Annotated in this window: 50 protein-coding genes, 1 pseudogene and 1 riboswitch (1 of these 52 running past the window's edge); of the genes and pseudogenes, 35 read left to right on the top strand and 16 right to left on the bottom strand. The window is 45.0% G+C overall.

The features are described 5' to 3' along the window. Together L4B77_RS07110 and L4B77_RS07105 are read right to left on the bottom strand one after the other, a co-directional pair. Positions 1-1,057 carry the 5' portion of a TrkH family potassium uptake protein gene (locus L4B77_RS07110; RefSeq protein WP_261838511.1) on the bottom strand. It extends 401 nt beyond the left edge of the window, so only the first 1,057 of its 1,458 coding nucleotides appear in the window; it begins with the start codon at positions 1,055-1,057; the stop codon falls past the left edge of the window. Positions 1,058-1,091: 34 nt separating this feature from the next. Then, positions 1,092-1,715, bottom strand: coding sequence for a YigZ family protein (locus L4B77_RS07105; protein WP_429749412.1), 624 nt, complete (start codon positions 1,713-1,715; stop codon positions 1,092-1,094). Between the two features lie 227 nt (positions 1,716-1,942). Between L4B77_RS07105 and fadB the strand changes: the two genes are divergently transcribed. The 3 genes from fadB (at position 1,943) to acuI (ending at position 6,526) form a co-directional block, all read left to right on the top strand. Then, complete coding sequence (gene fadB / locus L4B77_RS07100) at positions 1,943-4,114, top strand: fatty acid oxidation complex subunit alpha FadB (protein WP_429749410.1); 2,172 nt, start codon at positions 1,943-1,945, stop codon at positions 4,112-4,114. 26 nt (positions 4,115-4,140) lie between these two features. Next, entirely contained in the window at positions 4,141-5,304 is a 1,164-nt protein-coding gene (gene fadA, locus L4B77_RS07095; RefSeq protein ID WP_429749408.1) for an acetyl-CoA C-acyltransferase FadA, read from the top strand. A gap of 241 nt (positions 5,305-5,545) precedes the next feature. Then, positions 5,546-6,526 (top strand): acrylyl-CoA reductase (NADPH), encoded by a 981-nt coding sequence (gene acuI, locus L4B77_RS07090; RefSeq protein WP_261838507.1) that lies wholly within the window; start codon positions 5,546-5,548, stop codon positions 6,524-6,526. A gap of 135 nt (positions 6,527-6,661) precedes the next feature. On the opposite strand, the gene L4B77_RS07085 is transcribed toward acuI, so the two are convergent. Both L4B77_RS07085 and L4B77_RS07080 read right to left on the bottom strand, forming a co-directional pair. After that, entirely contained in the window at positions 6,662-7,603 is a 942-nt protein-coding gene (locus L4B77_RS07085) for a LysR family transcriptional regulator (protein ID WP_372067920.1), read from the bottom strand. Positions 7,604-7,743: 140 nt separating this feature from the next. Then, positions 7,744-7,929, bottom strand: coding sequence for a hypothetical protein (locus L4B77_RS07080; protein ID WP_261838505.1), 186 nt, complete (start codon positions 7,927-7,929; stop codon positions 7,744-7,746). Between the two features lie 149 nt (positions 7,930-8,078). Here L4B77_RS07080 and tusA point away from each other — a divergent pair, with 149 nt between their 5' ends. Then, complete coding sequence (tusA, locus tag L4B77_RS07075) at positions 8,079-8,330, top strand: sulfurtransferase TusA (RefSeq protein WP_261838504.1); 252 nt, start codon at positions 8,079-8,081, stop codon at positions 8,328-8,330. An 82-nt stretch (positions 8,331-8,412) separates the two neighbouring features. On the opposite strand, the gene L4B77_RS07070 is transcribed toward tusA, so the two are convergent. Together L4B77_RS07070 and L4B77_RS07065 are read right to left on the bottom strand one after the other, a co-directional pair. Then, positions 8,413-8,667 carry a hypothetical protein gene (locus L4B77_RS07070; protein WP_261838503.1) on the bottom strand — a complete coding sequence of 85 codons (255 nt, stop codon included), beginning with the start codon at positions 8,665-8,667 and terminating at the stop codon, positions 8,413-8,415. Positions 8,668-8,818: 151 nt separating this feature from the next. After that, positions 8,819-9,373: a TMEM165/GDT1 family protein gene (locus L4B77_RS07065; RefSeq protein ID WP_261838502.1), complete on the bottom strand. Its 555-nt coding sequence runs from the start codon at positions 9,371-9,373 to the stop codon at positions 8,819-8,821. A 34-nt stretch (positions 9,374-9,407) separates the two neighbouring features. Beyond that, positions 9,408-9,583: riboswitch (yybP-ykoY riboswitch) on the bottom strand. A 210-nt stretch (positions 9,584-9,793) separates the two neighbouring features. On the opposite strand from L4B77_RS07065, the gene glyQ reads away from it, so the two are divergent. The 4 genes from glyQ (at position 9,794) to L4B77_RS07045 (ending at position 16,565) form a co-directional block, all read left to right on the top strand. Beyond that, complete coding sequence (glyQ, locus tag L4B77_RS07060; RefSeq protein WP_261838501.1) at positions 9,794-10,711, top strand: glycine--tRNA ligase subunit alpha; 918 nt, start codon at positions 9,794-9,796, stop codon at positions 10,709-10,711. Between the two features lie 2 nt (positions 10,712-10,713). Continuing rightward, positions 10,714-12,780: a glycine--tRNA ligase subunit beta gene (gene glyS / locus L4B77_RS07055; protein ID WP_050052763.1), complete on the top strand. Its 2,067-nt coding sequence runs from the start codon at positions 10,714-10,716 to the stop codon at positions 12,778-12,780. Positions 12,781-12,970: 190 nt separating this feature from the next. Continuing rightward, complete coding sequence (locus L4B77_RS07050; protein ID WP_429749403.1) at positions 12,971-15,058, top strand: alpha-amylase; 2,088 nt, start codon at positions 12,971-12,973, stop codon at positions 15,056-15,058. A 253-nt stretch (positions 15,059-15,311) separates the two neighbouring features. Beyond that, positions 15,312-16,565 (top strand): valine--pyruvate transaminase, encoded by a 1,254-nt coding sequence (locus L4B77_RS07045; RefSeq protein WP_429749401.1) that lies wholly within the window; start codon positions 15,312-15,314, stop codon positions 16,563-16,565. A gap of 128 nt (positions 16,566-16,693) precedes the next feature. On the opposite strand, the gene L4B77_RS07040 is transcribed toward L4B77_RS07045, so the two are convergent. The 5 genes from L4B77_RS07040 to dnaA form a co-directional block, all read right to left on the bottom strand. Beyond that, entirely contained in the window at positions 16,694-17,128 is a 435-nt protein-coding gene (locus L4B77_RS07040; protein ID WP_372040486.1) for an Hsp20 family protein, read from the bottom strand. Between the two features lie 470 nt (positions 17,129-17,598). Then, a complete protein-coding gene (gyrB, locus tag L4B77_RS07035) occupies positions 17,599-20,016 on the bottom strand; it encodes a DNA topoisomerase (ATP-hydrolyzing) subunit B (protein WP_429749399.1) in 2,418 nt (805 codons plus the stop codon). Between the two features lie 17 nt (positions 20,017-20,033). Beyond that, the gene (gene recF, locus L4B77_RS07030) at positions 20,034-21,113 is read right to left on the bottom strand and encodes a DNA replication/repair protein RecF (RefSeq protein WP_372040488.1); all 1,080 of its coding nucleotides are present in this window, start codon (positions 21,111-21,113) and stop codon (positions 20,034-20,036) included. A gap of 75 nt (positions 21,114-21,188) precedes the next feature. Next, complete coding sequence (gene dnaN, locus L4B77_RS07025; protein WP_429749396.1) at positions 21,189-22,289, bottom strand: DNA polymerase III subunit beta; 1,101 nt, start codon at positions 22,287-22,289, stop codon at positions 21,189-21,191. 80 nt (positions 22,290-22,369) lie between these two features. Further along, a complete protein-coding gene (dnaA, locus tag L4B77_RS07020) occupies positions 22,370-23,785 on the bottom strand; it encodes a chromosomal replication initiator protein DnaA (protein WP_372040489.1) in 1,416 nt (471 codons plus the stop codon). A gap of 309 nt (positions 23,786-24,094) precedes the next feature. On the opposite strand from dnaA, the gene L4B77_RS07015 reads away from it, so the two are divergent. The 23 genes from L4B77_RS07015 (at position 24,095) to glmU (ending at position 44,297) form a co-directional block, all read left to right on the top strand. After that, on the top strand, positions 24,095-24,844 hold the full coding sequence (locus tag L4B77_RS07015) for an amino acid ABC transporter substrate-binding protein (RefSeq protein ID WP_429749394.1): 750 nt from the start codon (positions 24,095-24,097) through the stop codon (positions 24,842-24,844). A 148-nt stretch (positions 24,845-24,992) separates the two neighbouring features. Beyond that, entirely contained in the window at positions 24,993-25,664 is a 672-nt protein-coding gene (locus tag L4B77_RS07010) for an amino acid ABC transporter permease (protein ID WP_261838492.1), read from the top strand. Further along, a complete protein-coding gene (locus L4B77_RS07005; RefSeq protein ID WP_261838491.1) occupies positions 25,661-26,410 on the top strand; it encodes an amino acid ABC transporter ATP-binding protein in 750 nt (249 codons plus the stop codon). Before L4B77_RS07010 ends, L4B77_RS07005 begins: the two co-directional genes overlap by 4 nt. Before the next feature lie 194 nt (positions 26,411-26,604). Further along, positions 26,605-26,739: a 50S ribosomal protein L34 gene (rpmH, locus tag L4B77_RS07000; protein WP_004735800.1), complete on the top strand. Its 135-nt coding sequence runs from the start codon at positions 26,605-26,607 to the stop codon at positions 26,737-26,739. 45 nt (positions 26,740-26,784) lie between these two features. Next, entirely contained in the window at positions 26,785-27,108 is a 324-nt protein-coding gene (gene rnpA, locus L4B77_RS06995) for a ribonuclease P protein component (protein ID WP_261838490.1), read from the top strand. Further along, positions 27,075-27,332, top strand: coding sequence for a membrane protein insertion efficiency factor YidD (gene yidD / locus L4B77_RS06990; protein ID WP_261838489.1), 258 nt, complete (start codon positions 27,075-27,077; stop codon positions 27,330-27,332). The genes rnpA and yidD overlap by 34 nt, the downstream gene beginning before the upstream one ends. A gap of 2 nt (positions 27,333-27,334) precedes the next feature. Then, complete coding sequence (gene yidC, locus L4B77_RS06985; protein WP_429749387.1) at positions 27,335-28,954, top strand: membrane protein insertase YidC; 1,620 nt, start codon at positions 27,335-27,337, stop codon at positions 28,952-28,954. A gap of 130 nt (positions 28,955-29,084) precedes the next feature. Continuing rightward, the gene (mnmE, locus tag L4B77_RS06980) at positions 29,085-30,446 is read left to right on the top strand and encodes a tRNA uridine-5-carboxymethylaminomethyl(34) synthesis GTPase MnmE (RefSeq protein ID WP_261838487.1); all 1,362 of its coding nucleotides are present in this window, start codon (positions 29,085-29,087) and stop codon (positions 30,444-30,446) included. 48 nt (positions 30,447-30,494) lie between these two features. Then, positions 30,495-30,929, top strand: coding sequence for an FMN-binding protein MioC (mioC, locus tag L4B77_RS06975; RefSeq protein ID WP_261838486.1), 435 nt, complete (start codon positions 30,495-30,497; stop codon positions 30,927-30,929). Between the two features lie 481 nt (positions 30,930-31,410). Beyond that, on the top strand, positions 31,411-33,306 hold the full coding sequence (gene mnmG / locus L4B77_RS06970) for a tRNA uridine-5-carboxymethylaminomethyl(34) synthesis enzyme MnmG (protein WP_429749384.1): 1,896 nt from the start codon (positions 31,411-31,413) through the stop codon (positions 33,304-33,306). Further along, on the top strand, positions 33,306-33,938 hold the full coding sequence (rsmG, locus tag L4B77_RS06965) for a 16S rRNA (guanine(527)-N(7))-methyltransferase RsmG (protein ID WP_261838484.1): 633 nt from the start codon (positions 33,306-33,308) through the stop codon (positions 33,936-33,938). Before mnmG ends, rsmG begins: the two co-directional genes overlap by 1 nt. 14 nt (positions 33,939-33,952) lie before the next feature. Further along, a complete protein-coding gene (locus L4B77_RS06960) occupies positions 33,953-34,726 on the top strand; it encodes a ParA family protein (RefSeq protein WP_261838483.1) in 774 nt (257 codons plus the stop codon). Between the two features lie 23 nt (positions 34,727-34,749). Further along, positions 34,750-35,631: a ParB/RepB/Spo0J family partition protein gene (locus L4B77_RS06955; protein ID WP_261838482.1), complete on the top strand. Its 882-nt coding sequence runs from the start codon at positions 34,750-34,752 to the stop codon at positions 35,629-35,631. Positions 35,632-35,820: 189 nt separating this feature from the next. Continuing rightward, positions 35,821-36,210, top strand: coding sequence for a F0F1 ATP synthase subunit I (locus L4B77_RS06950; protein ID WP_429749381.1), 390 nt, complete (start codon positions 35,821-35,823; stop codon positions 36,208-36,210). Between the two features lie 8 nt (positions 36,211-36,218). Then, positions 36,219-37,016: a F0F1 ATP synthase subunit A gene (gene atpB, locus L4B77_RS06945; RefSeq protein ID WP_261838480.1), complete on the top strand. Its 798-nt coding sequence runs from the start codon at positions 36,219-36,221 to the stop codon at positions 37,014-37,016. A gap of 49 nt (positions 37,017-37,065) precedes the next feature. After that, positions 37,066-37,323: a F0F1 ATP synthase subunit C gene (atpE, locus tag L4B77_RS06940; protein WP_004411110.1), complete on the top strand. Its 258-nt coding sequence runs from the start codon at positions 37,066-37,068 to the stop codon at positions 37,321-37,323. Positions 37,324-37,384: 61 nt separating this feature from the next. Further along, positions 37,385-37,855, top strand: coding sequence for a F0F1 ATP synthase subunit B (gene atpF, locus L4B77_RS06935; protein ID WP_261838479.1), 471 nt, complete (start codon positions 37,385-37,387; stop codon positions 37,853-37,855). A 15-nt stretch (positions 37,856-37,870) separates the two neighbouring features. Further along, complete coding sequence (gene atpH, locus L4B77_RS06930) at positions 37,871-38,404, top strand: F0F1 ATP synthase subunit delta (protein ID WP_261838478.1); 534 nt, start codon at positions 37,871-37,873, stop codon at positions 38,402-38,404. A 13-nt stretch (positions 38,405-38,417) separates the two neighbouring features. Then, positions 38,418-39,959, top strand: a complete 1,542-nt coding sequence (gene atpA, locus L4B77_RS06925; protein ID WP_261838477.1) for a F0F1 ATP synthase subunit alpha — start codon at positions 38,418-38,420, stop codon at positions 39,957-39,959. A 48-nt stretch (positions 39,960-40,007) separates the two neighbouring features. After that, positions 40,008-40,874 (top strand): F0F1 ATP synthase subunit gamma, encoded by an 867-nt coding sequence (gene atpG, locus L4B77_RS06920; protein WP_429749373.1) that lies wholly within the window; start codon positions 40,008-40,010, stop codon positions 40,872-40,874. A 34-nt stretch (positions 40,875-40,908) separates the two neighbouring features. Continuing rightward, complete coding sequence (gene atpD, locus L4B77_RS06915; RefSeq protein WP_429749371.1) at positions 40,909-42,312, top strand: F0F1 ATP synthase subunit beta; 1,404 nt, start codon at positions 40,909-40,911, stop codon at positions 42,310-42,312. A gap of 18 nt (positions 42,313-42,330) precedes the next feature. Beyond that, entirely contained in the window at positions 42,331-42,753 is a 423-nt protein-coding gene (locus tag L4B77_RS06910; protein ID WP_429749369.1) for a F0F1 ATP synthase subunit epsilon, read from the top strand. A 182-nt stretch (positions 42,754-42,935) separates the two neighbouring features. Continuing rightward, positions 42,936-44,297 carry a bifunctional UDP-N-acetylglucosamine diphosphorylase/glucosamine-1-phosphate N-acetyltransferase GlmU gene (gene glmU / locus L4B77_RS06905; RefSeq protein ID WP_261838473.1) on the top strand — a complete coding sequence of 454 codons (1,362 nt, stop codon included), beginning with the start codon at positions 42,936-42,938 and terminating at the stop codon, positions 44,295-44,297. 111 nt (positions 44,298-44,408) lie between these two features. On the opposite strand, the gene punC is transcribed toward glmU, so the two are convergent. After that, positions 44,409-45,620, bottom strand: a complete 1,212-nt coding sequence (gene punC / locus L4B77_RS06900) for a purine nucleoside transporter PunC (RefSeq protein ID WP_261838472.1) — start codon at positions 45,618-45,620, stop codon at positions 44,409-44,411. A 163-nt stretch (positions 45,621-45,783) separates the two neighbouring features. Between punC and punR the strand changes: the two genes are divergently transcribed. Further along, positions 45,784-46,698, top strand: coding sequence for a DNA-binding transcriptional activator PunR (gene punR, locus L4B77_RS06895; RefSeq protein ID WP_429749366.1), 915 nt, complete (start codon positions 45,784-45,786; stop codon positions 46,696-46,698). Between the two features lie 98 nt (positions 46,699-46,796). On the opposite strand, the gene ilvA is transcribed toward punR, so the two are convergent. From ilvA to ilvG, 4 genes are all read right to left on the bottom strand, one after another. After that, a complete protein-coding gene (gene ilvA / locus L4B77_RS06890) occupies positions 46,797-48,341 on the bottom strand; it encodes a threonine ammonia-lyase, biosynthetic (protein ID WP_261838470.1) in 1,545 nt (514 codons plus the stop codon). A 3-nt stretch (positions 48,342-48,344) separates the two neighbouring features. Then, a complete protein-coding gene (gene ilvD / locus L4B77_RS06885) occupies positions 48,345-50,186 on the bottom strand; it encodes a dihydroxy-acid dehydratase (RefSeq protein WP_261838469.1) in 1,842 nt (613 codons plus the stop codon). 105 nt (positions 50,187-50,291) lie between these two features. After that, on the bottom strand, positions 50,292-50,576 hold the full coding sequence (gene ilvM / locus L4B77_RS06880) for an acetolactate synthase 2 small subunit (RefSeq protein WP_017073841.1): 285 nt from the start codon (positions 50,574-50,576) through the stop codon (positions 50,292-50,294). A gap of 1 nt (position 50,577) precedes the next feature. Beyond that, entirely contained in the window at positions 50,578-52,224 is a 1,647-nt protein-coding gene (gene ilvG, locus L4B77_RS06875; RefSeq protein WP_429749363.1) for an acetolactate synthase 2 catalytic subunit, read from the bottom strand. A 472-nt stretch (positions 52,225-52,696) separates the two neighbouring features. On the opposite strand from ilvG, the pseudogene L4B77_RS06870 reads away from it, so the two are divergent. The 3 genes and pseudogenes from L4B77_RS06870 to L4B77_RS06860 all read left to right on the top strand — a co-directional run. Beyond that, positions 52,697-53,305 (top strand): annotated as a pseudogene (locus tag L4B77_RS06870) (magnesium chelatase domain-containing protein); the annotation flags it as partial. A 97-nt stretch (positions 53,306-53,402) separates the two neighbouring features. Then, the gene (locus tag L4B77_RS06865; RefSeq protein ID WP_429749361.1) at positions 53,403-54,878 is read left to right on the top strand and encodes a tyrosine-type recombinase/integrase; all 1,476 of its coding nucleotides are present in this window, start codon (positions 53,403-53,405) and stop codon (positions 54,876-54,878) included. Beyond that, positions 54,875-57,671 (top strand): hypothetical protein (locus L4B77_RS06860; RefSeq protein ID WP_429749359.1); only part of this gene is annotated, 2,797 nt, incomplete at its 3' end. The genes L4B77_RS06865 and L4B77_RS06860, both read left to right, overlap by 4 nt.

Below are 57,671 nucleotides of genomic sequence, written 5' to 3'. Positions count from 1 at the left end.
CCGTTGACCCTGCGCATCCCCCAATAAAAGAAGAGAACAGCAGCAGAACAGGCAAGAACAATGGCCACTCAGAGAAACCCGTGGTAGTGAAGCCTGCTGTAGTAGATATAGATACCGTTTGGAACAAGGCTTGATCAAAGGCCTCGAAATACGAGTCATAGGAGTGATGATTAAGCAGCAATAAGAAACAAACTAAGAACAAAACCGCTTGAATGAAGATAAAGGCGCGGAATTCAGGATCTTTCCAGTAATACTTAGGATGCACACCACCTGAAGCAAATGCAGCAAAGTGAAGTGAATAGTTACACGCAGAGATAAGCAGGAATACGACCGTAATCATATTGATCGCCGGGCTGTTGAAATAGCCCATGCTTGCATCGTGAGTCGAGAAGCCACCAATCGCAATAGTAGAAAAGCTATGACTAATTGCGTCAAAGAAGCTCATACCTGCGAGCCAAAAAGCGACTGCACAAGCAATCGTTAGACTCAGATAAATGTACCAAAGCGCTTTTGCCGTTTCAGCAATACGCGGGGTCATCTTACTGTCTTTTACTGGGCCCGGAATTTCAGCACGATATAGCTGCATCCCACCGATACCCAGAACCGGAAGAATGGCGACTGCCAATACGATGATACCCATACCACCAAACCATTGCAGGAACTGGCGGTAAAACAGAATCGCCTTAGGCAGATCATCGAGACCGACAATCACCGTCGCACCCGTAGTGGTTAATGCAGAGAAGGATTCGAAAAAGGCATTCGTGACTGAAACATTCGGGTTATCAGCAATCAAAAACGGCAGCGCACCCGCACTACCGATTACCGTCCAGAATAAAACAACAATCAAAAAGCCATCACGCGCTTTCAACTCGTGTTTATGACGTCGGTTTGGAAACCAGCAAGTTGCTCCACAGAATAAGAGAACAAAGAAGGTCGTCACAAATGGCACACCCGCACCATCTCGATAGATCAGTGCGACGAGCGCAGGAGCAAGCATTGATACACTAAAAAGTGCTAATAATAATCCGACGATTCGAATAATTGAGCGAAATTGCATGAGCTATTGAACGAAGCAAAATGCTTCACACTTCCTAGTTGTCTTTGACTTTCGTTACCAGTGCCTTAGCACCGCTTTTATTGATCATGGTTTGGGTAAACGCATCTACCTGAAGGAGCTCGATTTCAATAATAAGCTCAACTTGAACACCATAATCCACTTGGACCTCAACAGCCTGATGCTGAGCCATGATGGATTGTGCAATCGGCACAAAGCCATAGTCTAACTCTAGCCGTAATTTTGTGGTTATTTTTTTCTCGATAGTTTGAAGCAGCTTGAGAGCTTGTTGTACTCCACCACCATAAGCCTTAACCAAACCACCGGTACCAAGCTTGATTCCGCCAGAATATCGCGTGACCACAGCCGTTAATTCGCCAACACCAGAACCCGACAGTTGCGCCAAGATAGGCTTACCCGCCGTACCTGAGGGTTCACCATCATCACTGAAGCCCCAAAGCATTGAGTCTTCAGGTCGGCCTGCCACAAAACCCCAACAGTTATGTCGTGCTGAAGAATGCTCTTTTTTCACCTGTTCTACGAACTGTTTTGCAGCTTCTACACTTGGTGTATGAGCAAGCTGAGTAATAAAGACGCTCTTTTTGATCTCTTCTTCAAACAGAGCCGACGCAGAAGGTATTAAATAGGGCTGTTCATTCATATCGTTAACTTAGTTAATAAGAGCGACGAAGTGTATCACGCGTGAATAATAAGGGTTAGAGGATCTGCATTACCGCACAATGTTAAACGATTGTTTAAAAAATGTATTGAAATTAATCAAACCGCGGTACAGACTAAGGTAACTGGTCTTACCAGGTATTCTACAATAATAGAAAGATAACAAGATTCTCTCAAACAATCGTGGATTGTATGTCATGGAGATAGACAATGATTTACCAAGCTAACACCCTACAGGTAAAGGAATTACAAGATGGTATTGCAGAATTAAGCTTCTGTGCACCAGCTTCTGTAAACAAGCTCGACCTTGCGACTTTAGAATCGCTAGACAAAGCGTTAGATGCTCTTAATGCTCACGCAGGATTACGTGGTTTAATCTTAACTTCAAACAAAGACGCGTTCATTGTAGGCGCCGACATCACTGAATTTCTGGGCCTATTTGCAAAGCCAGAAGCAGAACTTGATGAATGGTTAAGATTCGCGAATTCCATCTTCAGCAAGCTAGAAGACCTTCCTGTCCCAACTCTTTCAATGATGCGTGGTCATGCCCTTGGCGGCGGCTGTGAATGTGTACTCGCGACTGATTTCCGTATCGGTGACAAGACCACCAGCATAGGCCTACCTGAAACCAAACTCGGCATCATGCCTGGCTTTGGTGGCTGTGTGCGATTACCTCGCGTTATCGGTGCTGACAGCGCAATGGAAATCATCACACAAGGCAAAGCATGCCGTGCAGATGAAGCGCTTAAAGTGGGCTTGTTAGATGCGATTGTTGAAACAGACCAACTGCTAGAGTCGGCAATCAATACCGTTTCTCTGGCTGCCAATGAAAAGCTAGATTGGCAATTACGCCGTAAACAAAAAACATCAGCATTATCGCTTAGCAAACTCGAAGCGATGATGAGTTTTACCATGGCTAAGGGCTTAGTTGCTCAAAAAGCAGGGCCTCACTACCCAGCGCCAATCACTTCTGTGATTGCGATTGAAGAAGCAGCACGTAGCGATCGCGATGCAGCACTCGACATCGAACGTAAACACTTCGTTAAGCTAGCAAAATCTGAAGAAGCGAAAGCACTGGTTGGCCTATTCTTGAATGACCAATACATCAAAGGCCTAGCGAAACAGGCTGGCAAGTCTGCCAACAAAGCAACTGAACGCGCAGCGGTACTTGGTGCTGGCATCATGGGTGGCGGTATTGCTTATCAGTCAGCATTGAAAGGCGTGCCAGTGATGATGAAAGACATCGCACAAGCATCCCTTGATCTTGGTATGAACGAAGCTTCTAAGCTGTTGAATAAACGCTTATCGCGCGGTCGTCTAGATGGATTCAAGATGGCAGGTATTCTGTCTTCTATTACTCCAAGTCTGCATTATGCCGGTGTTGAACAATCAGATGTGATTGTGGAAGCCGTTGTAGAGAATCCTAAAGTAAAAGCAGCGGTACTGAGTGAAGTTGAAGGTCTCGTGGGTGAAGACACGGTTCTTACCTCAAACACCTCAACGATTCCGATCAACCTGTTAGCGAAATCTCTAAAACGCCCAGAAAACTTCTGTGGCATGCACTTCTTTAACCCTGTACACCGCATGCCTTTGGTTGAAATCATCCGTGGCGAACAGACTTCAGAAGAAACCATTAATCGCGTAGTCGCTTACGCCGCGAAGATGGGCAAATCCCCTATCGTTGTTAACGACTGCCCAGGCTTCTTCGTTAACCGTGTACTTTTCCCTTACTTTGGCGGTTTCAGCATGTTGCTACGTGACGGCGCTGATTTCACTAAAATCGATAAAGTGATGGAGCGTAAGTTCGGTTGGCCGATGGGCCCAGCATACTTGCTAGACGTTGTGGGCCTAGATACAGCACACCACGCACAAGCCGTGATGGCACAAGGTTTCCCAGAGCGTATGGGTAAAGAAGGTCGTGATGCGATCGACGCGCTTTATGTCGCTGAAAAATACGGCCAGAAGAACGGCAGCGGTTTCTACACATACAGCGTAGACAAACGCGGTCGTCCTAAGAAGACCTTCTCTGAAGACATTCTTCCTATCTTGGCTGACGTATGCCAACAGCCACAAGACTTTGATGACCAGACCATTATCCAGCGTGTGATGATTCCAATGATCAACGAAGTGGTGCTTTGTTTAGAAGAAGGCATTATCGCGACACCGCAAGAAGCGGATATGGCACTGGTTTACGGTTTAGGCTTCCCTCCATTCCGAGGCGGCGTATTCCGCTACTTAGACAGTGTGGGCATTGGTAACTTCGTTGAAATGGCGAAAGGCTACCAAGACTTAGGTGCAATGTACCAAGTGCCTCAGTTATTGCTTGATATGGCAGCGAAGGGCGAAAGCTTTTACGACAGCCAACAAGCCAGTTCTCTGTAACCCACATTTGGAAAAGGAATAGCAAAATGAAAAATGTAGTTGTTGTTGATTGCCTTCGTACCCCAATGGGACGTTCCAAAGGTGGAGCTTTCCGTCACACTCGTGCTGAAGATCTGTCTGCACATTTGATGAAAGGCATTTTGGAGCGCAACCCAGAAGTAAACCCGGTCGAAATTGAAGACATTTACTGGGGTTGTGTACAACAAACACTCGAGCAAGGCTTCAACGTTGCCCGTAACGCAGCTTTGCTTGCTGGTCTGCCGATTGAGATTGGTGCGGTGACGGTCAACCGTTTATGTGGGTCATCTATGCAAGCTCTGCATGATGCAACCCGCTCTATCATGGTTGGTGATGCTGAAATCTGCCTGATTGGTGGTGTCGAGCACATGGGCCACGTACCAATGAACCACGGTGTTGATTTTCACCCCGGCATGTCCAAGCACGTAGCGAAAGCGGCCGGCATGATGGGGCTAACCGCAGAGATGCTAGGTAAAATGCACGGTATTAGCCGTGAAGACCAAGATGCATTCGCAGCACGCTCACATGCTCGCGCTCAAGCAGCAACGGTTGAAGGTCGTTTCAAGAACGAAATCCTACCAACCGAGGCTCACGCGGCAGACGGTTCACTGTTCACTTTGGATTACGACGAAGTGATTCGCCCAGAAACAACCGTTGAGGGGCTATCTCAATTGCGCCCGGTATTTGACCCAGCAAACGGCACGGTAACAGCAGGGACTTCATCAGCTCTGTCTGATGGCGCTTCTGCCATGCTTATCATGAGCGAAGAGAAAGCCAACGCACTTGGCCTTAATATTCGTGCTCGCGTGAAGTCTATGGCCATCGCTGGCTGCGATCCTTCAATCATGGGTTACGGCCCAGTACCAGCAACCCAAAAAGCACTCAAACGTGCAGGTCTAACCATTGCAGACATGGGTGTGATTGAGTTAAACGAAGCGTTTGCAGCTCAATCTCTTCCATGTGCGAAAGACCTAGGCCTACTGGATGTGGTTGACGAGAAAGTAAACCTTAACGGCGGTGCGATTGCTCTTGGTCACCCACTGGGCTGTTCTGGTGCTCGTATCTCAACAACCCTAATCAACCTGATGGAAGCACAAGACGTGAAATACGGCTTAGCGACCATGTGTATTGGTTTAGGCCAAGGTATTGCAACGGTATTTGAACGTCCATAGCGTTTACTGACTGTAAGACTCGAAGGGTAATCTTTTGTGCAGCTGTATTTATATAGCTGCACTTTTTATTGCTCGGCGTCCAATAATGTATCGATTCGTTCGGTGAACTCAACGAGAGAAAAACTAATGCTGACATCTATGCACAAAACGCATAGATTCAATGTTGATGTTTCATTATTTTTTCTCGGATGATTCAACTAAAGTTACTCCAGTTTCCTAATATTCCTCCACGGAGCAGATCATGTTTAAAGCACTTGTACTAAACCAAGAAGACAAAAAAACTATCGCGTCAATTTCTCAAATTGAAGAGTCTCAATTACCAGAAGGTAACGTGAAGATTGATGTGAGCTACTCTTCTTTGAACTACAAAGATGGTTTGGCCATTACAGGTAAAGGGCGCATTGTTCGTAACTTCCCTATGGTTCCTGGTATCGACCTTTCTGGCGTGGTTTCACAATCTGATGACCCTCGCTACAAAGCCGGCGACGAAGTTGTTCTAACCGGTTGGGGTGTTGGTGAAGGTCACTGGGGTGGCATGGCTGAGAAAGCGAGCCTAAACGGTGATTGGTTAGTGCCAATGCCAGCCGGTCTAGACGCCAAGAAAGTCATGGCGATCGGTACAGCAGGTTTCACAGCAATGCTTTGTGTGCAAGCTATCGTCGATGCCGGCATCAAACCAGAAGATGGTGAAATCCTAGTAACTGGTGCAAGTGGCGGTGTAGGTAGCGTATCTATCACTCTCCTAAGCCAACTGGGCTACAAAGTGGCAGCAGTAACGGGTCGTGCTTCTGCAAACGGTGAATTACTTAAATCACTAGGCGCGACACGCATTGTAGAGCGTGCAGAACTGGAAGAACCAGCCAAACCACTAGAGAAACAACTGTGGGCTGGCGCTATCGATACCGTAGGCAGCAAAGTGCTTGCGAAAGTATTGGCGCAAATTGATTACAACGGTGCGGTTGCGATGTGTGGTCTAGCAGGCGGTTTTGACTTACCAACGACGGTCATGCCATTCATTCTGCGTAACGTTCGCCTGCAAGGTGTTGATTCGGTAATGTGCCCTCGTGAAAAACGCATTAAAGCGTGGGAACAACTGGCTGAGCTATTACCAGAATCTTTCTACGCTCAAGCAACCAAAGAAGTCTCTTTAGACGGTGCAATTCAAGCAGCAGAAGACATCACTAACGGTCAAATCACTGGTCGCGTAGTCATTAAACTATAGATTCTCAAACATACCGCGATCCAACCTTAAGCAACAACTTTGGGCTTGAATAACTCAAAACAACAAAGGGCTGATTCTTATCAGCCCTTTTGCATTTTTGTCATTTGAGTCGAGTGAAGCCAGACTCTGTCCTAGTTAACCCAAACCGACATCCGCAATCCGTTTTTGAATCAGCTCACCACACTCCTCTTTTACCACTCTTCTTAACCACTGTTGTGAAGCCGAAGAATCGCAACGTGAATGCCAGATCAGTGAGTAATCAAACGGCATGAATTCGAATGGTAGTGGCTTAATAACTAGGTCATAGCGCTCTGCCACCAAGTAGGCCAAATCAGCGGGTACTGTGATCACCAACGGCATTCTATCGACAATCGCCAGTGCCGCTTCAAGGTGATAAGCACGCAACACCATTTTGCGAGGTTTTTGATGAGCTAAGGCATTATCGAGTAAAGCCTTAACACCATCACTGATCGCAATCATCGCATGAGGTAACGCAACATAATCTTCAAGGCTTAGCGCACGATCCGCCAAAGGATGTTTTTTGGATAACAGGCATGACACACCTACCGGCCCTAATACCTCTTGATGAAGTGGTGTAATGCTGCCAATCGGACGACAAATCGCCATATCGACACGTTCCGTACTAAGCTGCTTAAATAAATGTTCATGCTGCAGCGGCGCAAACTCCAGAGAGATATTAGGCGCCTGTTCGTAAATTTTAGGGAGTGCGTACGGCAATATCGTTTGCATCGCGTAATCAGTGGTCGCGATCAAAAAACGCTCGCTGCAATAATAAGGGTCGAAATGACTCGGGCTAAGCAGTTGCCGGAATGATTCTAAAGGCTGATCAATTCGCTGGCTGATTTCGAGTGCTTTCTTGGTAGGAATAAGATGTTGACCCTGACGGGTAAACAGCGGATCGTTGAGCAGATCCCTTAAGCGCCCTAACACTCGACTGGTTGCCGATTGACTTAGGTTCAGGCGAAGCGCAGCCTGGCTGACACTGCCTTCTTCAATTAATACCTTTAAAGCGACCAATAAATTAAGGTCTCTACGATAGATGTCTTCTAATTCCAAGCTACTTACCTAACTGAATGCAATTGCCATTAGTCACTACGTTGTTTATAGCATGCTTTAGATAAAAAAAATCCCGCAATTACGCGGGGAAGCCCAAGAAAACTTTGGGATAGTGTCGGAATTCGCTTGCTGTATTCGGGTTAGTGCTCTTGCTCCTCGGCTATACCTTGCCAACGACGCATCTCTATCCAAATACCGAGGATCGTTGCGACGATGCCAAAGATTGGCATGAGAGAGGTCTCTGTCGATGAGCGCAGCACTAGTGCACAAAAAGAAATAAAACAGAGAACCGAATAAATGGTTAATCGATCAAGTCCTGTCAACATCGCCACTCCTTAGCTCGTTGCCTTTGATTTTAATTGTTACCAGATTGTTAATTAATTTATAGGAAATGATTCTGTTTGCCAAGCGCTTATTGCATATTTTTTCTGCAGACGTATTATTCACTCGTTAGATAGATATAGAGATACAAACCATGACATTCAAACCTGAGCTGGCAACCCATACTTTAGAAGCTGAAGGCCTACGTTGCCCAGAACCAGTAATGATGGTCAGGAAGACAATTCGAAACATGCAGGATGGCGATGTGTTACTGGTAAAAGCGGACGATCCCTCGACCACGCGAGACATCCCAAGCTTTTGTCGATTTATGGATCACCAGTTGGTAGGCCAAGCGACAGAAAATTTACCGTACCAGTATTTAATCAAAAAAGGATTGGAGGCATAACGCCTCACTTAAATATCAAACAGAAAAAGCCGCTGGTACCTTATGTTCTCAAACAGAACTCAAAGTACCAGCGGCTTTTTATTTATTCGTGTCTAGATTTGTTTTGCAGATGTTCAAGCTGATGCTGAATGGCTCTAATCTCTTTGCGCATCGGAATAATATGCGCGACCCGAATCCAAGCCTCTACCGCAAGCGCAGTCATAATAATGGCACCCGCGACCATTGGTAGCCACATATCTGTCAACACCATGCCTAATAGTGTCAGTGCAAGACCAAAGGTAAATAGATAGCTTTGGCTTTGTGGAGTAATACCCATATAACGCGTCAACATAATCATGCCCTCGTGTTCTTAACTCACAAGATTAAAATATCATGACAAGTATGACAGTTATATGCTCATTCGCTCGATAAACGCCACAATACTGCAAGAGTATGACCTACCACACATTACTCTATTGATTGAGTATAATAAGACTCAATACTAGCTGTTAATAGAAAGCCGCTGCAATCGCCAAACCGACGAATAACAAGGCGGTGATCTTACGAATCAGATCAAGAGGCATCTTATCTGCAGACAACTTACCGATGATCACCACGGGCACATTCGCCAGCAACATACCGATCGTAGTCCCCAAGATCACCCACGCGAGAGCATCCGAATATTGAGCGCCTAAAATGGAGGTCGCAATCTGAGTCTTATCGCCAACTTCAGCAATAAAGAAAGCGATAAAGCTCGCGACAAACGGGCCTCGATTCGAGATCTGCTCATCGTCATCCAACTTATCTGGAATCAGAATCCAACCCGCCATCGCGATGAAGCTGACCACCAGCACCCACTTTAAGACTTCAGGTGAAAGATAATCGGCGACCACAACCCCAAGCCATGCAGCGAGAGCATGATTGGCAATAGTGGCAAAGAAAATAGCCGCGATAATAGGTATCGGTTTGCGATATCGACTGGCTAATAAAAGGGATAGCAACTGGGTCTTATCACCGATCTCGGCTAAAGCAACAGTTGTCATAGAAATGACTAAAACACTCACAGCATACTCATTTGGGATGGAGATTATTATATTTAACCAAAGACAAACCTCGCGCCCCATCCCGGTTCACGATGCTTGTCTAAGGTCTTGCTAAGCGCCACCAAGGTGGTGGTTGCCTCGAACGCCATGATGATTTTGCATCAATTATGTTGACGAACGAACTCATTCAATAGGATATGAATAAGTAAGCTACTCCCCAAAGACCGCGAGATTTTAATCACCTACGCTTTCAAACACAAGTGTCAAACTTATCAAAATATCCACTTGTGCAAAAAAACAAACATTAAAGGCAAAAAAATCCACTAAACGACATTTTAGACCACTAATTAAACAAGATTACCCCTACTCGCTTTACTAATATCTCGGTATACTCAGAGGTTATTTTTATCATTCATTTAAAAGAATCGCGCGAACCTGACTATGCAAAAATACGATATCAAAACCTTCCAGGGAATGATCCTCGCGCTGCAGGATTACTGGGCTCAAAACGGTTGTACCATTGTTCAACCTCTAGATATGGAAGTAGGTGCAGGCACCTCTCACCCAATGACATGTCTACGAGCACTTGGCCCAGAGCCAATGTCTACAGCTTACGTACAACCTTCACGTCGTCCTACTGATGGCCGTTACGGTGAAAACCCTAACCGTCTGCAGCACTACTACCAATTCCAAGTAGCGCTAAAACCATCGCCAGACAATATCCAAGAGTTGTACCTAGGCTCCCTAGAGGTTCTTGGTGTTGACCCACTGGTTCACGACATTCGCTTCGTTGAAGATAACTGGGAAAACCCAACACTAGGCGCATGGGGCCTTGGTTGGGAAGTATGGCTAAACGGCATGGAAGTCACTCAGTTTACTTACTTCCAACAGGTTGGCGGCCTTGAGTGTAAGCCTGTCACTGGCGAGATCACTTACGGTATCGAGCGTCTAGCTATGTACATCCAGGAAGTAGATTCTGTTTACGACCTAGTATGGAACGTCGCACCCGATGGTTCTAACGTGACTTACGGTGACATCTTCCACCAAAACGAAGTGGAACAATCAACGTACAACTTCGAGCACGCAGACGTCGATTTCCTATTCGGTTTCTTTGAGCAGTGTGAGAAAGAGTGTAAAGAGCTACTTGAGCTTGAAAAGCCACTCCCTCTACCAGCGTACGAGCGCATTCTTAAAGCCGGTCACGCATTCAACCTACTTGATGCGCGCAAAGCTATCTCTGTAACAGAGCGTCAACGTTACATCCTTCGTATCCGCAACCTAACTAAAGCGGTTGCAGAAGCGTACTACGCGTCACGTGAAGCGCTTGGCTTCCCAATGTGTAAGAAGGAAGGTAAATAATCATGGCGAAGAATTTTCTAATTGAACTGGGTACGGAAGAGCTTCCACCAACAGCACTTCGTTCTCTAGCAGAAGCATTTGCTTCTAACTTTGAAGCAGGTCTTAAAACGGCTGAGCTTTCTCACGAAGGCATCAAGTGGTACGCAGCACCTCGTCGTCTAGCACTTAAAGTCACGGCACTGGCTGAAGGCCAAGCAGACAAAGTGGTTGAGAAGCGTGGCCCAGCTGTTTCTGTGGCATTCGATGCGGAAGGCAACGCAACCAAAGCGGCACAAGGTTGGGCTCGTGGTAACGGTATTACTGTTGAGCAAGCTGACCGTCTGAAAACAGACAAAGGCGAGTGGCTTCTTTTCAAACAAGAAGTCGCTGGCAAACCCGTTCAAGAATTGGTGATGGACATCGCTGCGAAAGCACTGGCTGGCCTACCCATTCCTAAAGCAATGCGCTGGGGTAACTCAGACATTCAATTTATCCGTCCAGTGAAAACACTGACAGTACTGCTCGGTGATGAGCTTGTTGAAGGCGAAATCCTAGGCGTAGCCTCTGCTCGTACTATCCGTGGCCACCGTTTCATGGGCGAACAAGAGTTCACCATCGACTCTGCTGACCAATACCCTGCGATCCTAGAAGAGCGCGGTAAAGTCATGGCAGATTACGAAGCGCGTAAAGCGATCATCCTTGCTGATTCGCAAAAAGCGGCTGCTGCGGTTGGCGGTACAGCTGACCTAGAAGATGATCTTGTTGAAGAAGTCACGTCTCTGGTTGAATGGCCAGTAGTACTGACAGCGAAGTTCGAAGAAGAGTTCCTAAAAGTCCCTTCTGAAGCTTTGGTTTACACCATGAAAGGTGACCAAAAGTACTTTCCTGTTTACGATGACAACAAGAAACTACTACCGAACTTCATCTTCGTATCAAACATCGAGTCTAAAGAGCCTCGTCACGTTATCGAAGGTAACGAGAAAGTGGTACGCCCACGTCTTGCTGATGCTGAATTCTTCTTCAACACAGACCGTAAGCGTCCGCTTATCGACCGTCTTGCTGAACTAGACCAAGCGATCTTCCAGAAGCAGTTGGGTACGATCAAAGACAAAACAGACCGCATCACAGAGCTTGCAGGCTACATTGCTGAGCAAATCGATGCTGACGTTGAAAAATCTAAGCGTGCTGGCCTACTGGCTAAGTGTGACCTAATGACATCAATGGTATTCGAATTTACCGATACTCAAGGTGTAATGGGCATGCACTACGCGACGCACGACGGTGAAGACGAGCAAGTTGCCCTGGCACTTTACGAGCAGTACATGCCTCGTTTCGCGGGTGACGATCTACCAAGCACAGGTATCTCTTCAGCAGTCGCAATGGCAGACAAGCTAGACACTATCGTCGGTATCTTCGGTATTGGCCAAGCTCCAAAAGGTTCTGACCCATTCGCGCTACGTCGTGCATCACTCGGTGTGCTACGTATCATCGTTGAAAACGGCTACAACCTAGACCTAACAGACCTTATCGGTAAAGCGAAAGAGCTACTAGGCGACAAACTGACTAACGAAAACGTAGAAGCTGACGTTATCGACTTCATGCTAGGTCGTTTCCGCGCATGGTATCAAGATGCTGGTTTCAGCGTTGATATCATCCAAGCGGTACTAGCACGTCGTCCAACTAAGCCAGCTGACTTTGACCAACGTGTTAAAGCGGTTTCTCACTTCCGAGAACTGGAAGCCGCAGAAGCACTAGCCGCAGCGAACAAGCGTGTAGGCAACATCCTTGCGAAATTCGATGGCGAGCTACCTGCTGAAATCGATCTAGCGCTTCTTCAAGAAGACGCAGAAAAAGCACTGGCTGAAAACGTTGAAGTAATGACAGAAGCACTAGAACCAGCATTCGCAACAGGCAACTACCAAGAAGCCCTAAGCAAGCTTGCTGACCTACGTGAACCTGTTGATGCATTCTTCGATAACGTCATGGTGATGGCGGATGACGAAGCGCTTAAGAAGAACCGTCTAACGCTACTGAACAACCTACGTAACCTGTTCCTACAGATTGCTGACATCTCTCTTCTGCAAAAATAAGCACAAGTGAGACAGTTACTCTGAGTAATTAACGGTAAACCCCCAAAGGGAAGCGAAAGCTTCCCTTTTTGTTTTTGTGAACCAAGCATTTGTTTGTAGAGGTGTTATTGATTAACTGAATGAAACAGCACTCAGACTGTAGAGGGCATTGTTTGCTATAACTGACCTGTTTATTCAGGGGAAGGGAACAATGAAAAAAACCGTACTCGCGCTTTCAATACTCGCACTCAGCGCATGCAGCCAAACCAGTGACAACAACCTATTACTGACGATAGATAACGACACGGTAGTATTTGAATCATCCGGTAAAGGCACCGTGATTGCAGAACAGGAGCTCGCTAAAGGTAGCTATACCTTCTCTATCAGCGATACTCAAAATACCTGTGGCACTAACTATGCGCTGGCCGAAGAGAGTCGCATCAAGTTCAATAGCCCCCTTCGCCTCGACGACTGTGCCGAGAAATCTGAGATCGCCATAAAAGTCTTTCGCGCTAACACTTATCAATTCACGCTCAACCCACAGACCAATGAACTCACGGTTCAGATAAAGCCGAAGCAACAACAAGTTCAAAGCTTTGCCTGTCCTGTACCCAGTGATCAGCCAACCACCATCAACGTTGCTCAAACCTTTGATGATGGTACCTTGATAAGAGATGCCCTTTCAGGTGCCCAAGCGACTGTAATCAACGGCAGCGTCACTATGCAGCCAGCCGAAAACAGCCAAGGTGTTTTGCTACTAGAGAAAGTAGAACCAGAAACCAAAGCTGATTTTAGTTGGGACAATGCCACGGTTTACTTCGTCATGACCGACCGTTTCTATAATGGTAATCCTAATAACGACAACAGTTACGGTCGCAGCCAAGACGGACAAGATGAAATCGGCACCTTCCACGGTGGTGACTTAGCAGGCTTAACCGAAAAGCTCGACTACATAGCATCACTCGGCGCTAATGCGATCTGGATTACTTCTCCGTTAGAGCAAATCCACGGCTGGGTCGGCGGTGGTGATCGTGGTGACTTCAAACACTACGGCTACCACGGCTACTACCATCAAGACTGGACCAAACTTGATGACAATATGGGTACCGAAGACGAACTGAAAACCTTCATCGATACCGCGCACAGCAAAGGCATTCGCGTTGTTTGGGATGTGGTAATGAACCACACCGGCTATGCAACGCTTGCCGACATGCAAGAGTTAGATTTTGGTAAGCTCAATCTAACTGATGAACAAGCCAAACAAACACTTGGTGAAAAGTGGACAGACTGGCAACCCGCTAAAGGCCAGAACTGGCACTACTTCAATAACTACATTTCATACAGCGACAAAGAAGCATGGGATAAATGGTGGGGCAAAGCTTGGCTGCGCAGCGATATCGGCTCTTATGACTCACCGGGTTACAACAACCTCACCATGTCTTTGGCACACCTGCCCGATATCAAAACAGAATCGACAGAGACAACCGGGCTGCCTAATTTCTATCGCAATAAGTCCACCAGCGCGACCGATGAACTCAAAACACCTCGTGACCATTTAATCACTTGGTTATCGGATTGGGTGCGCGAATACGGCGTCGATGGTTTCAGAATCGATACCGCTAAACACGTCGAACTCGAAGCCTGGGCAGAGCTTAAAGAGAGCACCAACCAAGCACTTGCCGAGTGGAAACAGAACAACCCAGACAAAGCCTTAGATGACCTCCCCTTCTGGATGACTGGTGAAGTATGGGCACACAGCGTGGTGAAATCAGACTATTTCGCCAATGGCTTTGACTCAATCATCAATTTTGAATTTCAGAGTGATATCGCACCCAAAGCGCTAAAATGCCTTTCCGATCTCGATGCTGATTACCTTCGCTATGCAGAGAAGATCAACAGTGACAGTGAGTTCAACGTGTTGAGTTACCTATCGTCTCACGACACCTCGCTATTCTGGGCGCAACACGGCAGTGACTTCGCCAAGCAAACCAAAGCTGCAAACGCGTTGATGCTGACCCCAGGCGCCGTCCAGATCTATTACGGTGATGAAATCGCACGTGATTTCGGCCCAACAGGTTCCGACCCGATGCAAGGCACTCGCTCTGACATGCCTTGGAATAAAATCACCGGTGAACGAGCAGAGTTGTTGGAACACTGGCAAGCGCTTGGCCAATTCCGCCAACGCCACCCAGCGATAGCCCAAGGTAAGCACATCATCCGTAACAGTAAGGGCTACTATGCGTTCGAACGCCAGTACCAAGATGATAAAGTCTTGGTCGTTTATACCGGCTCAAAGTAAGCGCTGATTGAAATAACCCGCAGAAATAAAAAGGAGAAGCTTCGGCTTCTCCTTTTTGATCACAAAACACGCGTTCGATAAGAAAACCAACACTCATTAGTTAAGCCTTTATCGACTTTTTTTCGTATGAGAGCATTTGCTGCTATGCGTCGCAAAAACATTACGGTATGTTCGAGATAACAAAGATGGTAGACACAAGGTCTGCCTTAATAACGCACAACAAGCAATCACAATGAATTAGGTAAAATAAGTAATGCAGTTCTCTCAGTTTGGTGAAAAATTTAATCGATACTCTGGAATCACTCGTTTAATGGATGATTTAAATGATGGCCTGCGCACTCCAGGCGCAATCATGCTCGGTGGTGGTAACCCAGCCGCTATCCCAGCGATGCTCGATTACTTTAACCAAGCCAGTGCCGATATGCTCGCCAATGGAGAGCTCATCGCCGCCCTCGCCAACTACGATGGCCCGCAGGGCAAAGACAGCTTCATCAAGTCGTTAGCGGCAATGCTGAAAGAGACCTATGGTTGGGAGATCAGCGAGAAGAACATTAGCCTGACGAACGGCAGTCAGAGTGGCTTCTTTTACTTATTCAACCTGCTAGCCGGTCAACAGCCTGACGGTTCGCACAAGAAAATTTTGTTGCCGATTGCACCGGAATACATCGGCTATGGCGACGCCGGTATTGATGACGATATCTTTATCTCTTACCACCCAGAGATCGAGCTGCTAGAAAACCGCCAATTCAAATACCACGTCGATTTTGAACAGCTTAAGGTTGATGACTCGGTCGCGGCTATCTGTGCTTCTCGTCCAACCAACCCAACCGGTAATGTACTCACTGACGAAGAAGTACATAAACTGGATAAACTGGCGCGTGAAAACAATATCCCACTGCTGATCGATAACGCTTATGGCCTACCATTTCCAAACATCATCTTTGAAGATGTAAAACCGTTCTGGAATGAAAACACGATCCTGTGTATGAGCCTGTCTAAGCTTGGTTTACCAGGTGTGCGTTGTGGAATCGTGATTGCGAGCGAAGAGGTAACACAAGCACTAACCAACATGAATGGCATTATCAGCCTAGCGCCAAGCAGCGTTGGCCCTGCAATCGCTAACCACATGATTGAAAAAGGCGATTTACTGCGCTTAAGCGGAGAGGTCATTAAACCTTTCTACAAAGAGAAGTCTTTACGCGCGGTTGAACTGCTGCAACAAGCTATCGATGACCCACGCTTCCGAATCCACAAACCTGAAGGTGCTATCTTCTTATGGCTATGGTTTGATGAGCTGCCAATCACCACAATGGAACTGTACGACCGCCTTAAAGCTCGCGGCGTATTGATAGTTCCGGGTGAATACTTCTTTATCGGCCAAGAAGACGAGTGGGATCATGCTCACCAGTGCTTACGAATGAACTACGTACAAGATGATGAGGCAATGCAGAAAGGCATTGCGATCATTGCTGAAGAAGTGAAAAAGGCTTACAGCGAAAGCAAATAGAGACTCCCTACTCGGTCGTTCCTCTCTTCATGGAATGACGATAATAGGATAAACAAAAAAGAGCACCTCATGAGGTGCTCTTTCACTTCTACTTCCCGATATTTTTAGCTCTAAGGAGCTAACGGTAATTAACCTTCTAGTAGGCTATTACCATTAATAGCAATCTTACGCGGTTGCATCGCTTCTGGGATTTCGCGTTCTAGGTCGATGTGAAGAAGACCATTTTCCATGCTTGCGCCTACCACTTTTACGTAGTCTGCCAGTTGGAATTTACGCTCGAAATCGCGCTCTGCAATACCTTGATATACGAAGGTTTTCTCTACTTCTGCTTTACGCTCACCTTTCACAATTAGCATATTCTCTTTTTGAGTTAGGTCTAATTGGTCATCAGAAAAACCTGCAACAGCCATCGTAATACGGTAGTTGTTCTCGTCTTTTTGCTCGATGTTATACGGAGGGTAACCGCCAGAAGAATTTTTCGACGTGTTCGCTTCCATCATGTTGAATAGACGATCGAAACCGATTGCGTTGCGGTAAAGTGGAGTGAAATCTACAGTTCTCATAATGCTATCCTTTTAGTAAGCAATAGTCTTAGCTGCGAGTGTTACTGAGATCATACCTATGAGTGACCCAGCAAACAGCCAAGAGATTCAGTTTGCATTCCTCGGGTTTCACCTCTATTGGCGACAACACTGGGACATGACCATGAATCAATGTTTAAGTTGTGTGTGACCAAAGTTATCCTCTGTTGAGCGATACTCTAGCGACGGTTATGAAGGTTCTGTTTCTTCTCTTTTGAGCAAGACAGCGTTCCTCTTCACAACTAGATATATGGATTGTGTAAAATAGTTTCAAGGGATCAGACTAAATAATTTTCAACACGCCTCTAAAGATCCCCAACGCGGTCGTTCCTCCCTCTTGAGGATGACATTCCAGCTAATTGAAAAATAAGTAAAATATCTACTGACACAAAAAAGCACCATCCAATGGACAGTGCTTTTGATAGTTTAAGGTTCTTTATTACTAAAGAAATCTATACATCGAGGTTGGCAACCTTGAGTGCGTTCTCTTCGATGAAGTTACGACGCGGTTCTACTTGGTCGCCCATCAGCGTAGTAAACAACAAATCAGCACCAACGGCGTCATCAATTGTTACCTGCAGCATACGGCGCGTTTCAGGATCCATTGTCGTTTCCCAAAGTTGATCAGGGTTCATCTCACCCAGACCTTTGTATCGCTGAAGGCTTAGACCACGACGAGACTCTTTCACTAACCAGTTCAGAGCTTCAACAAAGCTAGAAACAGCTTGAGTCCGCTCGCCACGTTTAATGTACGCGCCTTCTTCTATCAAACCATCCAGTGCCTCAGACAGATCAGACAGCTTCGCAAACTCTTTCGAGTTAATCAGATCAATGCTCAGTACATGTTCATGTGTCACACCGTGAGTACGAACGACAATCTTAGGAACACTTAAACCGAGTTCTTCGTGTTTTTCAACTTCAAGACTGTATTGACTCGCTCCCACTTCTTTAGCATTTAGCTGATCGACAAGCTGCTTACCCCAAGCTTCAACAACGGCTTCATCATGACACTGCTCTGCCGTTAGGCGAGGAACATAAATCATTTCGTGAATCAGTGCGCGTGGGTAACGGCGACTCATGCGATCAACCAGCTTAATAGCCGCATTATATTGATAAACAAGCTTCTCTAAACCTTCACCGGCAAACGCTGGCGCTTCTGGATTTACGTGCAATTCAGCATTATCTAAAGCCAAAGAGACTTGATATTGGTTCATTGCATCTTCATCTTTGATGTACTGCTCTTGTTTACCCTTCTTCACTTTGTAAAGCGGTGGCTGGGCAATGTAGATGTAACCGCGTTCAATCAGTTCAGGCATTTGACGGTAGAAGAACGTCAGTAGCAGAGTACGAATATGAGAACCATCGACATCGGCATCGGTCATGATGATGATGTTGTGGTAACGCAGTTTGTCTGGGTTGTATTCGTCACGGCCAATGCCACAACCAAGAGCTGTAATTAGCGTTGCCACTTCTTGAGAAGACAGCATTTTATCGAAGCGAGCTTTCTCTACGTTAAGGATTTTACCTTTCAGCGGTAGAATGGCTTGGTTCTTACGGTTACGCCCCTGCTTAGCGGATCCGCCAGCAGAGTCTCCTTCCACAATATACAGTTCAGACAGTGCAGGATCTTTTTCCTGACAGTCAGCAAGTTTACCTGGAAGACCGGCTAAATCTAATGCGCCTTTACGACGTGTCATTTCACGAGCTTTACGCGCAGCATCACGTGCACGTGCTGCATCGATAATTTTAGAACAAACGATTTTCGCTTCACCTGGGTTCTCAATCAGGAACTCAGACAGTTTCTCACCCATTGTCGACTCAACAGCAGACTTCACTTCTGAAGAAACCAGCTTGTCTTTAGTTTGGCTTGAGAACTTAGGATCTGGCACTTTTACCGAAACAATCGCCGTCAAACCTTCACGAGCATCATCGCCTGATGTTGAAGTCTTCGCTTTCTTCGAGAAGCCTTCCTTGTCCATGAAGCTGTTCAATGTACGTGTCAATGCCGCACGGAAACCCGCTAAGTGAGCACCGCCATCGCGTTGAGGGATGTTATTCGTGAAACAGTAGATGTTTTCTTGGTAGCCGTCATTCCACTGCATCGCAACTTCAACGGTAATGCCATCATCACGTTCTGAGTCAAAGTGGAAGATTTTTTGGATGATTGGCGTTTTATTGGTATTAAGGTGTTCAACAAACGCTTGGATACCACCTTCGTATTCGAAGTGGTCCATTTTGTCTTCTTCGCGCTCATCAATGAGCTTGATGGATACACCAGAGTTCAAGAATGATAGCTCGCGTAAACGCTTAGCTAGAATGTCGTAATGGAACTCAATGTTGGTGAACGTTTCTTCACTTGGCCAGAAACGAATCTCTGTACCAGTTTTGTCTGTATCACCGATAACCGCTAGTGGCGCTTGTGGCTCACCATGAAAGTATGTTTGAGTGTGGATTTTGCCGCCACGATGGATAGTAAGAGTAACTTGCTTAGACAGTGCGTTCACAACTGAAACACCCACACCGTGCAAACCACCAGAGACTTTGTACGAGTTATCATCGAACTTACCACCAGCGTGAAGAACCGTCATGATGACTTCCGCCGCCGATACGTTTTCTTCTTGGTGCAATTCCGTTGGAATACCACGGCCATCATCGCTTACTGATACAGAGCTATCTTCATGGATAGTAACAATGATGTCATTACAGTGACCAGCTAGCGCTTCATCAATAGAGTTATCGACCACCTCAAAAACCATGTGGTGCAGACCGGTACCATCATCCGTGTCGCCAATGTACATTCCAGGACGCTTACGTACCGCATCCAGACCCTTCAGTACTTTAATACTCGATGAATCGTAATTATCTGACATAGTTACTCTCTGACTAATTATCCTTGCTCTATTTTGCCATGTTCCACATGAAACATCCTGCTATTTTCATCATGCATATCTGCAATCTGATCAGCGGTAATAGAGCTTACAAAAACTTGAGCCTCGGTCGCCTTTAAACACTCAGCAAGACGAGCGCGGCGTTGGCTATCCAATTCGGAAGCGAAGTCATCTATTAAATAGATACACTGCTTACCTGTCATTTGAGTGAGGTGCTGCCCTTGTGCTACTCGTAGCGCGCACACCATCAACTTCAATTGACCTCGTGACAAGACATCTTCCACTGGAGTGCCGTTCACTTTTATCTTTAGATCCGCTTTGTTTGGCCCACTAAAGGTGTAACCAAGCTGCTGATCCCTCTCAAAATTCTTCTCTAATATCTCGGCGTATGGGGTGTCTTTATCCCAACCTCGATAATAGTTAATCTTTATCTCAAACTCAGGAAGGAAGGTCGCACAGATTTCCTCTGCCACTTCTTTTAACTGTTCGACGTAAGTAGCACGCCATTGACTGATACTTTCTGCTAAACGGGCCAGTTCTTGATCCCAATAGCTTAGCTCTCGATAGCCTGTCGCCGTTTTTAATAGTGCATTACGCTGTTTATTGAGCCGCTTCACTCTTCCCCAAGCATCATAAAAGCCCGGCTCACTGTGGAACACTCCCCAATCAATGAATGCACGGCGATGCTTCGGCCCATCCGTCAGTAAATCAAACCCTTCAGGATGAATCAACTGCAATGGCAAAACTTGAGCTAACTGAGCCAGTTTTTGCCCTGTTTGACCGCTTATTTTAACCTCTGTTGTGCCATCACGCTGCTTATTAATGCCAATGGGCAGCTCAAATTGATCCGAGGTCATAAAACGGCCATGTACAAACAGCTCGCTACACTCATTTTGTATGATGCGACCGGTTAATGAGCTCTTGAATGAACGACCGTGTCCAAGCAGATATATCGCTTCAAGGACACTGGTTTTGCCACTTCCGTTAGCCCCTATAAGAAAGTTAAAGCCTGATGACGGTTGAATGTCACAGGCTTCAATATTTCTAAATTGCTTAACGATTAAGCGCGATAAAGGCATAACGTTTTCATAGTAATCTTCAATCACGACTCGATAGGTAAACGGGGTAGATCATGGTTTCTTAACACACAACACTTATAAACGAATCGGCATAACAACGTACATCGCGCTGTCATCTTGTGCATTTTCAATCAAAGCACTCGCATTCGCATCTGACATTGAGATACGAACCTGCTCACAACGCAGTGTATTCAACACATCCAATACATAACTTACGTTGAAACCAATCTCTAACGCATCACCGTCAAAGCTTACATCTAGCACTTCTTCCGCTTCTTCTTGCTCTGGGTTATTCGCGGTAATACGCATCTCACTATCCGCAAGGTTTACGCGAACACCACGGAATTTTTCATTCGAAAGAATCGCAGCTCGAGAAAATGCGGAACGTAACTCATCGCAACCGGCTTCGAGTGTTTTTGTGGTATTTTGCGGCATTACGCGGCGATAATCAGGAAAACGACCATCAACAAGCTTAGACGTGAAGACATAGTTGTTCACTTCAGCTCGCACATTAGAGTGACCAATCTGCAATGTCACGGGCTGTTCAGGCGCATCCAATAATTTGACGAGCTCTTGCACCCCTTTACGAGGAACAATGATCTGCTTCTGAGCAAAATCCGCACCCAGTTGTGCTTGTGATACCGCCATACGGTGACCATCCGTTGCCACGCTGCGCAAGATAGAACCTTCAATCTCAAACAACATACCGTTGAGGTAATAACGAACATCTTGGTTCGCCATTGAGAATTGTGTTTTCTCGATAAGACCGCGCAATTCTGCTTGGGTCACAGACACTTCAACTTCGCTGTTCCAGTCTTCAATGTTGGGAAAATCTGCCGCAGGTAATGTTGCCAATGAGAAACGGCTACGACCTGAGCGAACCTGAACACGGTCGCCATCTAAAACCACAGTAATCACTGAGCTGTCTGGTAATCCACGACAGATATCGAGGAATTTGCGTGAAGGTACGGTAATGCTGCCCGCTTCGAAATCACCTTCAAGCGTTACACGGCTGATCAGTTCAACTTCTAGATCCGTCGCTGTCATCGACAACACGTTATCTTCTACTTTAATCAGTAGGTTTCCTAGAATTGGAAGCGTTGGCCTGCCACCGAGTGCACCAGACACTTGTTGTAATGGCTTAATCAGGTGACTACGTTCAATGGTAAATTTCATATCTTGCTCTACGGTCTAAATGGCACTGCGTCATCGTACGTGCCAATATTCGGCTTATTTAAGGTTAAGAATACTGTGTATTAAGAAGAAAGAGTACGAATCAAGTTCGAATAGTCTTCTTTAATGTCGTGGCTCTCTTCACGCAGCTGAGCAATCTTACGACATGCATGCAGCACGGTCGTATGGTCACGCCCCCCAAATGCATCGCCAATCTCAGGTAAGCTATGGTTCGTCAGCTCTTTAGCCAATGCCATCGCCAATTGACGTGGACGAGCAACAGAACGAGAGCGACGTTTAGATAATAGATCAGCAACTTTGATTTTGTAGTATTCAGCCACTGTCTTTTGAATGTTATCAATGGTGACCAGCTTTTCTTGCAAGGCCAACAAATCGCGCAGAGCTTCACGTACGAAGTCGATTGTAATCGGACGGCCTGTGAAGTTTGCATTCGCAATAACACGGTTCAATGCGCCTTCTAGCTCACGAACGTTAGAGCGTAAACGCTTAGCAATAAAGAAAGCGACTTCATCGGCAAGGTGAATTTGGTGGTCTTCTGCTTTCTTCATCAAGATCGCAACGCGCGTCTCAAGCTCTGGTGGCTCAATCGCTACCGTCAAACCCCAGCCGAAGCGAGATTTAAGACGATCCTCGACTCCGTTGATCTCTTTTGGATAACGGTCAGACGTTAGGATGATCTGTTGGTTGCCTTCAAGTAGCGCGTTAAAAGTATGGAAGAACTCTTCTTGAGAACGCTCTTTATTAGCAAAGAATTGAATGTCATCGATAAGCAAGGCATCAACACTGCGGTAGTAGCGTTTAAATTCTTCGATCGCGTTATTTTGCAGCGCTTTTACCATATCCTGAACAAAACGCTCTGAGTGCATGTAAACCACTTTTGCATTCGGCTTATTATCAACAATGGCGTTACCCACCGCATGCAACAAGTGCGTTTTACCTAACCCCGTACCACCGTATAAGAACAACGGATTATAAGCGGTTCCTGGGTTATCTGAAACTTGACGTGCCGCCGCCAAACCCAGTTGGTTCGACTTACCTTCAACAAAGTTATTGAACTTATGTTTTGGGTTCACGTTTGAGCGATGATTCAAGTCAACCGCGACAGGCTCTTCATCACGCCAGATATTATGAACAGGCTTGCGAGCTTGTAACTGCGCAGGGGCTGATGATTCAGCTGCAACATCTGCGGCGGTACGCGCAGGAGCAACAGCCTCTGGTTTTGGCGCAATGGTTCGTTTACTGCCAATTTCAAAATGAAGATGTGGAATATCATTACCACAATATTCTTGTAGCAAACGATTGATGCTATTTAGGTACTTATCACGCACCCAATCGAGTACAAATCGGTTTGGTGCAAATAGAGTCAGAGTATTACCATTGAGCTCCGCTTGTAACGGACGTACCCACATACTGAATTCTGTAGCTGGTAACTCTTCTTGAAGCTGTTGCAAGCATTGCAACCAAAGCGAAGATGACACGGTGCCCCACTCTATTTAAGTTATATGAAATGACTGCTAATTTTACCTGTTGATAAGTCAGATCACCAGCACTTGATCACCGATCCAGTGAATAAGATCCAAGTTATTCACAATAAATCGTGTGAAAATCTTTAGATCCCCACACCTTGCCCCTAATTTACTCACACAATGATCAACTTATGCCCGGATCCTTGCTAGTTATCCCCAAATACAGAAAACGATCTAGTTATGGTTAATAACATCTGGTTATTTATTCTATTGAGCATTTTCCCAGTAACATCCAATCCCATAAATATAAGGAGTTACCTAATGAATAACTGGATTAAAGTGGCAATTGCGGCTATCGCACTCTCAGCAGCAACGGTTCAAGCCGCAACGGAAGTCAAAGTCGGCATGTCTGGTCGCTACTTCCCATTCACTTTCGTGAAACAGGACCAATTACAAGGTTTTGAAGTGGATTTATGGGATGAGATCGGTAAGCGCAATGACTATAACGTTGAATACGTGACAGCAAACTTCTCAGGTCTGTTCGGTCTTCTTGAAACAGGTCGAATCGATACTATTTCAAACCAAATTACGATCACCGATGCACGCAAAGCAAAATACCTATTTGCAGACCCATACGTAATAGATGGTGCACAGATTACCGTTCGTAAAGGTAATGACAGCATCAAAGGCCTCAAAGACCTTGCTGGTAAAACGGTTGCCGTAAACCTTGGATCAAACTTTGCGCAACTATTACGCAATTACGATAAAGATGGCAAAATCAATGTGAAGACCTACGATACGGGTATCGAGCATGATGTCGCACTAGGCCGTGCAGATGCGTTCGTTATGGATCGCCTATCAACACTCGAGCTAATCAAGAAGACTGGTCTGCCATTACAGCTAGCTGGGCAACCATTTGAAACCATTGAAAATGCATGGCCTTTCGTCAATAACGATAAGGGCAAAAAGCTACAAGCTGAAGTCAATCAAGCGCTCGCAGCAATGCGTAAAGACGGCACGCTAGAAAGCATCTCTAAGAAATGGTTCGAGGCAGACATTACTCAGAAGTAATGACTCACTCAACGCATTCAGAGCCCACGGCTTATTCAGCGGTGGGCTTTTTGCTTTTATTTCACAGATTAAGTTTCACTGATTAAAAAGCCAGATAGAACAGTATTTCTAAATAGAACACCCCTCCAATATAAATGCGAGATAGATTATGGGATTTGACTTTAATTACATGCTAGAGCTGCTGCCAATACTGTTAAGGTATCTCGGCACCACTATGGAGATGGCTATCTGGGGATTGTTCTTTTCTCTGATCCTATCTCTGATACTGGCAAACATTCGTGTATTCAAAATTCCAGTACTCGATCAATTGAGTCAACTGTATATCAGTTTCTTCCGAGGAACGCCGCTGTTGGTGCAATTGTTCCTCCTTTATTACGGCTTGCCACAAATCTTCCCGTGGATGGTGGGATTAGATGCGTTCAGCGCTGCAGTGATCGGCTTAACCCTTCACTTCGCCGCTTATATGGCAGAAAGTATTCGTGCTGCGATTATCGGTATTGATCGCAGCCAAATGGAAGCCAGCCTTTCTGTTGGCATGACAACCAGCCAAGCAATGCGCCGAGTGATCTTGCCACAAGCCACACGTGTTGCACTGCCTTCTTTAATGAACTACTTCATCGATATGATTAAGTCGACATCGCTTGCTTTCACGTTAGGTGTTGCAGAAATCATGGCAAGAGCACAAATGGAAGCCTCCTCAAGTTTTCGTTTCTTCGAGGCTTTCTTAGCCGTCGCCCTGATTTATTGGGGTGTGGTGGCCATCCTCACTCGTATTCAAATTTGGGCTGAAGTGAAACTAAACAAGGCGTATATACGATGATCAAATTACAAAATATTCATAAGCAATTTGGCGACACCAAAGTATTGAAAGGCATCGACCTTGAAATAAAACAAGGTGAAATCATTGTCATCATAGGTTCTAGTGGCACGGGTAAGTCGACATTACTGCGTTGTGTGAATTTTCTAGAGCAAGCCGATCAAGGTACAATTTCGATTGACGATATCAAAGTGGATGTCCAGAAGCACACCAAGGTAGAGGTACTTGCACTGCGTCGTAAGACCGGTTTTGTGTTCCAAAACTATGCACTGTTCGCTCACCAAACCGCGAGACAGAATATTGCTGAAGGTTTAATTACCGTTCGTGGTTGGAAAAAACAACAAGCCCATAAAAAGGCACAACAAATACTTGATGACATTGGCTTGGGTGACAAAGGTGATAGCTACCCAGCCGCGCTCTCTGGTGGCCAGCAACAACGGGTGGGTATTGGTCGTGCTATGGCACTACAACCTGAGCTTTTACTGTTTGATGAGCCGACTTCAGCGCTCGATCCTGAGTGGGTTGGCGAAGTGCTTAACCTAATGAAAAAACTGGCAAATCAGCATCAAACCATGCTGGTGGTTACCCATGAAATGCAGTTCGCTAGAGAGGTAGCAGACCGAGTTATCTTCATGGCTGACGGCCATATTGTCGAGCAGGGATCTCCACAGGATATTTTTGGTAATCCACAGGATCCTAAATTAAAAAAATTCTTAAATAAGGTAGGGATCGACGAAGGATCCTTGTGATTTTAGTTATTCTACGTATAATCCCCCGACCGGAATTTTAGTTAACCCAATCATTGACACTTTTTGTGACAGTGATTACAATTCCGCCTCTTTGTTGAGAGGCGTCGGTTTTCCTTTCTTATATAAAGAAGAGAAAAAATACCCACGCCGGGTTTAACAAAAACCTAAAACTACTGATCAGTAAGGTAATTACAATGAAACGCACTTTTCAACCTACAGTTCTAAAGCGTAAGCGTACTCACGGTTTCCGTGCTCGCATGGCTACTAAGAACGGTCGCGCAACAATCAATGCACGTCGTGCAAAAGGCCGTAAGCGTCTTTCTAAGTAATCTTTGATTATTTTGAATAAGCTAGCCTTCGGTCGGGAGTTACGCTTGTTAACTCCCGAACATTATCAAAACGTCTTCAAGCAAGCTCATCGAGCAGGCTCCCCTCATTTCACCATCATTGCCCGAAATAACTCTCTTTCAAATCCTCGTCTTGGATTAGCTGTTCCGAAAAAGCAGATAAAAACCGCCGTGGGTCGTAACCGATTCAAGCGTCTTACTCGTGAAAGCTTTCGTAACATTCAACATAAACTTCCAAACAAAGATTTTGTTGTAATTGCTAAAAAGAGCGCGCAAGATTTAAGCAATGATGAAATGTTTAAGCTACTCGACAAATTATGGCTTCGCCTGTCTCGCCCTTCGCGTGGATAGCGCTAATACCCATCTATTTTTATAGATGGTTTATTAGTCCACTCATCGGCCCACGCTGCCGATTTACTCCAACCTGCTCTTTATATGCGATAGAAGCGTTGAAAGCTCACGGTTTTGTAAAAGGGTGTTGGTTATCAGGCAAACGTCTATTAAAATGCCATCCTTTGAACGAAGGGGGCTTTGACCCCATTCCACCAGTCCAAAAACAAGACAGAGATAAATAACGATGGATTCTCAACGTAATATCCTGTTAATCGCACTGGCTTTGGTTTCTTTCCTACTTTTCCAACAATGGAATGTAGCGAAGAACCCAGCTCCACAAGCGATTGAGCAGGCACAATCTGACAGCACTCTACCAGCGCCATCTTATGCAGATGATCTAGACCCAGCTCCGGGCCAAGTCGCTTCTGCAAAAACGATCACAGTAACAACTGATGTACTGACTCTGTCAATTGATACAGTTGGTGGTGATGTAGTTAAGGCAAACCTAAATGATTACTCTGCAGAATTCGATTCTAAGGATACGTTCGTTCTTCTGAAGAACGAACCAGGTCACCAATTTATCGCTCAAAGCGGTCTAGTGGGTCCTCAAGGTATCGATCTAAGCAGCACAAATCGTCCTAGTTACACAGTTTCAGCAGACAGCTTTACACTTGCTGATGGTCAGGACGAACTGCGTATTCCAATGACTTTCCAAGCGAACGGCCTTAATTACACCAAAACATTCATCCTTAAGCGTGGCAGCTACGCATTGGATGTTGAATACGATGTCGTGAACAACTCTGGAAATAACGCAACATTAGGCATGTATGCCCACCTTCGTCAAAACGTAATGGACGACGGTGGTAGTCTAACCATGCCAACTTATCGTGGTGGTGCTTACTCTACGGAAGACACGCGTTACAAAAAATACAGCTTCAAAGACATGCAAGATCGCAACCTGTCTCTTAACCTAGCCAATGGTCAAGGTTGGGCAGCGATGATTCAACACTACTTTGCTACGGCATGGATCCCGCGCGACGAAGCAGGCAGCAACCTTTACACTCGTGTCATTGGTAACCTTGGTGATATTGGTGTTCGCATGCCAAACAAAACCATCGCAGCAGGTGATGAAGCAAACTTCAAAGCAACACTTTGGGTCGGTCCTAAACTTCAAAACCAAATGGCTGAAGTGGCGCCAAACCTAGATCTGGTTGTTGACTATGGTTGGTTATGGTTCATCGCTAAACCACTTCACACACTGCTTTCATTTATTCAAGGTATTGTTGTGAACTGGGGTCTAGCGATCATGTGTCTAACGTTTATCGTTCGTGGTGCTATGTACCCACTGACAAAAGCTCAGTACACGTCGATGGCTAAAATGCGCATGCTTCAGCCAAAACTGGCAGCGATGCGTGAGCGTATTGGCGATGACCGCCAGCGCATGAGTCAAGAAATGATGGAATTGTACAAGAAAGAGAAAGTAAACCCACTTGGTGGCTGTTTACCCATCGTCCTACAAATGCCTATATTCATTTCGCTATACTGGGCACTAATGGAGTCAGTTGAACTTCGTCATTCACCGTTCTTCGGTTGGATTACAGACCTTTCAGCACAAGACCCTTACTACATCTTGCCACTTCTGATGGGTGCTTCAATGTTCCTAATCCAGAAGATGAGCCCTACGACCGTAACGGATCCAATGCAGCAGAAGATCATGACCTTTATGCCGGTTATGTTCACATTCTTCTTCCTGTTCTTCCCGTCAGGTCTGGTTCTTTACTGGCTAGTATCGAACATTGTAACTCTGATTCAGCAAACGCTTATCTACCGAGCGCTGGAAAAGAAAGGCTTACATTCTAAGTAAGTTCGATAATAGAAAGAGATAAAGAAAGGCGACCAAAAGGTCGCCTTTTTGTTTTTAGCTGATTACAATTCAGCTAATTGATTAATCGAGAATGCCCCCTTTTGGCTTTCACATGCTAGCAGGCACAACTATGACCACAGACACGATTGTCGCTCAAGCGACTGCACCCGGCCGTGGCGGCGTCGGTATTATCCGAGTTTCAGGCCCACAAGCAGCCCAAGTTGCGCTTGAAGTTACCGGCAAAGTACTCAAACCACGTTACGCTGAGTATACCCCTTTTAAATCTCACGATGGTTTAGAGCTAGACCAAGGCATCGCGCTTTACTTCCCTAACCCACACTCGTTTACAGGTGAAGATGTGTTAGAGCTGCAAGGCCACGGCGGTCCTGTGGTCATAGATATGCTCATCAAACGTATCCTTGCTATTCCAGGGCTACGCGCAGCACGTCCAGGCGAGTTCTCGGAGCGTGCCTTCTTGAACGACAAGATGGATTTAACCCAAGCAGAAGCGATTGCCGACCTCATTGATGCCAGTTCAGAAGAAGCGGCGAAATCAGCCCTGCAATCGTTACAAGGTGAGTTTTCAAAACGCATTAATACGCTGGTGGACTCTCTGATTCACTTACGCATCTATGTTGAAGCCGCGATCGACTTCCCTGAAGAAGAGATTGATTTCCTTGCTGACGGTAAAGTCAGTGCAGACTTACAAGCTATCATCGACAACCTCGAAGCAGTGCGCCAAGAAGCCAATCAAGGTGCCATCATGCGTGAAGGCATGAAGGTGGTGATTGCAGGTCGTCCTAATGCCGGTAAGTCGAGCTTGCTGAATGCATTATCGGGTAAAGACTCCGCGATTGTGACTGATATTGCTGGTACCACGCGTGATGTACTGCGTGAACATATCCATATTGATGGTATGCCACTGCACATTATTGACACCGCAGGCCTGCGAGAAGCCTCCGATGAAGTCGAAAAAATCGGTATTGAACGCGCTTGGGAAGAAATAGCCCAAGCCGATCGCGTTTTATTTATGGTCGATGGCACTACTACCGACGCTACCGACCCAAAAGATATCTGGCCCGATTTCGTTGATCGTCTGCCGAATAACATCGGAATGACCGTAATTCGTAACAAAGCCGATCAAACCGGTGAAGAGCTCGGGATCTGCCATGTTAATGATCCAACTCTGATTCGACTATCAGCCAAGACGGGACAAGGCGTTGATGCACTGCGTAATCACTTAAAAGATTGCATGGGCTTTGCTGGTGGTCATGAAGGTGGCTTCATGGCACGTCGTCGCCACTTAGATGCTCTAGAGCGCGCATCTGAGCATCTCGATATTGGTCAGCAACAGCTCGAAGGCTATATGGCAGGGGAAATCTTGGCGGAAGAGCTGCGAATCACCCAACAATACCTCAATGAGATCACAGGCGAATTCAGCTCAGATGATTTATTAGGCCGCATATTCTCTTCATTCTGTATCGGAAAATAATTATAAAGGCTGGCTTAGGCTAGCCTTTACTTTTGTAAGGACAGTTTCATGATCCACATTATTACAGGTAGCACCTTAGGTGGCGCTGAATACGTTGGCGATCACCTCCATGATCTTCTCAAGACCCAAGGGGCCGAGATAACCCTTCATAATCAGCCTGAATACGACAACATTCCGCAGCACGGCACTTGGTTGCTCGTAACGTCAACACATGGTGCAGGTGACTTTCCTGACAATATTAAGCCGTTTATCGACGCATTAACTCAGCAATCTCCAGATTTAAGTCAGGTCCGCTTTGCTGTCGTGGCGCTTGGAGATTCGAGTTACGATACTTTCTGTTTGGCGGGTAAATTAATCCACAGCCAGCTAAAAGAGCTCTGCGCTCAGCCTATTTCTGACTGTTTAACCATCGATGTATTAGAAACTCCGGTACCCGAAGACGCTGCAGAAGCGTGGTTTAATAATCATAGCGACCAGTTTTAACCCCCTCGTTTACCTCAAAAAGCGGCTTAGGCCGCTTTTTTTGTCTCTCAATATCGTGATTGTGAATAACTTTTTTTAAAAAACATCAAAAAATACAAACAATTTTCAATTTCCTTTGTGGATAAGATCATACATATACGGTGATTAACCTATAGTTATCCAAATAATAAGTTTTTGTCTGATTTTCATCTGTGAATAAGTCGCTATTTTGATCCCAGCTAATCCTCATCATGATCAAAGTTAGATCACATGCTTTGATCCAAAAAAGATCCATGATCTTGTTGATCATTTTTGACTTATCCACAGATACCCTCGATCCTAATAATAGATCTAATAAAAGATCTCTTTAAAGATCTTATCTATATTAATTAAAAACCGCTTTCTCTAAAAATTTCAAAAACGTTTTCTCATGCTATGAAAACAGGTAGAATATCGCTCCTTTTTGTCAGTCTAGAAACGTTTGAATACCTGAGGTTGGTTCATGCTTTATCACGAAAAATTTGACGTCATCGTTGTTGGTGGTGGCCATGCAGGAACGGAAGCTGCACTCGCATCGGCACGTACTGGTCAAAGTACGTTATTGCTAACTCATAATATCGATACATTGGGGCAGATGTCTTGTAACCCAGCGATTGGCGGTATCGGTAAAGGCCACTTGGTAAAAGAGGTCGATGCAATGGGTGGATTAATGGCGCAAGCTATTGATCATGCAGGTATTCAGTTCAGAACATTAAATGCATCAAAAGGTCCAGCGGTCCGTGCAACTCGCGCGCAAGCTGATCGCGCTCTTTACAAAGCTTTTGTCCGTAATGTTCTCGAAAACACACCAAACTTAACTCTGTTTCAACAAGCCGTTGATGATTTGATCGTTGAACAGGATCAAGTGGTGGGTGTCGTCACACAGATGGGCCTTAAATTTCATGCTAGCGCAGTTGTGTTAACCGTTGGCACATTTCTTGGTGGAAAGATCCACATCGGCATGGAAAGTTCTTCAGGCGGTCGAGCGGGAGATCCTCCTTCGATCGCGCTAGCTGAACGTCTGCGTGATCTTCCGTTTAGGGTTGATCGCCTAAAAACAGGTACTCCTCCTCGTATTGATGCTCGCAGCGTTGATTTTTCTGAGCTTGAGGTTCAGCACGGTGATAATCCGACGCCTGTTTTCTCGTTTATGGGCAGCCGAGCTCAACAACCTCGTCAGATTCCATGTTACATCACGCATACCAATGAAAATACTCATGACGTAATTCGTGCCAACCTTGATCGCAGCCCTATGTATGCGGGTGTGATTGAAGGTATTGGCCCTCGTTACTGTCCTTCAATTGAAGACAAAGTGATGCGTTTTGCAGATAAGAACAGCCACCAAATTTTTATTGAGCCTGAAGGGTTAACGACCCATGAGCTATACCCGAATGGTATCTCTACCAGTCTGCCGTTTGATGTACAGGTTCAAATTGTTCGGTCGATGAAGGGCTTTGAAAATGCGCATATCGTTCGTCCAGGCTATGCCATTGAGTATGACTTCTTTGATCCTCGAGACCTTAAGCTGACTTACGAAACTAAGTTTATCAAAGGTCTGTTCTTTGCCGGTCAAATCAACGGGACCACAGGTTACGAAGAAGCGGCTGCACAAGGTTTGATGGCGGGTCTGAATGCAAGTTTGTTTACTCAAGGCAAAGAAGGCTGGAGCCCACGTCGTGACCAAGCTTACATGGGCGTGCTTATTGATGACCTATCAACCATGGGCACCAAAGAACCTTACCGTATGTTTACATCTCGCGCGGAATACCGCTTACTGCTTCGTGAAGACAACGCTGATATTCGTTTGACAGAGAAGTCACGTGAACTTGGTCTTATCGACGATACTCGTTGGGCTCGTTTCAACGAGAAAGTAGAAAATATGGAGAAGGAGCGTCAACGTCTGAAAGAGACCTGGATTAATCCAAAATCGGAAGATATTGATCAACTGAACCAAATTCTTAAAACACCGATGTCACGTGAAGCGAGCGGTGAGGATCTTCTTCGTCGCCCAGAAATGACTTATTCACAGCTAACGGCATTGGATCGTTTTGGCCCAGCGCTGGACGATCAACAAGCGTCTGAGCAAGTAGAGATCCAAGTAAAGTACGATGGTTATATTCAGCGTCAACAAGACGAAATTGAGAAATCACTGCGTCATGAAAATACCAAACTGCCTGCTGATATCGATTACAGCAAGGTAAAAGGACTTTCTAACGAAGTGGTTTTAAAACTGACAACCGCGAAACCTGACTCAATTGGCATTGCTTCTCGTATCTCTGGAATTACGCCTGCTGCAATCTCTATTCTGTTGGTTTATCTGAAAAAACACGGCCTGTTGAAAAAAGGTGAGGAAGCATAATGAGCGTATTACGCGAAAAACTGGATCACCTGATTGGCCAGACGGAACTTGAAGTATCGGAAAAACAACGTGGCCAATTAGTTGGTTACGTTGAGTTACTTAACAAATGGAATAAAGCTTACAATCTAACGTCGGTTCGAGATCCGCTTGAAATGATGGTGAAACATATCTTAGATAGCATCATTGTGAGCACTCACTTACAAGGCAAGCGCTTTATCGATGTAGGTACGGGACCTGGTCTTCCTGGGATTCCGCTCTCAATCATGAATCCAGACTGCGAGTTTTACTTGTTAGACAGTTTAGGTAAACGTATTCGTTTTATTAAACAAGTGATTCATGAACTGGGGATCGACAATGTGGTGCCGGTTCAAAGCCGTGTTGAAGAGTTTCAACCTGAAGAAAAGTTTGATGCAGTCCTCAGTCGTGCGTTTGCGTCAATGACAGATATGGTCGAGTGGTGTCACCATCTACCTAAAGAGTCATCCGGTGTATTTTTGGCTCTTAAAGGACAACATCCTAGAGACGAAATAGACTTGTTACCTGAATGGTGTTCAGTGACAGACATTAAAGCTTTGCAAGTGCCAGAGCTTGATGGAGAGCGTCATCTAGTTACTTTATCGCGTCAAGGATAATCAGCGAGGCCACAGTGGGTAAAATAGTAGCAATTGCCAACCAAAAGGGTGGTGTAGGAAAAACAACAACTTGCATAAATTTAGCAGCATCGATGGCGGCAACAAAACGCAAGATTTTGGTTGTTGACCTTGATCCACAAGGTAACGCCACTATGGCAAGTGGTGTCGACAAATATCAAGTTGAAGCAACTGCTTACGATTTATTAGTTGAAGATTCCCCATTTGATGAGGTAGTTTGCCGGAGTACATCCGGTAACTACGATCTCATTGCCGCAAACGGTGATGTTACAGCCGCTGAAATTAAGCTAATGGAAGTGTTTGCCCGCGAAGTTCGACTTAAGAATGCGTTGGCACCAATTCGTGATAGCTATGATTTTATCTTTATCGATTGTCCACCTTCGCTAAACCTTCTTACCATCAATGCGATGGCGGCGGCCGATTCAGTATTGGTTCCGATGCAATGTGAATATTTTGCTCTGGAAGGTTTAACTGCATTGATGGATACCATCAGTAAACTTGCAGCGGTGGTCAACGATAATCTGAAGATCGAAGGTCTTCTGCGTACGATGTACGATCCTCGTAACCGTTTATCAAATGAAGTATCGGATCAATTAAAAAAACACTTCGGGAGTAAAGTATACCGAACGGTTATCCCTAGAAATGTGCGTCTGGCGGAAGCTCCGAGTCATGGTAAGCCAGCAATGTACTACGACAAATACTCCGCAGGTGCCAAAGCATATCTTGCTCTTGCTGGAGAAATGTTACGTCGTGAAGAAGTCCCTGTATAGGTATAACAAAAGGAATTCGCTCAATGTCTAAGCGTGGTTTAGGAAAAGGGTTAGATGCATTACTTGCAACTAGCTCGTTGGCTCGTGAAAAACAACAAGTCGCCTCTCATAGTCAGTCGTTATCGGTTGATGGTGAACTCATTGAACTTGCTGTCGGCTGCTTAAAGCCTGGTGTCTACCAACCGCGTAAGGATATGGCGCCTGAAGCTTTAGAAGAGTTGGCGGCGTCTATTCAATCTCAAGGTATTATTCAGCCAATCGTTGTGCGTCCATTAACGCAGAATCAGTTCGAGATTATCGCTGGAGAACGTCGTTGGAGGGCGGCTCGTCAAGCCGGCTTAAAGCAAGTGCCGTGCTTGATTAAAAAGGTTGAAGACAAAGCCGCGATAGCGATGGCATTGATTGAGAATATTCAGCGTGAAGACCTCAATGTTATCGAAGAGGCGCAAGCGCTTGAGCGCTTACAAAATGAATTTGAACTCACGCACCAGAAGGTCGCTGATGTGATCGGTAAATCACGAGCAACCGTGAGTAATTTACTGCGCCTGAACCAGTTGGCAGAACCTGTCAAGGTTTTGGTGATATCAAAGCAGCTAGAAATGGGCCATGCACGAGCACTCCTTGCGCTTGAAGGAGATACCCAAGTTGAAGTCGCAAATGTGGCTGCAAGCAAAAAAATGACCGTGCGTCAAACCGAACAACTCGTCAAAAAGTGCTTAAAACCGGACGTTGAACCAGAATCAAAACCGGAGGACGCAGAAGCCATCAAACTCTCCCAAAGACTCTCAGAAAAATTGCAATCAAATGTTTCAATTACTCGTTCTGTTAGCGGTAAGTCAAAAGTAGTAATTACTCTTGATGAACCTCACAAATTAGAGCAACTTATTGCGAAATTAGAATGCTAAGTGACATAATTGATTTAGGTCAATTATGTTAGAAACAGTAATATCGTTTAAAGTTGTAAGCTTGTAAGCAAAAGTGTAAGCAATTGCTGCAGTATTATTGAAATCAGTTTGCCTGAACGTATAATTTTGACAGCTTCTCAGAACGCTTTTAAGCGAGTAGTTAATTGGGCTTAAAAGAGGAACGAATACATGATAACAGCGTTAGCAAGACCAGGGCGAGTGCTTGCAAAGCAGATGTTATTGCTCGAGCTTAGCGCGGTTATATTAGTGGCGATAGGGTTAGGTTTAGCTGTTAATTTTGATTGGGGTTTTTCTGCGTTAATCGGTGGCGGTATTTTTGTCATTGCAAATGCAGTGTTTTGTGTGAGTGCTTTCCTATTTTGCGGAGCTCGTGCGACTAAGTTAGTTGCGGTATCGTTCTACACAGGTGAAGCACTAAAAATCCTTATCACAGTTCTACTATTCTCTATTGTCTACATGTATATGCAGGTGGAGTTAATTCCCCTCAAACTGACCTATTTACTGGTACTCGGTATTAATATCTTTGCGCCAGTGCTTTTCATTAACAATAAAAAATAGGATGAGTTATGGCTGCGCCAACAGCATCCGGATACATTGAGCATCACTTACAAAACCTTTCTTTAGCTAAGTTTGGTCTTGTAGAGGAGACAAGTTTCTGGAACGTACATATAGACAGTCTGTTTTTTTCGGTGTTGACAGGGGTGTTATTCCTTTGGGTTTTTCGCTCAGTCGCTAAGAAAGCAACAGTAGGTGTACCTGGTAAGCTTCAGTGTTTTGTTGAAATGGTGGTGGAATTCGTTGGTGACAACGTTAAAGAAACTTTCCATGGCCGCAACCCTCTGATTGCCCCACTAGCACTGACTATATTCTGCTGGATTATTCTCATGAACTTGATGGACTTAGTGCCTATCGATTTCTTACCGTATCCAGCTGAACATTGGCTAGGTATCCCTTACTTGAAAGTGGTTCCTACAGCTGATGTGAATATAACAATGGCAATGGCTCTAGGTGTTTTTGCTCTGATGATTTATTACAGCATCAAAGTGAAGGGACTCGGCGGATTTGCTAAAGAATTGGCACTGCATCCATTTAATCACCCAATCATGATTCCATTTAACTTGGTACTTGAAGTTATTTCGTTATTAGCGAAACCACTCTCTTTAGGTATGCGTTTATTTGGCAATATGTTTGCTGGTGAAGTGGTGTTTATTCTTATCGCGGCAATGCTGCCGTGGTACTTACAATGGGTGGGTGCACTACCTTGGGCTATCTTCCATATCTTAGTTATTTTGATTCAAGCGTTTGTTTTCATGATGTTGACAATCGTTTATTTATCAATGGCTCATGAAGATAGTGATCACTAAAAAATTTTTAAGCTTTATTCTAACTATAAATGTTAATCGGAGAACGTAAATGGAAACTGTACTAAGCTTTTCAGCAATCGCTGTTGCTATTATTGTTGGTCTTTGTGCCGTAGGTACAGCAATTGGTTTTGCTATTCTTGGTGGTAAATTCCTAGAAGGTGCTGCGCGTCAACCTGAAATGGCTCCAATGCTACAAGTTAAGATGTTCATCATCGCTGGTCTATTGGATGCTGTTCCAATGATCGGTATCGTAATCGCACTACTATTCACGTTTGCTAACCCATTTGTTGGTCAACTAGCAGGCTAATTAACTCATTTTAGTAGTTAATGACATTTTTGTAGTTGATTCTTAACGAGGGGTAGCTGTTTTGAATATGAACGCAACTCTGCTAGGTCAAGCAATTGCTTTTTCTCTTTTTGTTTGGTTCTGCATGAAATATGTATGGCCGCCAATTATGCAAGCAATTGAAGAGCGTCAGAAGAAAATCGCTGACGGTCTTGTAGCCGCTGAACGCGCTAGTAAAGACTTAAACCTGGCACAAGCCAATGCTTCTGAGCAAATGAAAGAAGCAAAGCGCACTGCAACTGAGGTTATTGATCAGGCGAATAAGCGTAAGGCTCAAATTATTGAAGAAGCTCGCGAAGAGGCTCTGGTAGAACGCCAGAAGATCTTAGCGCAAGCGGAAGCTGAACTTGAAGCTGAACGCGTACGAGCCCGTGATGACCTGCGCAAACAAGTCGCAACTCTGGCTATAGCTGGTGCTGAGAAAATCCTTGAGCGTACAATCGATAAAGATGTACACGATGATCTTCTTAATAATATTTCTGCAAAGCTTTAAAGCAAGGGGCTGAATATGTCTAATTTGACTACAATCGCACGCCCCTATGCTAAAGCAGCGTTTGACTTTGCGGTAGATAAAGGTGAGCTAGACCAGTGGGGTCAAATGCTTACTTTTGCTGCCGAAGTGGCACAAAATGATGATGTTCACCATTTATTAAGTGGTTCTATGACCGCTGATAAATTAGCTGAAATATTCATTGTCATTTGTGGCGAACAATTTGATGAATTCGGTCAGAACTTAATTAAAGTGATGGCTGTGAACGGTCGATTAATGGCCTTTCCTGATGTTTGTAAAGAGTTCTTCATACTTAAAAAAGAGTATGAGAAAGAGATCGACGTTGAAGTGATTTCAGCGGTTGAACTTTCAGAAGAACAACGCATAAATATCATCAGCAAATTGGAATTGCGCTTTGCGCGCAAAGTTCAGCTGAATTGCAGTATAGATGAGACTCTACTTAGTGGAGTTATTATTCGAGCCGGAGACCTAGTCATCGATAACTCAGCGCGCAGTCGTTTAGACCGCCTGAGCGATGCATTGCAGTCTTAATGGGGATTGGAGCATGCAACTTAATTCCACTGAAATTAGCGATCTAATTAAACAACGCATTAAATCTTTCGACGTTGTTAGTGAAGCTCGTAATGAAGGTACCATCGTTTCGGTAAGCGATGGCATCCTTAGCATTCACGGCCTAGCGGACGTAATGCAAGGTGAAATGATTGAACTACCGGGTGGCCGTTACGCACTCGCACTTAACTTGAACCGTGATTCGGTTGGTGCTGTTGTTATGGGCCCATATGCTGACCTACAGGAAGGCATGAAAGTTACAGGTACTGGTCGTATTCTTGAAGTACCAGTGGGTCCAGAAATGCTTGGTCGTGTTGTAAACACGCTAGGTGAGCCAATTGATGGTAAAGGGCCTATCGAAGCGAAACTGACTTCGCCTGTAGAAATTATCGCACCGGGTGTAATCGACCGTAAATCGGTAGATCAACCTGTTCAAACTGGTTACAAGTCTGTTGACTCAATGATCCCTATCGGTCGTGGTCAACGTGAGCTTATCATCGGTGACCGCCAGACTGGTAAAACAGCGATGGCGATCGATGCGATTATTAACCAAAAAGATTCAGGTATTTTCTCTATCTACGTAGCGATCGGCCAAAAAGCGTCGACTATTGCCAACGTAGTTCGCAAACTAGAAGAGCACGGTGCACTGGCTAACACGGTTGTTGTTGTTGCATCGGCTTCTGAATCTGCAGCGCTGCAATATCTTGCGCCGTATTCTGGTTGTGCGATGGGTGAATATTTCCGTGATCGCGGTGAAGATGCACTGATTGTTTATGATGATCTATCTAAGCAAGCGGTTGCTTACCGTCAAATATCACTACTACTGAAACGTCCACCTGGCCGTGAAGCATTCCCTGGTGATGTTTTCTACCTTCACTCTCGTTTGCTTGAGCGTGCTGCTCGCGTAAGTGAAGTTTACGTAGAGAGATTCACTAATGGTGAAGTGACAGGTAAGACCGGTTCTTTAACTGCTCTTCCTATCATCGAAACGCAAGCGGGTGACGTATCTGCATTCGTACCAACCAACGTAATCTCGATTACTGATGGTCAGATCTTCCTACAAACTGAGCTATTTAACGCGGGTGTTCGCCCTGCTGTTGACCCTGGTATTTCAGTTTCTCGTGTAGGTGGTTCGGCGCAGACTAAAATCATCAAGAAGCTATCTGGCGGTATCCGTACTGCTCTAGCTCAATACCGTGAACTTGCTGCTTTTGCACAGTTCTCATCGGATCTTGATGAAGCGACTAAGAAGCAACTCGATCATGGTCAAAAAGTGACAGAACTGATGAAGCAGAAACAATATGCTCCTATGTCTGTATTTGACCAAGCTCTAGTCATCTTCGCTGCAGAGCGAGGCTACCTTCAAGACGTTGAACTTTCAAAAGTTCTAGACTTTGAAGCTGCTTTACTGTCGTTTGCTCATGGTCAATATGCCGATCTAGTCACACAGATCGACACTACGGGTGCGTTCAATAAAGAAATCGAAGCTGAGCTGCAGAAGCTGGTTGATGATTTCAAGGCAACCCAGACCTGGTAATTGGTAGGTGGTCTTAGGGCCACCTCATACCGTTAACGGAGAGTAACGATGGCCGGCGCAAAAGAGATACGTAATAAAATCGGTAGTGTTAAAAGCACACAGAAAATTACGAAAGCGATGGAAATGGTAGCAGCTTCAAAAATGCGTCGTTCTCAAGACGCAATGGAAGCGACTCGTCCATATGCAGAAACAATGCGTAAAGTGATCGGTCATTTGGCGAACGGTAGCCTTGAGTATAAGCATCCTTATCTTGAGGAACGTGAAGCCAAACGTGTTGGTTACATCATTATTTCTACAGACCGTGGTCTTTGTGGTGGTTTGAACATTAACTTGTTTAAGAAAGCCATGAACGACATGAAAGGTTGGTCTGAGAAAGGTGCTGATATAGAGCTTGCAATTGTCGGTTCTAAAGCAACAGCATTTTTCAATAACAGCGGCGCGAAAGTAGCAGCTCAAGTTTCTGGTCTGGGCGATCGTCCAAGCCTTGAAGACTTGATTGGCTCTGTAAGCGTAATGCTAAAGAAATATGATGAAGGTGAATTGGATCGCCTGTTCGTAGTGTTCAACAAGTTTGAAAACACTATGGTTCAAGAACCAACGATCGATCAATTACTTCCTTTGCCTAAATCAGATAGCGAAGAAATGCAACGCAGTCATTATTGGGACTACATTTATGAGCCCGAGCCAAAACCACTGCTCGATGCACTACTGGTTCGTTACGTCGAATCTCAAGTGTACCAAGGTGTGGTCGAGAATCTTGCTTGTGAGCAAGCCGCTCGAATGATTGCGATGAAATCAGCAACAGATAACGCTGGTGACATTATTGATGACTTAGAACTTGTGTATAACAAAGCCCGTCAATCGGCGATTACACAAGAACTTTCTGAGATCGTTTCAGGCGCAGCTGCAGTTTAAGCTTAGGTAAAACTAAATAGTTAGAGGATTAACGATGGCTACAGGTAAGATCGTACAGATCATCGGTGCGGTAGTCGACGTAGAGTTCCCACAGGGCGAAGTACCTCGTGTATACGATGCTCTGAATGTTAATGAAGTAAAAGAACGTCTCGTTCTTGAAGTTCAGCAACAACTTGGCGGTGGCGTAGTTCGCGCAATCGTAATGGGTAGCTCTGATGGTTTACGTCGTGGTTTGACAGTTGAAAATACTGGCGCTCCAATCTCAGTACCAGTGGGTATTAAGACATTGGGTCGTATCATGAATGTCCTAGGTGACGCGATTGATGAGTGCGGTGAAATTGGTGCTGAAGAGCATTATGCTATTCACCGTGAAGCTCCGAGTTACGAAGAGCAGTCTAACGAGACCACTCTTCTAGAAACGGGTGTTAAAGTAATCGACTTGATTTGTCCATTCGCTAAGGGTGGTAAAATTGGTTTATTCGGTGGTGCAGGTGTCGGTAAGACCGTTAACATGATGGAGCTTATCAACAACATCGCACTGAAACACTCTGGCCTATCTGTATTTGCAGGTGTAGGTGAGCGTACTCGTGAAGGTAACGATTTCTACTTTGAAATGCAGGAAGCGGGTGTTGTAAACATCGAAAACCCTGAAGAATCAAAAGTAGCAATGGTTTACGGTCAGATGAACGAGCCACCAGGTAACCGTTTACGTGTTGCACTGACGGGGCTAACAATGGCAGAGCGTTTCCGTGACGAAGGTCGTGACGTTCTACTGTTTGTTGATAACATCTATCGTTACACACTCGCTGGTACTGAAGTTTCAGCACTGCTAGGTCGTATGCCTTCTGCGGTAGGTTACCAACCAACACTGGCTGAAGAGATGGGTGTGCTACAAGAGCGTATCACGTCAACAAAATCCGGTTCTATCACGTCTGTACAGGCGGTATACGTACCTGCGGATGATTTGACTGACCCGTCTCCAGCAACAACGTTCGCTCACTTGGATGCAACGGTTGTACTTAACCGCAACATCGCAGCCATGGGTCTATACCCAGCGATCGACCCGTTAGATTCTACTTCACGTCAACTGGATCCATTGGTAGTTGGACAAGAACATTACGACGTTGCTCGTGGTGTTCAGTCGACTCTTCAGCGCTACAAAGAGCTGAAAGATATCATTGCAATCCTAGGTATGGATGAGCTATCTGAAGAAGATAAGCAAGTCGTATCTCGTGCTCGTAAGATTGAGAAGTTCCTAACTCAGCCTTACCACGTAGCGGAAGTATTTACAGGTGACCCAGGTGTTTACGTACCTCTTAAAGAGACTCTACGTGGCTTCCAAGGTCTTCTATCGGGTGAATACGATGATATTCCAGAGCAAGCGTTTATGTACTGTGGTGCAATTGACGAAGCTATTGAGAATGCTAAGAAGCTATAAGGCTAACTAGGAGGCGATATGGCAACAATAACCTTTCACCTAGACGTTGTAAGTGCTGAGAAACAAATCTTCTCTGGCCTTGTTGAGACGTTTCAGGTGACCGGTAGCGAAGGTGAGCTTGGTATTTTCCATGGACATACTCCGCTGTTGACCGCTATCAAGCCTGGTATGGTGCGTATTGTTAAGCAGCACGGCTACGAAGAAATTATTTATGTTTCTGGTGGTATGGTAGAAGTTCAACCTGGTACTGCAACTGTACTGGCTGATACGGCTATCCGTGGTGAAGAGCTAGACGCAGCAAAGGCGGAAGAAGCTAAACGCAAGGCTGTGGAGAATATCCAAAATCAGCATGGCGACATGGACTTCGCACAAGCGGCTGGTGAATTGGCTAAAGCCATTGCTCAGTTACGAGTCATCGAACTGACGAAGCGACGCCGTTAATCTTTTGTAAGATTATTGGCTATGAGATAAAGGCGACCTAAAGGTCGCCTTTTTGCATTTTTGTATATCGATATTGTTCAGTGTTATGTTTCAGGAATGATTGGGAGTGATTGATATTTAATTTATTGACCAAAAACGGTTACAATATCGGCTTAATAAAAATAACGTTGGATAGGTTAACAATGAAGTTTAGTGCAGTGATTCTCGCAGCGGGCAAAGGCACTCGCATGTATTCAAACACACCAAAGGTGCTGCATACGCTGGCTGGTAAGCCGATGGTGAAACACGTTATCGATACCTGCAACGGTTTAGGTGCACAGAACATTCACTTGGTCTACGGCCACGGTGGTGATCAGATGAAAGCGGTGTTAGCTGAAGAGTCTGTAAACTGGGCACTGCAAGCTGAACAGTTGGGTACTGGACATGCGGTTGATCAAGCCTCTGCGCATTTCGCTGATGATGAAAAGGTACTCGTATTATACGGTGATGTACCTCTTATCTCTCCAGAAACCATTGAAAACCTATTAGACGCTCAGCCAAACGGTGGCATCGCTCTGCTTACCGTCGTGTTAGACAACCCAATGGGCTACGGTCGTATCATTCGTCGTAATGGGCCGGTGGTTGCGATCGTTGAGCAGAAAGATGCAACCGATGAGCAGAAGCTTATCAAAGAGATCAACACGGGTGTGATGGTGGCGACTGGTGGCGATCTGAAGCGCTGGTTATCAGGCCTAAGCAATGACAACGCGCAAGGGGAATACTACCTGACTGACGTTATCGCTGCGGCTCATGACGAAGGTCGTGCGGTTGAAGCTGTGCATCCAGTAAGCCCAATTGAAGTGGAAGGCGTGAACGATCGCTCTCAATTGGCTCGTCTAGAGCGTGCTTACCAAGCTGATCAGGCTGATAAGTTATTGAAGCAAGGTGTCATGTTACGTGACCCAAGCCGTTTTGACCTCCGTGGTGAACTTCAGTGTGGTATGGATGTAGAGATTGATACCAATGTTATTATCGAGGGCAGTGTCAGCATTGGTGATAACGTGTTTATCGGCACGGGTTGTGTACTGAAAGATTGTGAGATTGATGATAACACTGTCGTTCGTCCATACAGCGTAATTGAAGGCGCAACGGTCGGTGAAGATTGTACCGTTGGGCCATTTACCCGTCTGCGCCCGGGAGCAGATATGCGTAACAATTCACACGTGGGTAATTTTGTTGAAGTGAAGAATACTCGCCTTGGTGAGGGCTCTAAAGCCAACCATTTAACGTATCTTGGTGATGCTGAAATTGGCCAGCGCGTAAATGTGGGGGCCGGTGCTATCACATGCAACTACGATGGTGTGAACAAGTTTAAAACCATCATTGGCGATGACGTATTTGTTGGTTCAGACAGTCAGCTGATTGCGCCTGTCACGATTGGTAATGGTGCAACTGTCGGAGCGGGTTCAACGGTGACACGTGATGTTTCTGAGAATGAACTGGTTATTAGCCGAGCAAAAGAACGTAAAATTGCCAACTGGCAGCGTCCGACTAAGAAAAAGTAGCCTCGAAATAAAACGATGATTTTAATTAAAACCAGTCGCACAGCGACTGGTTTTTTCTTCTAAAAAAGAGCGAGTCAAGTCGCTCTTTTTTGGTTTTTATTGCACAAGAAATTAATCTTGTTTCTCATCGGCTACTACGCGTGAATTATCTGGCGCAACAAAGTGATCAGACAGTTCTTTGTTCGACATGATATAGCCAATCCATAAAGTACCTAAACAAATCACCACAGCGATACCCGTTGCGCTCAATGCTTGGCTCGCCATTGCGGCTACGAGTGCGCTTGAGAGGCTACTAACACTTATTTGCAGGCTGTTCTGTAGTCCGGCAGCCGTAGCTGGGCTCTGTTTTGCGCTTGATAGTGCACGGTTTACTACAATTGGGTAAAGTGCGCCGTTTGCGACTGCAATCAGACAGAACGGTGCGAGTAGAGGCCAAATGGATGTCAGCGCCCATTGTGATGCGATGAAAATCAGTAACGCAGCAACACTAAACAGACCTATCAAGTTTCGTAATACGATGCCATCACCATACTTTTTGACGGCTTGCTTACCGAAGTAACCCCCTGCCATAAATGCAATCGTTTGTGGGATAAAGCTAAGGCCAATGTCTTTTGCTTCATAACCCAATTGAGCCATGATTTCCGGCATACCCGTGAGGTAAGCGAAGAATGCTGCCGATGCCGATGCAAACATCAACACATTGCCTAGGTATGGCTTGGATTGAAGTAGCATTTTAATGTCAGTTTTGATCGACGTTTGTTTTACTTCTGGCGTCTCTTTTGGTTGAGCCATTGTCGTTGCGATCAGTAATGCGCCCATTAGCGTCAATGTGACAAAGATACTGTGCCAACCGAAGTTGTTCGCGAGTAACACCCCCAGTTGAGGTGCTAATGCTGGAGATAACGCAACAAGAGGCATGATGGTTGCAAAAATTTGCTGGCTACTGCCTTGAGAGTAACGCTTGATAACCATCGCTTGCCAAATGACCGCAGGAGCACACACTCCGATTGCTTGAATGAAGCGCAGGGTCAGCAAATGCCAAACCTCGGTGCTGAATGCCAAACCGAATGAAGCGGCAGTAAAGATAACAAGACCAACCGCAAGCGTATTGCGGTGACCAAATTTGTCACTCGCTAGACCCCACAGAAGCTGACCAATGGCCATACCGCCCAGGAATACGGTGAGAGACAGTGCGATTTGCTCTGGGCCCGTTGCGAAATCGACTTCCATTGCCTTAAATGCTGGAAGGTACATATCAGTCGCAATAAAACCAAGCATGGAAAGTACCGCAAGGTAGATCAATTGAAATTTAGATATATTCATAAGATGCCATTAAACTGAAGGTGGTGATGTTTTATCATCAAAAAAATTGTTTGATAATTAAGGGGCTTATATCCCTTCTTATCTATGCTGACATTCTATTTTTCAGTGATGGTAAAATAAAACGCTAAAATATGTGGTTATCAATCAAAAAATTTGAAGGCTTATGTTCTCTAAATCCTCATTAGAAATGCTCGATACTGTCGCTCGATTGGGCAGCTTTACTGCTGCCGCAGAACAATTGCACAAAGTACCTTCAGCGATCAGCTATGGCGTTAGGCAAGTTGAGCAAGAGCTGGATGTTTTACTGTTCAGGCGCTTACCGAGAAAGGTTGAGTTGACGCCTGCCGGTGAGTTGTTCATTGAAGAGGCACGTGCATTACTGAGACAGATGGAAGAGGTCAGTGCCCAGACTCGACGGGCTGCACGTGGTTGGAAAAGAACCTTACGTTTAACGCTCGATAATGTGGTTAAGCTCGACCAGATGAAGCCAATGATTGAAGCGTTCTATCAAACCTTTGAGTTTGCCGAGCTTCAGATCAACATGGAGGTATTTAACGGTTCTTGGGAGGCCATTGCACAGGGGCGGGCTGATATCGTGATTGGTGCTACCTCGGCAATTCCAGTCGGTGGCGACTTTGAGGTTAAAGATATGGGACGGTTAGACTGGGCGTTTGTGATGTCGCCTGGTCACCCTTGTGTGCGAGAGCAAAACCTCAATGAAGCCGTTGTGAGTCAGTACCTAGCAATATGTTTGGATGATACTTCTAGCGTACTCCCTAAGCGGCATACGGGCCATTATTCTAATCAAAGGCGCCTGTTGTTACCCAACTGGTATAGCGCTATAGAATGTCTTAAGAGTGGTGTTGGGGTGGGTTATATGCCAAGGCACATTGCAGCACCTATCATCGAACAAGGTTTGTTGGTAGAGAAAGTACTCCCCGAACCAAGCCCACAGAGTCATTGCTGCTTAGTGTGGCGTAAAGACGACAATCATAAATTGATCGATTGGATGGTTAAATATTTAGGATCGAGTGAGCAGCTTTATCAAGATTGGCTGGATCATCGCAAAGCACTTTAATGATCTCATTTAAATCGGATCGTATGAGGTTTTATCTGAAAGCGCACAAATAAAAAGAGCGAGTAAACACTCGCTCTTTTGAGTTTGATAACTCACTCTTAAGACAAGAAGAACTTGTAAGAAGGGTTATCGGTTTCATCTTTGCACTGATACCCCAGTTCTCTTAAGTGAGTTGAAAACTGAGCCAAATCATCATCGCCAAGCTCAAAACCACACAATACACGACCGTAATCGGCACCATGATTACGGTAGTTGAACAGGCTAATGTTCCAGTGAGTTCCTAAGGTGCTAAGGAACTTAATCAATGCACCTGGGTATTCTGGAAACTCAAAACTGTATAAGCGTTCTTTCAATGGTTTTGATGGTTTACCACCAATCATGTAGCGAATGTGCAGTTTTGCCATCTCATCATCAGAAAGATCGACAACCGGATAGCCTCCTTCGCGTAGATCGTTGATGATATGCTCAAGTTCTTCTTGGCCACCCTGTAGACGAACACCAACGAAGATATTCGCTAAGCTTTCGTCATTGTGGCGGTAGTTAAACTCAGTCACGGCTCGGCCGCCAATCAAGTTACAGAACTCTAAGAATGCGCCTTGACGTTCTGGAATCGTCACCGCAAGTAGACCTTCTCGTTTCTCACCTAACTCGCAACGTTCAGACACATAGCGTAGACCGTGAAAGTTCGTATTGGCACCTGACAGTACTGTTGCCAGTTGCTTATCTTGCAGTTGGTTTTGTTCGGCAAACTTTTTTAAACCAGCCAGAGCAAGTGCACCTGAAGGCTCGGCAATTGCACGAGTGTCTTCAAAGATGTCTTTCACCGCAGAGCAGATTTCATCGCTCGAAACCGCAACGTGGCCGTCAATGTACTGTTGGCAAAGGCGGAAGGTTTCTTCACCAATGCGTTTAACCGCAACACCATCAGCAAACATACTGACTTGATCCAGTATCACTGGCTCACCCGCATCGAGTGCCGCCTTTAAGCAAGAAGAGTCTTCAGGCTCAACCGCAATCACTTTAATTTCTGGCATCAGCTGTTTTATTAACACAGCAACACCAGCGGCTAAGCCACCACCACCGACGGGGACAAAGATATAATCCATGTGACCGTTTTGCTGCAGCATCTCCATCCCCATTGTGCCTTGTCCAGCAATCACCAATGGGTGATCGAAAGGAGGGACAAAGGTGTAGCCATGTTCAGAAGCGAGGCGTTCGGCTTCATCTTTAGCTTCATCAAAGTTGCTGCCGTGCAGAACCACATGACCACCGAATCCGCGTACTGCATCGACCTTAATATCCGGAGTGGTTTTTGGCATCACAATGGTGGTTTGAATCCCCAATTTAGAGCCTGATAGCGCCATACCTTGAGCGTGGTTCCCTGCCGATGCGGCAATCACACCGGCGGCTTTTTGCTGCTCAGTGAGGTTTGATACCATGTTATAGGCACCACGCAACTTGAACGAATGTACTGGTTGACGGTCTTCGCGTTTTAGCTGAACCCGATTGCCGATACGAGCGCTTAAGCGTGGCATATCCTGAAGAGGAGTCACAATTGCCGCTTCATAAACCGGTGCTCTCAGGATCTGGCGCAGATAATCTGCGCCAGTTTGTTTCTGGGTACTGGAAGTGTCATCACTCATCGATTAGCCCTCTAGTTTCGACTTATCACGTACCGCGCCTTTATCGGCACTGGTCGCCATGCTTGCGTAAGCTTTCAGTGCGAAAGAGACTTCACGTTGACGGTTTTCTGGTTTCCAACCAAGTGCGTCTTGCTTAACACGACGCGCTGCTAACTCTGCTTCTGGCACATCAAGTGTGATTGAACGGTTAGGTATATCAATAGTGATAATATCGCCAGTATTTACAAGGGCAATGACGCCGCCGCTTGCTGCTTCTGGAGAGGCGTGACCAATCGATAGACCCGAAGTACCACCAGAGAAACGACCGTCTGTTAGCAAAGCACAAGACTTGCCTAAGCCCATCGATTTTAGGTAAGTGGTTGGGTAAAGCATCTCTTGCATGCCCGGGCCACCTTTCGGACCTTCGTAACGAATAACAACCACTTCACCGGCTTTGACTTTTCCACCCAAGATGCCGTCAACGGCACTATCTTGGCTTTCGAATACGATCGCAGGGCCTTGGAATTTTAGGTTTTCTTCATCAACGCCAGCGGTCTTAACGATACAACCATCAACGGCGATGTTCCCGGAAAGTACCGCGAGGCCACCTTCAGGGCTGAATGCGTGCTCTTTGGCACGAATACAACCATCGACGCGGTCGTCATCCAGGCGATCCCAACGACAATCTTGTGAGAAAGCTTTGGTGGTGCGGATGCCTGCAGGTCCCGCGCGGAAGAACTTGAGTACCGCTTCGTCTTCTGTCTGCATGATGTCGTATTGAGCGAGCTGCTCTTGCATGCTTAGACCAAGCACAGTACGAGTTTGGTTATTGATCAGTCCCGCACGGTCAAGTTCCCCTAGGATTGCCATAACCCCACCCGCGCGGTGAACGTCTTCCATGTGGTATTTCGGTGTTGACGGTGCCACTTTACATAGGTGAGGAACACGACGAGACATTGCATCGATATCACTCATATCAAAATCAATGTCGCCTTCTTGAGCGGCAGCTAAAAGGTGAAGAACGGTGTTACTTGAACCCCCCATCGCAATATCAAGCGCCATGGCATTATCAAATGCTGCGCGATTAGCGATGTTGCGTGGCAGTGCTGATTCATCATCTTGCTCGTAGTAGCGCTTAGTCAACTCAACGATACGTTTACCGGCATTGATGAATAGTTCTTTACGGTCTGCGTGCGTTGCCAACATAGAACCGTTACCTGGCTGAGATAGGCCAAGCGCTTCTGTTAAACAGTTCATTGAGTTAGCTGTGAACATGCCTGAACATGAGCCACAAGTCGGACAAGCAGAACGCTCTACCTGTTCACTTTGCTCATCAGAAATGGTTGGATCGGCACCCTGAACCATCGCGTCAACCAGGTCGAGTTTGATGATTTGATCTGAAAGCTTGGTTTTACCCGCTTCCATTGGACCGCCAGATACAAAGATCACCGGGATGTTAAGGCGCATTGCTGCCATCATCATCCCTGGGGTGATTTTGTCACAGTTAGAGATACATACCATCGCATCAGCACAGTGCGCATTGACCATGTACTCAACTGAGTCTGCAATAAGCTCACGTGATGGCAGTGAGTACAACATGCCGCCGTGACCCATAGCGATACCGTCATCGACAGCAATGGTGTTGAATTCTTTAGCGATGCCGCCCGCTTTCTCGATTTCACCTGCAACCAGTTGCCCCATATCTTTTAGGTGCACGTGGCCTGGTACGAATTGAGTGAAAGAGTTTACAACGGCGATGATTGGCTTACCGAAGTCATCATCTTTGACGCCAGTTGCACGCCATAAAGCGCGCGCACCAGCCATGTTGCGTCCGTGGGTAGTCGTTGCTGAACGATAGATAGGCATTACTTAATTCCTTATAAAATATTTGGCTATTGCTTACTGATTCATAGGTCGATGGTTTTCTGAGTAAACGTCGTCTAACCAGCCCCACTGATCTTCAGTGGTTCCTCAAGCATTGATCTTTTGTTGTAGGTTGTTGTTTGGTAGCTCATTACGACTGATAGAGATAACGTCAACGGTACGTACATCCCATAATTTTTCGATTTGATTCACCAAGAAAGATATCGGGCGGTCACTGTCGACAATGATCTCAACACTTGCCACTTTACTCTCTTGGTTTTGAGTACCAGCTACTTGTTTGACAATGAAGCCACGGTGACGGATAACACGAAGAACACGCTCTAGTAGTACTGGCTTATCATCGGCTTTGATGTCTAATAGGTATCTTTTCATGTTATGTGTTCTCCAACATCTCACTGTTTGAAGCACCTGGCGGTACTAGTGGCCATACATTTTCTTCTTCATCGATCAGGACATGAAGGAGGTAAGCGGTTTTGCTCTCTAGCATCTCTTTCAGTGCTGGCTCGACTTCCTCTTTACGAGTGATGGTTTTTCCTGGGATATCGAATGCTTTCGCGAGCATCACGAAGTCAGGGTTGTCATCCAGGATGGTTTCACTGTGGCGACCGTCAAAGAACAGCGATTGCCATTGACGAACCATACCCAAGCGAGAGTTATTAAGCAGTACCATTTTCACTGGGATTTGGCGACGCTTCAACGTGCCAAGTTCTTGCACGTTCATCATGAACGAGCCGTCACCAGAGATAAGAATTGATTGGTCATCTGGACGGCCAACCGAGGCGCCCATTGCTGCGGGTAAGCCAAAGCCCATGGTGCCTAAACCGGCAGAGGTGATGAAGTTCTGTGGATCGCGTGGCTGAATGTGTTGAGCGGCCCACATTTGGTGTTGGCCGACATCGGTTGAAACAATAGAGCTTGCTGGCATCATATCTGACAGTTGCTTCAACAGCAGTGGAGCAAAGATCAAATCGCCAGGGTGGTCGTAACGCCATTTGAATGAGCGACGAAGGCCTTCAGAGTGGTGAACCCAAGAGGAGATATCTTGAGTCAGTTCTAACTGAGGCATAACCTTGTTAATGTCGCCGCGAATTGGTGCATCGGCAAGGCGAAGTTTACTGAACTCGGCGGCATCGATATCAATATGGATAACCTTAGCATGCGGCGCGAAGGTATCGAGTTTGCCTGTTACTCGGTCATCAAAACGAGCACCAACAACAATCAATAGGTCACTCTCTTGAACCACAAGGTTAGCGGCTTTAGTGCCGTGCATACCCAGCATGCCAAGGTAGTGTGGGTCGTCACGTTCGATCGTACCTAAGCCTTTGAGTGTGCTTACTGCTGGCATGGGGTTAAGGCGTAAAAACTCACGAACTGCATCGGTGGCTTTAGCAAGTTGAACGCCCCCCCCAACGTATAAAACCGGGCGGGTCGCTTGAGACAAAAAGTATTGTGCCTGTTCAATGGCATCAGTGGCTGCAACAGGTATGGCGGGTGGCGTAAATTCAGGAAGAGTGTTAACGGGTGCTTCTGCTAGTTGAACATCTTTAGCGATATCGACGATAACCGGACCAGGCCGACCAGATTTTGCTACCACAAACGCTTCTGCGAGTGTTGGCGCAAGGTCTTCAATGTCAGTCACTAGGTAGCTGTGCTTAGTACAAGATAGAGACATACCAATCACATCCATTTCTTGGAATGCATCCGTGCCGATGTGAGAGCTAGCGACTTGACCGGTAATGGCAACGAGTGGGATGGAATCCATAAAGGCATCAGCAAGACCTGTGACTAAGTTGGTTGCCCCTGGTCCTGAGGTGGCCATGCAAACCGCGACCTCTTGTGTTGCTCGAGCCATGCCGATGGCGGCCATTGCAGCGCCTTGCTCGTGGCGACATAGGATGTGTTCGACACCCCCATCATAGAGAGCATCGTAGATGGGCATGATGGCACCACCAGGGTAACCAAAAATGGTCTCAATGCCTTGTTGCTTGAGTGCGGATACGACAAGTTCTGCGCCTTTCATCGTAATTCCTCCGTATTACCTTTATTTTGGTCATTGTTTCCATTGTCTCTGCACATCTTGTGCTCCCATTCTTCCTGTAAATCGGCAAAGCCGAAAATAATCAAAATTATAAAAATCGAATCATTAAATTAGAAAAAACCCCCGGACTTTTCAGTGCGGGGGTTTTTTCTAATTCGTGGTTACTTTTTTCCCACTCGCCCCCGCGCCGTCCCAATAATGACTACGATAATCAGGTTAATCAGTGCGTAAATGCGAGCGTTAAAAATCATAAAATTCGAGTTTTCTCGTTTATTGTCTTCAGTAAATGTCTACATCTCTAGTGTTATCACACAAATCTGCCGCATGACAAGGAAAATGTCATTCTTTTTTCACATTAAAATACCATTCCATCACGCTATATAACAACCTTATCGCTTTGGTGAAGCATGAATATCCAGAGTGAATACTTTTAAATCAAAGACAAAGGAAAATTATGGGACTCGCGATAATTCACAGTCGAGCTAGTGTGGGTGTAGAGGCGCCAGAAGTGACTGTTGAGGTGCATATAAGTAACGGAATGCCTGGCTTTACACTGGTGGGTCTACCTGAAACAACGGTTAAGGAGTCTAAAGATCGAGTGAGAAGCGCCATTATCAATTCTCGCTTTGAGTTTCCATCGAAGAGAATCACCGTCAATCTTGCTCCTGCTGATTTGCCCAAGGAAGGTGGTCGTTTTGATTTGCCAATTGCGCTGGGTATATTGGTGGCATCGGAACAATTACCCACATCAAAAATAGCGCAGCATGAATTCATCGGAGAGTTGGCGTTGTCAGGAGAGTTGAGATCAGTAAAGGGCGTGTTGCCAGCAACGTTAGCCGCCGACAGTGTTGAACGCTGCTTAGTTGTTCCTCATCATAATGGTGATCAGGCTGCGTTGGTTGGAAGAGGTGATCACAAATCCGCACAAACGTTGCTGGAGGTTTGTGCGGACCTGTGTGGTCAGGCTCAACTGGGCTTATATCGAACCGAGTACCATCCGGTTGATGGGTCAAACAATCGCGATCTACAAGATATTATTGGTCAGCAACAAGGTAAGCGAGCATCACCGTCACCTCGATCACATTTATAGAGGTGTCACCTGGAAAGCAATGTGGAAAGTGTTACTTTTTAGTTAGTGTTACTTAACTGTGGTCATCCATATGATTCTTAAGAAGGCTATCGAATTAGAAGTAGGTGCATTAGGTTCTTTCAATGGAGAGACAGAAGAACTGAATGGTGAACATTTAAGAGTTATCAAATATCAGGCACCAGAAGTGGTACTTAAGTTTCCCGTGTTGCATAGCACTTCTATGATGAGTGAATGCCTTGATGCTAACTTGTTCTTACAGCAGAAATACACAGGTCGTGTTAATTACAAGGATATAGAGGACAAGAATAGAGATAACGATGGTGAGACAGTTCAGGTGGTCACACTTGATAAGATAGCAGCTTCACTCAAAGCATACCTTACTTTCTGCGAAGAAGAGAGCTTAGATATTTACGATGGCCTACTAAACACTTTCTCTGCTGACCAGAAACTATGGCTGCCGCCATACCGATTTAAAAGCCATGTCATTGATAGAGTGAAATCTAGAGAGATAGAGTTCAGCACTGGGAACCTTTTACTCTTGCACGTTAAACAGTTTTACGAATGGATGTATAAGACTGGTCGAATTGACAAGATCCCTTTTGATTACAAGTACGTTTCAGTATCCAAGGGCAAGGATAAAGACGATGATGAGTTGGATTTTCTCTTTGCTCCTGATGCTGTTATTTCTGCATATAAGAAACCACTCCAAGTACAAACAACTGACCTAAGAGTACCGAAGAAACACAAATCGGATAAGGTGAAACGAGACAATCAGCCTTGGTCACTAGCTGAAATGACGGCTTTTTTCGGAACTCAATACATGCAGTATGAGACAAGACGCCTCTGGGCTGATTTAGGTTTTCAGGTGGGTCTCAGAGCTAAAGAAATAACCCGCTTACCTGATGAACAAATTGTCGATCCTGAACTCTCTGATAAATCAGTATTCGATGTTGAGATAATTGGCAAAAATGACAAGCGAAGAACCGTATTAGTCCCCAAGAAACTGATGTCACGCCTTTTTGCCCATAAGAATTCTGCAAAACGACTCAAGCACATGCCTAAGTACAAATCCTACTTAGAAAGCCTTCCTGAGCACTCCGATGCATTAGCCTACGAAAAAACACACGGCAAGCCATTATTTATAAACCAACGTGGGGTCAGAATCTCTGAGCGCTCTGTTATTAATATTGTTTCCAAATCGAGACCAGAACTCAGAAAAAAAGGCAACTTAATCCTTGATGAGCCGCACTTTCATGGCTCTAGAGCCACATATGCTACAAGGCTAATTAAAGCTATGTTCGCTATGGGGATGCCATTAGGTTTCATCAAATGGAAGGTTATGGAGCTGCTAGGTCACAATAGCTGGGACACTACATTACAGCATTACGTTAATGTGGCTAGAGGCATTACATATGATGAGAAATTAGACCTGTGGGTTAGTGAAATTTACAAGGATGTTGAAGAACGTTTAACTCAGGAAAAACAGGAGCTAAGTAAAGAAGTGGAAGCTTCAGTAAGAGAGCTAGGAAGTGAGGAACAGGGATGACAATAAGTGAAGCAAACATGGTTAAAAAGTTTCACGAGAAGAATGGATCCATCATTGAAAGGCATCATTTGCAAGATTCTAGGCTACTGAAGCAATTAGATAGCATAATCATAACTCCTCTACCTGCGGGAGCATCAAGGGACACAAAGCGCCAAACAATAAATTATTTCTTTGAACTCTTGGACTGTTTACCCGATGAAAACCTTAAGGTATTGAGAGGTTCTGGCGTAAGCTTCTTGTTAGAAGAAACAGAGGCATGGGTTGAGTTAGAATATCTTATTCATGCTGCTCATGCTTCTAACCCCAAAAAAGCAGTAGGATTAAGAAAGGCTTTAGCAAATACCATAAATTACTCTCATGGTATTTATGCAACATCTAAAATAGTTACTACAGAGACCCTGGTAGGTAATGAGTACCGACTTCAATTACACAGTGATCTCATTTTTAATCATGGACTTTTTGGTACAAAGCTTTTTCAAGATCTAAGAAACTTAACTTCCTCTGTTTACAAACATGGTGGATTATCAGTAACGCTTGCTGGCTCTATCAAAGGTTTTTTTGACATCTTACCTCTTTTGAATAATCAGCAAATCAAGAAGTTAAAAGAAAAAGGTTTGCTTCCACTTATAATCAATAAGGTGGATTGGATCGATCTTGAGTATACCATATACAATGCAAGTGACGAAAAATCAGCTTCGCTACTAATAAAACAACTAACTAACTTAATAAATTACTCTAATGGTGTTTATAAACAGGCTGATTTAATTACAACAACTAAACATGAAGGGGTTGATACCCCAGTGTTATACAGTGCTTACCATGTGTCGATTGAGTTCTTCGATGCACTTGTTGATTGGAAAGTTAAGAAACTAAGTAATGATGTTAAAGAAGGCACTGTCAGGTTGAGTATAATTGGTGCATTAGAAGCAATTGAATACATAAAAAGTAGTGATAAGTATAAAGAAATATTCACTGATATAAATCTGTCGATATTCAATGAAAACATAGATTTGTCAGAAGATTTAAAGAGAAATGTAGATCATTTTAACCATAAATCTATGATTGAAGTCTTGGCTCAGCTAGGTATTGATTACCCAAATTATAGAGTGCCAATAAAGTTACAAGGAGGAGAGGTATTTTTAAAGAATACCTACAAGCACTCAAAGGTAATATTCAATGAATTAGCTGATATAGCTACAGAACATGAATTTAAGGGAGTAAGTAGAACCACTGTCATGCATTACTTTTCAGACTTTGATTCTATCGGCCTTCCACTGCTAAAAGAGATACTATCTGATAATGAGTTTAATGAGTTTAATGAGTTATGCAGATTAGGTCTTAATTATTTAGATAAAGAAGATATCAATGATAGGATCAATGACCGCGCCAGATTAATTGGAGCAAAGTCACTATATCGTCTTGGATTATCAATACTAAAGCATCACTTCAATAAAGAAGTCTTTGTTATAAAAGACTCTCCATATACGCTATATTTTAGCGGCATATCAAGAAATGATGAAATTAAACCTATGAGTCTAGATGTCTTAGGGGATTTATCAGAAAAGGCTTTCCATGACTTCAAGGTAAAACATGAAGAATATATGCGAAATCTAGACCAGATTGATATGTCTGAAATAACCTATCACTCAAAACTTCAGAATTTTATAGCTGGTTTAAAAAAAGTTTTGCCAAGGTTATCCAGCAAACAATTAGAGGCAATAAAAGATAATGGATTATTAGCCTTTGTTGATAGAAAATACAATATAGGCGTTACTTGCTTAGAGATATTTCAATCTCTTGTAAAAGATAAGAGCGAAAATTCTACAACAATTATGCACTATAGAAATTCATTTAGGAGTATTATTGGTGAGTTTGCTGGAGAGATTCCTGATGTGTATGTTATATCAACCGCTAAAGATGAGAAAATTAAAAAGATTTCTGGTAATAGCGATAAACACTATACAGTGGAAGAAGTTAGAGAGTTGGCTTTCTATATAGAGAAAGCACTAAGATGTAAAAATACATCTTTACGTGATAAAATATATTTCTATTATGCAAAGATACAAATAAAGACAGGTTGGAATCAACAGCCATTATTGGACTTATCACTAGATAGATTAACCAAAAGAGTTAACCCTATAACTAATCAAGAAAACTATGACTTGGTTTTGATTAAAAATAGGCGCTCATATAAGCCAAGTCAATATGATTTTGATAGCAATTCAGTTGCAGACCGAGACTTAAGATCGGTTGTAAGAGATATTCTATTTGTCAGAGATAACCTAACTTCTGAATTCAGAAAAAAACACAATCTCGAAAATCATTTATTTATAGAGCCGTGTGAAGTAAATGGTGCAAAAAGGATAGACGCCGGTAATTTAAGAAGGATACCTAAATTAATATCAGATTTGGGGTGCGAGATACATTATAACCCAAGAAAAGTTAGGAAAGGTGGTGTCAATTTTATTTACAAAAATATAGCCAAGAGTGTGAGAGAGTATGAGAATTTGGCTGCTCATAACTTTCAAACTTTCCTGAAAAGCTACAAAGCGATATCAAAATCTGAGGGTGAGGAAACACTTTCAAGGGGGATCGATATAATGGCTAACTATTTCTCAGGGAAAGAAATAAGCCAWGAGTTAAATGCTATCGATGATATTAATGAACTTGATAATGCTCAAGAAACGCCAGCAGGGGTTTGCTCATCAGAACCAGATAGCGATGAAGTGAAACGATATAATAAATTAAATGCTAAAATTGTTGATAAAGACAATAAGTATTGCGGCGATTTTC

It is taken from the genome of Vibrio minamisatsumaniensis (assembly GCF_050337445.1).
Lineage (GTDB): Bacteria > Pseudomonadota > Gammaproteobacteria > Enterobacterales > Vibrionaceae > Vibrio > Vibrio artabrorum.
The sequence above is the reverse complement of the archived record's forward strand: the minus strand, read 5'-3'. Positions and strand labels throughout refer to the sequence as shown.

Excerpts from the sequence above, each read along its gene's own strand:
- rpmH (WP_004735800.1), top strand. The coding sequence starts at position 26,605 with ATGAAACGCACTTTTCAACCTACAGTTCTAAAGCGTAAGCGTACTCAC.
- punR (WP_429749366.1), top strand. The coding sequence starts at position 45,784 with ATGTTCTCTAAATCCTCATTAGAAATGCTCGATACTGTCGCTCGATTG.
- L4B77_RS07005 (WP_261838491.1), top strand. The coding sequence starts at position 25,661 with ATGATCAAATTACAAAATATTCATAAGCAATTTGGCGACACCAAAGTA.
- fadB (WP_429749410.1), top strand. The coding sequence starts at position 1,943 with ATGATTTACCAAGCTAACACCCTACAGGTAAAGGAATTACAAGATGGT.
- L4B77_RS07045 (WP_429749401.1), top strand. The coding sequence starts at position 15,312 with ATGCAGTTCTCTCAGTTTGGTGAAAAATTTAATCGATACTCTGGAATC.
- L4B77_RS06865 (WP_429749361.1), top strand. The coding sequence starts at position 53,403 with ATGATTCTTAAGAAGGCTATCGAATTAGAAGTAGGTGCATTAGGTTCT.
- glyQ (WP_261838501.1), top strand. The coding sequence starts at position 9,794 with ATGCAAAAATACGATATCAAAACCTTCCAGGGAATGATCCTCGCGCTG.
- tusA (WP_261838504.1), top strand. The coding sequence starts at position 8,079 with ATGACATTCAAACCTGAGCTGGCAACCCATACTTTAGAAGCTGAAGGC.
- mioC (WP_261838486.1), top strand. The coding sequence starts at position 30,495 with ATGATCCACATTATTACAGGTAGCACCTTAGGTGGCGCTGAATACGTT.
- punC (WP_261838472.1), bottom strand. The coding sequence starts at position 45,620 with ATGAATATATCTAAATTTCAATTGATCTACCTTGCGGTACTTTCCATG.
- L4B77_RS07070 (WP_261838503.1), bottom strand. The coding sequence starts at position 8,667 with ATGATTATGTTGACGCGTTATATGGGTATTACTCCACAAAGCCAAAGC.
- L4B77_RS07050 (WP_429749403.1), top strand. The coding sequence starts at position 12,971 with ATGAAAAAAACCGTACTCGCGCTTTCAATACTCGCACTCAGCGCATGC.
- mnmG (WP_429749384.1), top strand. The coding sequence starts at position 31,411 with ATGCTTTATCACGAAAAATTTGACGTCATCGTTGTTGGTGGTGGCCAT.
- dnaN (WP_429749396.1), bottom strand. The coding sequence starts at position 22,289 with ATGAAATTTACCATTGAACGTAGTCACCTGATTAAGCCATTACAACAA.
- rsmG (WP_261838484.1), top strand. The coding sequence starts at position 33,306 with ATGAGCGTATTACGCGAAAAACTGGATCACCTGATTGGCCAGACGGAA.
- atpB (WP_261838480.1), top strand. The coding sequence starts at position 36,219 with ATGGCTGCGCCAACAGCATCCGGATACATTGAGCATCACTTACAAAAC.
- ilvG (WP_429749363.1), bottom strand. The coding sequence starts at position 52,224 with ATGAAAGGCGCAGAACTTGTCGTATCCGCACTCAAGCAACAAGGCATT.
- glmU (WP_261838473.1), top strand. The coding sequence starts at position 42,936 with ATGAAGTTTAGTGCAGTGATTCTCGCAGCGGGCAAAGGCACTCGCATG.
- acuI (WP_261838507.1), top strand. The coding sequence starts at position 5,546 with ATGTTTAAAGCACTTGTACTAAACCAAGAAGACAAAAAAACTATCGCG.
- yidC (WP_429749387.1), top strand. The coding sequence starts at position 27,335 with ATGGATTCTCAACGTAATATCCTGTTAATCGCACTGGCTTTGGTTTCT.
- glyS (WP_050052763.1), top strand. The coding sequence starts at position 10,714 with ATGGCGAAGAATTTTCTAATTGAACTGGGTACGGAAGAGCTTCCACCA.
- atpG (WP_429749373.1), top strand. The coding sequence starts at position 40,008 with ATGGCCGGCGCAAAAGAGATACGTAATAAAATCGGTAGTGTTAAAAGC.
- L4B77_RS07080 (WP_261838505.1), bottom strand. The coding sequence starts at position 7,929 with ATGTTGACAGGACTTGATCGATTAACCATTTATTCGGTTCTCTGTTTT.
- ilvM (WP_017073841.1), bottom strand. The coding sequence starts at position 50,576 with ATGAAAAGATACCTATTAGACATCAAAGCCGATGATAAGCCAGTACTA.
- yidD (WP_261838489.1), top strand. The coding sequence starts at position 27,075 with ATGGCTTCGCCTGTCTCGCCCTTCGCGTGGATAGCGCTAATACCCATC.
- atpH (WP_261838478.1), top strand. The coding sequence starts at position 37,871 with ATGTCTAATTTGACTACAATCGCACGCCCCTATGCTAAAGCAGCGTTT.
- ilvD (WP_261838469.1), bottom strand. The coding sequence starts at position 50,186 with ATGCCTATCTATCGTTCAGCAACGACTACCCACGGACGCAACATGGCT.
- mnmE (WP_261838487.1), top strand. The coding sequence starts at position 29,085 with ATGACCACAGACACGATTGTCGCTCAAGCGACTGCACCCGGCCGTGGC.
- L4B77_RS07010 (WP_261838492.1), top strand. The coding sequence starts at position 24,993 with ATGGGATTTGACTTTAATTACATGCTAGAGCTGCTGCCAATACTGTTA.
- recF (WP_372040488.1), bottom strand. The coding sequence starts at position 21,113 with ATGCCTTTATCGCGCTTAATCGTTAAGCAATTTAGAAATATTGAAGCC.
- L4B77_RS06950 (WP_429749381.1), top strand. The coding sequence starts at position 35,821 with ATGATAACAGCGTTAGCAAGACCAGGGCGAGTGCTTGCAAAGCAGATG.
- ilvA (WP_261838470.1), bottom strand. The coding sequence starts at position 48,341 with ATGAGTGATGACACTTCCAGTACCCAGAAACAAACTGGCGCAGATTAT.
- gyrB (WP_429749399.1), bottom strand. The coding sequence starts at position 20,016 with ATGTCAGATAATTACGATTCATCGAGTATTAAAGTACTGAAGGGTCTG.
- L4B77_RS07015 (WP_429749394.1), top strand. The coding sequence starts at position 24,095 with ATGAATAACTGGATTAAAGTGGCAATTGCGGCTATCGCACTCTCAGCA.
- atpD (WP_429749371.1), top strand. The coding sequence starts at position 40,909 with ATGGCTACAGGTAAGATCGTACAGATCATCGGTGCGGTAGTCGACGTA.
- L4B77_RS07040 (WP_372040486.1), bottom strand. The coding sequence starts at position 17,128 with ATGAGAACTGTAGATTTCACTCCACTTTACCGCAACGCAATCGGTTTC.
- fadA (WP_429749408.1), top strand. The coding sequence starts at position 4,141 with ATGAAAAATGTAGTTGTTGTTGATTGCCTTCGTACCCCAATGGGACGT.
- atpE (WP_004411110.1), top strand. The coding sequence starts at position 37,066 with ATGGAAACTGTACTAAGCTTTTCAGCAATCGCTGTTGCTATTATTGTT.
- L4B77_RS06955 (WP_261838482.1), top strand. The coding sequence starts at position 34,750 with ATGTCTAAGCGTGGTTTAGGAAAAGGGTTAGATGCATTACTTGCAACT.
- L4B77_RS07105 (WP_429749412.1), bottom strand. The coding sequence starts at position 1,715 with ATGAATGAACAGCCCTATTTAATACCTTCTGCGTCGGCTCTGTTTGAA.
- L4B77_RS06910 (WP_429749369.1), top strand. The coding sequence starts at position 42,331 with ATGGCAACAATAACCTTTCACCTAGACGTTGTAAGTGCTGAGAAACAA.
- atpA (WP_261838477.1), top strand. The coding sequence starts at position 38,418 with ATGCAACTTAATTCCACTGAAATTAGCGATCTAATTAAACAACGCATT.